Origin of the sequence: Dactylosporangium sp. NPDC000521, from assembly GCF_042898305.1 — a bacterium.
Lineage (GTDB): Bacteria > Actinomycetota > Actinomycetes > Mycobacteriales > Micromonosporaceae > Dactylosporangium.
The window spans coordinates 56,141-113,599 of sequence record NZ_JBIAYW010000023.1 but is presented as its reverse complement, the minus strand read 5'-3'; the positions used below and the strand labels follow the sequence as shown (position 1 = coordinate 113,599).

General features: G+C 71.1%; 51 protein-coding genes (2 of these 51 only partly in view). 24 read left to right on the top strand and 27 right to left on the bottom strand.

Annotation, left to right across the window (positions count from 1 at the left end; translation table 11 throughout):
* Positions 1-1,230, bottom strand: the 5' portion of a protein-coding gene (locus ACFY3L_RS44990; RefSeq protein WP_389339341.1) for an Hsp70 family protein. It extends 1,218 nt beyond the left edge of the window; the window shows 1,230 of its 2,448 coding nt (coding positions 1-1,230); its start codon is at positions 1,228-1,230; the stop codon falls past the left edge of the window.
* A 126-nt stretch (positions 1,231-1,356) separates the two neighbouring features.
* On the opposite strand from ACFY3L_RS44990, the gene ACFY3L_RS44985 reads away from it, so the two are divergent.
* Both ACFY3L_RS44985 and ACFY3L_RS44980 read left to right on the top strand, forming a co-directional pair.
* The gene (locus ACFY3L_RS44985; protein ID WP_389339339.1) at positions 1,357-2,538 is read left to right on the top strand and encodes an EI24 domain-containing protein; all 1,182 of its coding nucleotides are present in this window, start codon (positions 1,357-1,359) and stop codon (positions 2,536-2,538) included.
* Positions 2,489-2,932: a hypothetical protein gene (locus ACFY3L_RS44980; RefSeq protein WP_389339337.1), complete on the top strand. Its 444-nt coding sequence runs from the start codon at positions 2,489-2,491 to the stop codon at positions 2,930-2,932. Before ACFY3L_RS44985 ends, ACFY3L_RS44980 begins: the two co-directional genes overlap by 50 nt.
* A gap of 204 nt (positions 2,933-3,136) precedes the next feature.
* Here the strand turns inward: ACFY3L_RS44980 and ACFY3L_RS44975 are convergent, their stop codons facing one another.
* Together ACFY3L_RS44975 and ACFY3L_RS44970 are read right to left on the bottom strand one after the other, a co-directional pair.
* A complete protein-coding gene (locus ACFY3L_RS44975) occupies positions 3,137-5,155 on the bottom strand; it encodes a phosphocholine-specific phospholipase C (RefSeq protein WP_389339335.1) in 2,019 nt (672 codons plus the stop codon).
* Between the two features lie 131 nt (positions 5,156-5,286).
* Positions 5,287-6,198, bottom strand: coding sequence for a LysR family transcriptional regulator (locus ACFY3L_RS44970; protein ID WP_389339333.1), 912 nt, complete (start codon positions 6,196-6,198; stop codon positions 5,287-5,289).
* Positions 6,199-6,342: 144 nt separating this feature from the next.
* On the opposite strand from ACFY3L_RS44970, the gene ACFY3L_RS44965 reads away from it, so the two are divergent.
* Genes ACFY3L_RS44965 through ACFY3L_RS44955 form a run of 3 tightly spaced genes read left to right on the top strand, consistent with a single transcriptional unit; the run spans position 6,343 to position 10,857 of the window.
* Positions 6,343-7,485 (top strand): Glu/Leu/Phe/Val dehydrogenase, encoded by a 1,143-nt coding sequence (locus ACFY3L_RS44965; RefSeq protein WP_389339331.1) that lies wholly within the window; start codon positions 6,343-6,345, stop codon positions 7,483-7,485.
* Positions 7,469-9,685 (top strand): thiamine pyrophosphate-dependent enzyme, encoded by a 2,217-nt coding sequence (locus ACFY3L_RS44960; RefSeq protein ID WP_389339329.1) that lies wholly within the window; start codon positions 7,469-7,471, stop codon positions 9,683-9,685. Before ACFY3L_RS44965 ends, ACFY3L_RS44960 begins: the two co-directional genes overlap by 17 nt.
* The gene (locus ACFY3L_RS44955) at positions 9,682-10,857 is read left to right on the top strand and encodes an acyl-CoA dehydrogenase family protein (protein ID WP_389339327.1); all 1,176 of its coding nucleotides are present in this window, start codon (positions 9,682-9,684) and stop codon (positions 10,855-10,857) included. Before ACFY3L_RS44960 ends, ACFY3L_RS44955 begins: the two co-directional genes overlap by 4 nt.
* A 93-nt stretch (positions 10,858-10,950) precedes the next feature.
* Here ACFY3L_RS44955 and ACFY3L_RS44950 read toward each other — a convergent pair whose 3' ends face one another.
* The 7 genes from ACFY3L_RS44950 to ACFY3L_RS44920 are packed head-to-tail and all read right to left on the bottom strand — an operon-like array spanning position 10,951 to position 19,458.
* Positions 10,951-11,703, bottom strand: a complete 753-nt coding sequence (locus tag ACFY3L_RS44950) for an MBL fold metallo-hydrolase (protein ID WP_389339325.1) — start codon at positions 11,701-11,703, stop codon at positions 10,951-10,953.
* Positions 11,704-11,723: 20 nt separating this feature from the next.
* On the bottom strand, positions 11,724-13,589 hold the full coding sequence (locus ACFY3L_RS44945) for a dipeptide ABC transporter ATP-binding protein (RefSeq protein ID WP_389339323.1): 1,866 nt from the start codon (positions 13,587-13,589) through the stop codon (positions 11,724-11,726).
* Positions 13,590-13,612: 23 nt separating this feature from the next.
* Positions 13,613-14,476, bottom strand: a complete 864-nt coding sequence (locus ACFY3L_RS44940) for an ABC transporter permease (RefSeq protein WP_389339321.1) — start codon at positions 14,474-14,476, stop codon at positions 13,613-13,615.
* A 2-nt stretch (positions 14,477-14,478) separates the two neighbouring features.
* Positions 14,479-15,501, bottom strand: a complete 1,023-nt coding sequence (locus ACFY3L_RS44935) for an ABC transporter permease (RefSeq protein ID WP_389339319.1) — start codon at positions 15,499-15,501, stop codon at positions 14,479-14,481.
* Complete coding sequence (locus tag ACFY3L_RS44930) at positions 15,498-17,099, bottom strand: ABC transporter substrate-binding protein (RefSeq protein ID WP_389339317.1); 1,602 nt, start codon at positions 17,097-17,099, stop codon at positions 15,498-15,500. Before ACFY3L_RS44930 ends, ACFY3L_RS44935 begins: the two co-directional genes overlap by 4 nt.
* Before the next feature lie 53 nt (positions 17,100-17,152).
* Positions 17,153-18,520, bottom strand: coding sequence for a serine hydrolase domain-containing protein (locus ACFY3L_RS44925; RefSeq protein ID WP_389339315.1), 1,368 nt, complete (start codon positions 18,518-18,520; stop codon positions 17,153-17,155).
* The gene (locus tag ACFY3L_RS44920; RefSeq protein WP_389339313.1) at positions 18,517-19,458 is read right to left on the bottom strand and encodes a dipeptidase; all 942 of its coding nucleotides are present in this window, start codon (positions 19,456-19,458) and stop codon (positions 18,517-18,519) included. The genes ACFY3L_RS44925 and ACFY3L_RS44920 overlap by 4 nt, the downstream gene beginning before the upstream one ends.
* A 156-nt stretch (positions 19,459-19,614) precedes the next feature.
* Here ACFY3L_RS44920 and ACFY3L_RS44915 point away from each other — a divergent pair, with 156 nt between their 5' ends.
* The 7 genes from ACFY3L_RS44915 to ACFY3L_RS44885 all read left to right on the top strand — a co-directional run bounded on the left by ACFY3L_RS44915 (position 19,615) and on the right by ACFY3L_RS44885 (position 26,315).
* A complete protein-coding gene (locus ACFY3L_RS44915) occupies positions 19,615-20,559 on the top strand; it encodes a N(4)-(beta-N-acetylglucosaminyl)-L-asparaginase (protein ID WP_389339311.1) in 945 nt (314 codons plus the stop codon).
* Positions 20,560-20,561: 2 nt separating this feature from the next.
* A complete protein-coding gene (locus ACFY3L_RS44910) occupies positions 20,562-21,380 on the top strand; it encodes a M55 family metallopeptidase (protein WP_389339309.1) in 819 nt (272 codons plus the stop codon).
* A gap of 26 nt (positions 21,381-21,406) precedes the next feature.
* The gene (locus tag ACFY3L_RS44905) at positions 21,407-22,213 is read left to right on the top strand and encodes an SDR family NAD(P)-dependent oxidoreductase (protein WP_389339307.1); all 807 of its coding nucleotides are present in this window, start codon (positions 21,407-21,409) and stop codon (positions 22,211-22,213) included.
* Between the two features lie 83 nt (positions 22,214-22,296).
* Positions 22,297-22,977: a GntR family transcriptional regulator gene (locus ACFY3L_RS44900; protein ID WP_389339305.1), complete on the top strand. Its 681-nt coding sequence runs from the start codon at positions 22,297-22,299 to the stop codon at positions 22,975-22,977.
* Positions 22,974-23,966, top strand: a complete 993-nt coding sequence (locus ACFY3L_RS44895) for an ornithine cyclodeaminase family protein (RefSeq protein ID WP_389339303.1) — start codon at positions 22,974-22,976, stop codon at positions 23,964-23,966. Before ACFY3L_RS44900 ends, ACFY3L_RS44895 begins: the two co-directional genes overlap by 4 nt.
* Entirely contained in the window at positions 23,956-25,149 is a 1,194-nt protein-coding gene (locus ACFY3L_RS44890) for an NAD(P)/FAD-dependent oxidoreductase (protein WP_389339301.1), read from the top strand. The genes ACFY3L_RS44895 and ACFY3L_RS44890 overlap by 11 nt, the downstream gene beginning before the upstream one ends.
* 170 nt (positions 25,150-25,319) lie before the next feature.
* On the top strand, positions 25,320-26,315 hold the full coding sequence (locus ACFY3L_RS44885; RefSeq protein ID WP_389339299.1) for a hypothetical protein: 996 nt from the start codon (positions 25,320-25,322) through the stop codon (positions 26,313-26,315).
* Between the two features lie 89 nt (positions 26,316-26,404).
* On the opposite strand, the gene pruA is transcribed toward ACFY3L_RS44885, so the two are convergent.
* Entirely contained in the window at positions 26,405-28,072 is a 1,668-nt protein-coding gene (pruA, locus tag ACFY3L_RS44880; protein ID WP_389339425.1) for an L-glutamate gamma-semialdehyde dehydrogenase, read from the bottom strand.
* Between the two features lie 32 nt (positions 28,073-28,104).
* Positions 28,105-29,031, bottom strand: coding sequence for a proline dehydrogenase family protein (locus tag ACFY3L_RS44875; RefSeq protein WP_389339297.1), 927 nt, complete (start codon positions 29,029-29,031; stop codon positions 28,105-28,107).
* A gap of 124 nt (positions 29,032-29,155) precedes the next feature.
* Here ACFY3L_RS44875 and ACFY3L_RS44870 point away from each other — a divergent pair, with 124 nt between their 5' ends.
* Together ACFY3L_RS44870 and ACFY3L_RS44865 are read left to right on the top strand one after the other, a co-directional pair.
* The gene (locus tag ACFY3L_RS44870; RefSeq protein WP_389339295.1) at positions 29,156-30,337 is read left to right on the top strand and encodes a PucR family transcriptional regulator; all 1,182 of its coding nucleotides are present in this window, start codon (positions 29,156-29,158) and stop codon (positions 30,335-30,337) included.
* A 113-nt stretch (positions 30,338-30,450) separates the two neighbouring features.
* Positions 30,451-30,969, top strand: a complete 519-nt coding sequence (locus ACFY3L_RS44865; RefSeq protein ID WP_389339293.1) for a pyridoxamine 5'-phosphate oxidase family protein — start codon at positions 30,451-30,453, stop codon at positions 30,967-30,969.
* Here the strand turns inward: ACFY3L_RS44865 and ACFY3L_RS44860 are convergent.
* Positions 30,932-31,303: an alpha/beta fold hydrolase gene (locus ACFY3L_RS44860; protein ID WP_389339291.1), complete on the bottom strand. Its 372-nt coding sequence runs from the start codon at positions 31,301-31,303 to the stop codon at positions 30,932-30,934. The two genes, ACFY3L_RS44865 and ACFY3L_RS44860, sit on opposite strands and share 38 nt — an antisense overlap.
* A 20-nt stretch (positions 31,304-31,323) precedes the next feature.
* Here ACFY3L_RS44860 and ACFY3L_RS44855 point away from each other — a divergent pair, with 20 nt between their 5' ends.
* Positions 31,324-32,739, top strand: a complete 1,416-nt coding sequence (locus ACFY3L_RS44855; RefSeq protein ID WP_389339289.1) for a serine hydrolase domain-containing protein — start codon at positions 31,324-31,326, stop codon at positions 32,737-32,739.
* Positions 32,740-32,841: 102 nt separating this feature from the next.
* The gene (locus ACFY3L_RS44850) at positions 32,842-33,375 is read left to right on the top strand and encodes a DUF3558 family protein (RefSeq protein WP_389339287.1); all 534 of its coding nucleotides are present in this window, start codon (positions 32,842-32,844) and stop codon (positions 33,373-33,375) included.
* 29 nt (positions 33,376-33,404) lie between these two features.
* On the opposite strand, the gene ACFY3L_RS44845 is transcribed toward ACFY3L_RS44850, so the two are convergent.
* Positions 33,405-33,833 (bottom strand): YybH family protein, encoded by a 429-nt coding sequence (locus tag ACFY3L_RS44845; RefSeq protein WP_389339285.1) that lies wholly within the window; start codon positions 33,831-33,833, stop codon positions 33,405-33,407.
* An 87-nt stretch (positions 33,834-33,920) separates the two neighbouring features.
* Between ACFY3L_RS44845 and ACFY3L_RS44840 the strand changes: the two genes are divergently transcribed.
* Entirely contained in the window at positions 33,921-34,292 is a 372-nt protein-coding gene (locus ACFY3L_RS44840; protein ID WP_389339283.1) for a YciI family protein, read from the top strand.
* A complete protein-coding gene (locus tag ACFY3L_RS44835; RefSeq protein ID WP_389339281.1) occupies positions 34,280-35,485 on the top strand; it encodes an RNA polymerase sigma factor in 1,206 nt (401 codons plus the stop codon). Before ACFY3L_RS44840 ends, ACFY3L_RS44835 begins: the two co-directional genes overlap by 13 nt.
* 8 nt (positions 35,486-35,493) lie before the next feature.
* Here ACFY3L_RS44835 and ACFY3L_RS44830 read toward each other — a convergent pair whose 3' ends face one another.
* The 8 genes from ACFY3L_RS44830 to ACFY3L_RS44795 all read right to left on the bottom strand — a co-directional run bounded on the left by ACFY3L_RS44830 (position 35,494) and on the right by ACFY3L_RS44795 (position 45,043).
* Positions 35,494-36,273 (bottom strand): phosphotransferase, encoded by a 780-nt coding sequence (locus ACFY3L_RS44830; RefSeq protein ID WP_389339279.1) that lies wholly within the window; start codon positions 36,271-36,273, stop codon positions 35,494-35,496.
* A gap of 44 nt (positions 36,274-36,317) precedes the next feature.
* Positions 36,318-37,028, bottom strand: a complete 711-nt coding sequence (locus ACFY3L_RS44825; RefSeq protein ID WP_389339277.1) for an FHA domain-containing protein — start codon at positions 37,026-37,028, stop codon at positions 36,318-36,320.
* 11 nt (positions 37,029-37,039) lie between these two features.
* On the bottom strand, positions 37,040-38,344 hold the full coding sequence (locus tag ACFY3L_RS44820) for a VWA domain-containing protein (RefSeq protein WP_389339275.1): 1,305 nt from the start codon (positions 38,342-38,344) through the stop codon (positions 37,040-37,042).
* Positions 38,341-39,345, bottom strand: coding sequence for a PP2C family serine/threonine-protein phosphatase (locus ACFY3L_RS44815; RefSeq protein WP_389339273.1), 1,005 nt, complete (start codon positions 39,343-39,345; stop codon positions 38,341-38,343). The genes ACFY3L_RS44820 and ACFY3L_RS44815 overlap by 4 nt, the downstream gene beginning before the upstream one ends.
* On the bottom strand, positions 39,342-41,582 hold the full coding sequence (locus ACFY3L_RS44810) for a tetratricopeptide repeat protein (RefSeq protein WP_389339271.1): 2,241 nt from the start codon (positions 41,580-41,582) through the stop codon (positions 39,342-39,344). The genes ACFY3L_RS44815 and ACFY3L_RS44810 overlap by 4 nt, the downstream gene beginning before the upstream one ends.
* A gap of 85 nt (positions 41,583-41,667) precedes the next feature.
* Positions 41,668-42,792: a hypothetical protein gene (locus ACFY3L_RS44805; RefSeq protein WP_389339269.1), complete on the bottom strand. Its 1,125-nt coding sequence runs from the start codon at positions 42,790-42,792 to the stop codon at positions 41,668-41,670.
* A 2-nt stretch (positions 42,793-42,794) separates the two neighbouring features.
* Positions 42,795-43,769, bottom strand: coding sequence for a glutamate ABC transporter substrate-binding protein (locus ACFY3L_RS44800; RefSeq protein ID WP_389339267.1), 975 nt, complete (start codon positions 43,767-43,769; stop codon positions 42,795-42,797).
* The gene (locus ACFY3L_RS44795) at positions 43,766-45,043 is read right to left on the bottom strand and encodes a hypothetical protein (protein WP_389339265.1); all 1,278 of its coding nucleotides are present in this window, start codon (positions 45,041-45,043) and stop codon (positions 43,766-43,768) included. The genes ACFY3L_RS44800 and ACFY3L_RS44795 overlap by 4 nt, the downstream gene beginning before the upstream one ends.
* Before the next feature lie 143 nt (positions 45,044-45,186).
* Between ACFY3L_RS44795 and ACFY3L_RS44790 the strand changes: the two genes are divergently transcribed.
* Genes ACFY3L_RS44790 through ACFY3L_RS44775 form a run of 4 tightly spaced genes read left to right on the top strand, consistent with a single transcriptional unit; the run spans position 45,187 to position 49,067 of the window.
* Entirely contained in the window at positions 45,187-46,863 is a 1,677-nt protein-coding gene (locus ACFY3L_RS44790; protein WP_389339263.1) for a M4 family metallopeptidase, read from the top strand.
* Between the two features lie 38 nt (positions 46,864-46,901).
* Complete coding sequence (locus ACFY3L_RS44785; RefSeq protein ID WP_389339261.1) at positions 46,902-47,714, top strand: sulfurtransferase; 813 nt, start codon at positions 46,902-46,904, stop codon at positions 47,712-47,714.
* Positions 47,715-47,757: 43 nt separating this feature from the next.
* Positions 47,758-47,946, top strand: a complete 189-nt coding sequence (locus ACFY3L_RS44780; protein ID WP_389339259.1) for a hypothetical protein — start codon at positions 47,758-47,760, stop codon at positions 47,944-47,946.
* The gene (locus tag ACFY3L_RS44775) at positions 47,943-49,067 is read left to right on the top strand and encodes a M20 family metallopeptidase (protein WP_389339258.1); all 1,125 of its coding nucleotides are present in this window, start codon (positions 47,943-47,945) and stop codon (positions 49,065-49,067) included. The genes ACFY3L_RS44780 and ACFY3L_RS44775 overlap by 4 nt, the downstream gene beginning before the upstream one ends.
* 14 nt (positions 49,068-49,081) lie before the next feature.
* Here the strand turns inward: ACFY3L_RS44775 and ACFY3L_RS44770 are convergent, their stop codons facing one another.
* From ACFY3L_RS44770 to ACFY3L_RS44755, 4 genes are all read right to left on the bottom strand, one after another.
* Positions 49,082-50,344, bottom strand: a complete 1,263-nt coding sequence (locus ACFY3L_RS44770) for a HupE/UreJ family protein (RefSeq protein WP_389339256.1) — start codon at positions 50,342-50,344, stop codon at positions 49,082-49,084.
* Positions 50,344-51,495 carry a DUF3500 domain-containing protein gene (locus ACFY3L_RS44765; RefSeq protein WP_389339254.1) on the bottom strand — a complete coding sequence of 384 codons (1,152 nt, stop codon included), beginning with the start codon at positions 51,493-51,495 and terminating at the stop codon, positions 50,344-50,346. Before ACFY3L_RS44765 ends, ACFY3L_RS44770 begins: the two co-directional genes overlap by 1 nt.
* A 66-nt stretch (positions 51,496-51,561) precedes the next feature.
* Positions 51,562-52,452: a hypothetical protein gene (locus ACFY3L_RS44760; protein ID WP_389339423.1), complete on the bottom strand. Its 891-nt coding sequence runs from the start codon at positions 52,450-52,452 to the stop codon at positions 51,562-51,564.
* Positions 52,434-53,873, bottom strand: coding sequence for an RNA-guided endonuclease InsQ/TnpB family protein (locus ACFY3L_RS44755; RefSeq protein WP_389339252.1), 1,440 nt, complete (start codon positions 53,871-53,873; stop codon positions 52,434-52,436). Before ACFY3L_RS44755 ends, ACFY3L_RS44760 begins: the two co-directional genes overlap by 19 nt.
* Between ACFY3L_RS44755 and tnpA the strand changes: the two genes are divergently transcribed.
* A complete protein-coding gene (gene tnpA / locus ACFY3L_RS44750) occupies positions 53,766-54,182 on the top strand; it encodes an IS200/IS605 family transposase (protein WP_389339250.1) in 417 nt (138 codons plus the stop codon). The genes ACFY3L_RS44755 and tnpA overlap by 108 nt on opposite strands.
* Positions 54,183-54,718: 536 nt before the next feature.
* A complete protein-coding gene (locus ACFY3L_RS44745; protein WP_389339248.1) occupies positions 54,719-57,343 on the top strand; it encodes a putative bifunctional diguanylate cyclase/phosphodiesterase in 2,625 nt (874 codons plus the stop codon).
* A gap of 37 nt (positions 57,344-57,380) precedes the next feature.
* Here ACFY3L_RS44745 and ACFY3L_RS44740 read toward each other — a convergent pair whose 3' ends face one another.
* Positions 57,381-57,459, bottom strand: partial view of a TetR/AcrR family transcriptional regulator gene (locus ACFY3L_RS44740; protein ID WP_389339246.1) — the 3' end only. 566 nt of this gene lie beyond the right edge of the window; 79 of the gene's 645 nt are visible here — the last part of the coding sequence; its start codon lies beyond the right edge, outside the window; it ends in the stop codon at positions 57,381-57,383.

The window sequence follows — 57,459 nt, the reverse complement described above, 5'->3', positions numbered from 1 at the left end:
CGGCAGGCGCGGCTCCGGCAGCACGACGGTCGCCGGCTCGGGCAGCACGAGCCCCGGCGGCAGCGCGTCGAACGGCACCATCGGCACCACGTCGAAGGGCACGCTCGGCCGCCGCTGGCCGGGGATGTGCGGGTCCAGGCGCAGGTCCAGGCGCGGGTCCAGGGGCGGGCGCGTGCGCAGGCTGCCGGCGGCGACCACGAGCTCCGGATGGTCCAGGACGCTCGGCGCGATGCGGGTCGCCCGGTGCAGCAGCGTCGCCGCGAGCGGCACCCGCGAGCCGCCGCCGACGAGGAACAGCCCGGCGATCTCGTCGGTGTCGATGCCGGCGGTACGGAGGGTCCGCAGCGTCACCTCGACGGTCCGCCGCAGGTACGGCAGCGCGAGCGCCTCGAACTCCTCCCTGGTCACGTGGATCGTCGCGGCCGCGACCGGGATCCGCAGGTCGCCGGTCGCGTGCCGGGACAGCTGCTCCTTGACCGCCCGCGCGCCGTGCCACAGCTGGTGGCGGGCCTCCTGGTCCGGCTGGGTCTGCGGCCGGTCCAGCCGCTGCCACACGGTGGGCCCCGCGGTCTCCCGGGCCAGGCCGACGACGGCCGCGTCGAGGTCGAGCCCGCCGACGTCCGCGATCCCGGCCGACGTGACGACCTCGAAACCGCCGCCGGTCGACCGGACCGCGCTGATGTCGAACGTGCCGGCGCCCAGGTCGTAGACCACGAGACACTGCCCGGGCGGGAGCTCCTGCCGCAGGGTGCCGGTGAGGTACGCGGCGGCCGCCACCGGCTCGGGCACGAACCGGACGGCGCCGAGCCCGGCCCGCTCCGCGCTCTCGGCGAGGACGGCGAGGCGGGTCGGTCCCCACGTCGCCGGGTGGGTCAGCACCACGGTCGGCGGTGGCACGCCGGTGGACCGTTCGGCCTCCACGGCCACCCGGCGCAGGACGGCGGCGACCAGGTCGACGACGGTCACCTCCCGCTCGCCGAGCAGCACGGTCCGCTCGTCGACGCGGCGCTTCGGGTTGGGCTCGTACGCGGCGGGGAACGCGACCGCCGCCCGCTCCGCGTCCGCGCCCGTCAGCAGGTCACCATCGGGTGCGGCGAACACCGCCGAGGACAGCAGCGGGCTCGCGTCGAACAGCAGCGGCCGGGCGACCCCGTCGGCGCCGGCGAGCATGGCGACGGTGGTGGAGGTGCCGAAGTCGATGCCGAGCCCTGCCGCGCCATCCGTCACCACCCGATGACCTTACGAAGTCATGGCTGTTCAGCGGTACACACGAACGAGGTACCCGTGGATGCTTGTCCGGCGAGCCGTTACGCTCTGCGTCTTGTCGCTCCCCCGCCGACAGCGAAGAGGCAGGTCTTGGACGAACAGTTGCGCCCGCCGGCCGCGCCGTACGCGGCGCCCTTCGTGCCTGGCCCTCCGTCGGGCCTTTCGCCGGGCGCTTCGTCGGACCTGGCATCGCTGAGTGGGGTCCGGGGTGACCGTCTCGCCCAGGCCGCGGCGCAGGCCGGGCAGGCCGCTCAGGTCGCCGCACAGGCGGCGCAGGTCGCGCAGGCCGCGGCGCAGGCGGCTGCGGTCCGGGTCGCCGGCGCGGCCGGGACCGCGACCCGGCACACCGTCGCCGGCGCCAAACGGGCCGCGAGCAGCGTCGGCCGGTTCTTCATCGGGATCGGGTACTTCTGGCGCGGGCTCGCGCTCTTCGTCCGCAGCCCCCGGCTGTGGCTGTGGGCACTGCTGCCGGTCGCGCTGACCGCGGTCTGCCTCCTCGGCGTCGAGAAGGGCGTCTCGATGGTGATCGACGCCGCCGTCGACTGGCTGCTCGGGTTCGTCGCCAGCTGGCCGTCGGCGCTGCGCTGGGCGCTCGGCTGGCTCATGCGGTGGGCCGCCGAGACCGCGTTCCACCTGCTCATCACGGCTCTGACGGTGCCGGTGACGATGTTCTTCGGCGCGTTCTTCCTGCCGTTCATGACCCGCCGGGTGGTCACCCTGACCGGCGGCGGTGTCACCCCGCCGTCCTGGTGGCGGGCGTCGCTGGTGTGCCTGCGCCAGACCGCCGTCGTGACGCTGGTCCTGCACGCCGGCTGGCTGATCTGCCTGCCGTTGCTGCTGCTGCCCGGCTTCAACGTCGCCGTCGCGTTCGGGGTCGGGCTCTTGTTCAACGGCTTCCTCGTCGGGGTCCTGGTGCTCGCCGTGTCGCTGCACCACCACGGCGTCCACGGCGCGGGGCAGCACCTGCGGTTCGCGTGGCGGCACCGCTCGTACGTCACCGGCTTCGGCATGATGAGCATGATCGCGCTGATCCTGCCCGTGCTGTCGCTGCGGTTCCTCGTGATGGTGCCGATCCCCGAGATCTTCGCCGCGCCCGGCGCCGTCCTGTACCTGGTCACGGCGCCCGCTGTACTGGTCGGCGCGGTCCTGCTGCACCGCCGGATCCTGGCCTCCATGGCGCCCCCGCAGCCGGTCGATCCGGCGCTGCGGTACGGTCAGCGCCATGTCGGCAGTGGCCACCTTCACCTCCCTCAAGGCAGCTTCGGTCCCTGAGTTCACCCGCGACCCCGCGGCCGTGCTGGAGAAGCTCGGCACGCCGCTGCGCGTGTCCTTCGACTGGTCGGCCTACGTGATCCTGCCGGTGCTGGAGCTGCTCGGCGACCGCGGCATCACCCTGCACACGTCCGAGCACGACCAGCTGCTCCACGACGTGCCCGAGGACGACGAGTGGTTCACCGTGCTGCTCACCCCGCAGCACCGCGCCTTCCTGCCGCGCCTCGACCCCGACACCTTCGGCGACGCCGAGTTCCGCGACCGGTTCGCCGAGGACCGCATCGAATTCGGCCTCGCCGAGGCGGGCGCCGCCGGCCGCGACGTCATCATCCTGCTCCACGACTGCGTCGCCGACGTCGCCGACGACGAGGTCATCGTCATCCGCATCGGCTGAGGTCCGTTCACCGGTACCGCAGCGCGTAGCTGACCGTCAGCACGAGCCCGCAGGCGATCACCGCCACCCGCACCGCGCCGGGCGGCATGACACCGGCGACGCGCCCGCCGAGCCATCCGCCCACCAGCGCCGGTCAGCATCACCGGGTGGTTCGGCCCGCGACGGCCCTTGTGCAGCGGTCGCGGGCCGTGGGGAACGCCCGGGTCAGCCGAGGGAGGGGTCGCTGATGCTGGCGGAGCCGTTCTCCAGGTGTCCGGCGAAGACGCGGACGAAGCTGCCGGCGGTGACGGTGATGTCGTACCAACCACCGGCGTCGCGGGTGTCCACGTCGGCGTACTTGCCGTTGCCGTGAAGTCGAACCGGCCCGGCGTAGACGTCGGTGACGGTGACTTCGGCGGCACCGTGTAGGGCGTTGATCTCCACTCGGAGCTTGCCCGAGGCGCCCAGCGGTCGCAGGGTGACGGCGACTCTGTCGCTGTGGGTGTCGCCGGCCAGTTTGCGGAAGAAGCCGTTGGGGCCGTGCAGGTGCACCTCGTACGCGCCGGAGACCGGCAGCTGGGCGGCGAGCTGGTGGCCCGCGCCCACGGTGTAGCTGTGCGGTTGTCCGGCCGGGGTAATCAGCCGGGCCTGGAGATGCGCACCCAGGGATCCGCTGTTCACGATCGTGAGATCCAGCGGGTTGCCGGGCTTCTCGACGACGTTCAGGTTGTATCCGAGCGGCCGGGCCGGGCGCGTACCGGGCTCCTGGGTCGGCATCTTCGAGCCGGCCGGACGGGGCGGGTAGTAGGTCTTGTGCCGCAACCGGTCTTGCGGCTTCATCGCCGAGGTGTCTGGCAGGGCCGCCAGTCCGGTGACGCCGCGGGAGAAGTCGAAGGCCGAGGTCAGATCGCCGGCGACGGTGCGCCGCCAGGGGGTGATCTGCGGTTCGGCGATACCGAACCGCTGTTCCAGGAAGCGGATCACCGAGGTGTGGTCGAAGGTCTCGGAGCAGACGTAGCCGCCGGTGGACCAGGGTGAGATCACGAACATCGGTACCCGGGGGCCCATGCCGTAGGGGCCGGGCTTGGCGCGGCTGCTGCCGGGGTAGAACTCGTGCTCGGTGGAGACTGTGGAGGCGCCGGGGACGATCGGGGTGTTCGGGTGCGGTGGCACCAGGTGGTCGAAGAAGCCGTCGTTCTCGTCATAGGTGATGAACAGCGCGGTCTTGGCCCACACGTCGGGGTTGCTGGTCAGGGTGTCCAGGACCTTGGAGATGTACCAGGCGCCGTAGTTGGTGGGCCAGTTGGAGTGCTCGCTGAACGCCTCGGGGGCGGAGATCCAGGAGACCTGGGGCAGCCGGTCGGCTTTCACATCGGCGGCGAGGATCTCGAAGTAGTCCTGGCCCTTCTTGTTCTCGGTGCCGGTGCGGGCCTTCTCGTACAGCGGGTCGCCGGGCTGGGCGTTGCGGTAGGCGTTGAAGTACAACAGCGAGGTGTCGCCGTAGTTGCCGATGTAGGCGTCGTTGTCCCAGCCCCAGGAGCCGGCGGCGTTCAGGCCACTGCCGATGTCCTGATAGATCTTCCACGAGATCCCGGCCGCTTCCAGGCGTTCGGGGTAGGTGGGCCAGTCGTAGCCGAGTTCGTCGTTGTACAGTACCGGTCCGCCGCCCTTGCCGTCGTTGCCGGTCCAGCCGGTCCAGAGGTAGTAGCGGTTGGGGTCGGTGTTGCCGACGAACGAGCAGTAGTACGCGTCGCAGATGGTGAACGCGTCGGCGAGCGCGTAGTGGAACGCGGCGTCCTGGCGCAACAGGTAGGCCATGGTGGTGGGTGTCTTGGCGGGGATCCACCGGTCGTAGTGGCCGTTGTTGACCGCGTTCTGGCCGCCCGGCCACGCGTGGTCGAGGCCTTGCAGGAATGCGGCGCCCAGGTCGTCGACCTGTGGGTGGAAGGGGAGCACCTCGCCCTTGCTGTCCGCCTGGTGCCAGACGGACTTGCCGGAGGGAAGCTGCACCGGGTGCGGGTCGCCGAAGCCGCGGACCCCGCGCAGCGAGGCGAGATAGTGGTCGAACGAACGGTTCTCCTGCATCAGAATCACGACGTGCTCGACGTCCATGATTGTTCCGGTGCTGCCCTGCGGGGCGATGGCCGCGGCCCGCTGGACGCTACCGAGCAGGCTGTAGGCCAGACCCGCGGCGGAGGCCGCGCCGGTCAACTTCAGGAATCGTCTACGATCGATGTCTGCCACGGTAATGCCCTCTCGATGACGACTGTGCGGCACGACGTTCCTCGCCGAAGATCAACCCCGGGTTGCCGGTTCGTGGCGGGTCACAGAACAGGGGGCAGCCGTGCGCGACCGGGCCACGCCGAACCGCGACATCAGCGGCGCCGGGACCGCGCGGACTGCCTGAGCGCCGTGACGGCCGGCTCCACCAGCGGGTCGCGGCGGTCGGACCGGTACAGGGCCAATACCTGGCGCGAGGCCGGCTCGGCGTCCGGCCCGAGGACTTGGCGCAGCTCAAGGCCGTCGTTGACACCGCGGGCGAGCACTGGCACGATGGCGACCCCGAGGCCGGCCCGGACGAGTTCGCGAACCACGTTGTAGTCGTTGCTGCGGAAGGCGATGCGCGGATCGAACCCGGCATCGGCGCAAAGGCGCACCAGGTTGCGTGAGCCGGCGGAGCCTTCCTTGCTCGCGATCCACTGCTCGTCGCCGAGATCAGCGAGGCCCCAGTCGACGCGGGCCGCGACGGGGTGCACCCGGCTGATCATGATCATGAGCGGGTCGTCCTGCAGCGGCACCGCCGTGAGCCCGGCCGGCCACGACCGCGGGACGAGCGGGTATTGGTACACGACGGCGATGTCGATCGCCCCGCTGAGCAGCGCGGGCAGCAGCTCGTCCGGCTCTCCCTCGTCCAGCAGGACCGCGACCTCGGGGTGGCGGCGCAAGAGCCGGGCCAGCGCCGCTGGGACGATGCTGGCACCGGCGGTGGGGAAGCTCCCGAGGTGGATGACGCCCGATGCCCCCGCGGCGAGCGCGCGGGCATCGCCTTCCACGGACTCCAGCTGACTCAGCAGGCCGACGCTGCGCCCGGCCAGCCGATGGGCGGCCGCCGTGGGACGGACGCTGTGGGGTCCCCGCTCGAACAGCACCACGCCCGCCGCCCGTTCCAGGGCGCTCATCTGCTGCGAAACGGCCGAGGCCGTGTATCCCAGCGACTCCGCGGCGGCAGCGAACGAACCACTCCGCACCACCTCCGCGAGGGTGCGTAGGTGATGCACGTTCAGCATAAGCAAACCTTACGCTGACGACGCCGAGCTCGTCGGCTCCGAGTCTTCCCCGAACCCGCCGGAGACTGAGAGCGTGGCCGGACGAGCAATACCGTTGGAGGCTGGACGATGCGCGACGGGAGCACCGGCGACCTGCTCGCCGAGATGGACGAATGGGGCCCGGAGAAGGTGGTCTGCGTTCAGGATCAGCGACTGGGCATGCGCGGGGTGCTCGTCATCGACAACACCGCGCGCGGGATGGGCAAGGGGGGCACCCGGATGAGCCCGACGCTCACGGTCACCGAGGTGGCCCGCCTGGCCCGCACGATGACGTGGAAGTGGGCGGCCGTGGACCTGCTGTTCGGCGGGGCCAAGGCGGGCATCCGGGCCGATCCGGCGTCGGCGGACAAGGAGCAGATCCTCCGCTCGTTCGTGCGGCGCCTGCACAACGAGGTTCCGCGGGAGTACGTGTTCGGACTCGACATGGGCCTGACCGAGAACGACGCCGCGATCGTGGCCGACGAGCTGGGCCGGGCGGCGGCCGTCGGAACCCCGGCCGAGCTCGGCGGCCTGCCCTACGACGAGCTGGGCATCACCGGCTATGGCGTGGCCGAGGCCGCTGACGCCGCGTGCACGCGGCTGGGCCGCCCGCTCGCCGGTGCACGGGTCGCCATCCAGGGCTTCGGCGCGGTCGGCCGGGCCGCCGCGCGCCGTCTGGTCGAACTGGGCGCTGTCGTGGTGGCCGTCTCCACCGTCCGGGGCGGCGTGTATCGCGCCGACGGACTGGACGTGGCCGCACTGCTGGCCGACGCCGCCAAGCTGGGCGACGCCTGCGTGGACGGCCGGGCCGATGCTACGCCACTGCCCGCCCAGGACGTGCTCCACGTCGCCGCCGACGTACTCATCCCAGCTGCGGTACAGGATGTCCTGCACGGCCGGGACGCCGAACGGGTACAGGCCGCGCTGCTGGTTGAGGGGGCCAACCTCCCCACCACCGTAGAGGCGCAGGCCGAACTGGCCCGGTGCGGCGTCACTGTGGTTCCGGACATGATTGCCAACGCCGGTGGCGCTATCGCCGCCGCGTATGCCATGGACGCACGGACCTCTTCCTTCCCGCCCGACCCGCGGGTCGCATACACCATGGCGGCGGAGAAGATCCGGGCGAACACCGAACTGGTGCTCGACCTGGCGGCACAGCAGGCGGTCACGCCGCACCGGGCCGCGCGCAACCTCGCGCAGAGCCGGGTCCGCCGGGCGATGGTCCTCAAGGGACGGATCCGGGCGGGCGCTGATGATCGAGTCTGTTGACGAGCACTTCGTCCGGCAGGTCACGTCGTGGACGAGCGAGCCGGACGGTGCTGACGACCCCGACGGCGACCGTGCGGCCGAGTCGCTTGAGGTGCTGTGGGCCTACTTCGATGCGCAGGTGCAGAGCCGCCATCTCGACTTCGCGGCGCGCTGGTTGCAGGAGCAGGGCGAGGGCTTCTACACCATCGGCTCGGCCGGGCACGAGAGCAACGCCGCGGTCGCCATGGCGTTGCGCCCCACCGACCCGGCTCTGCTGCATTACCGGTCCGGCGGGTTCTTCGCGGCCAGGGCCCGTCAGGTTCCGGCATCGACGCCGATCGCCGACGTGCTGCGCGGCCTGATGGCGGTGGCCGACGATCCGATCTCCGGTGGGCGGCACAAGGTCTTCGGCCATCCCGCCTACGGCATCATCCCCCAGACCTCGACGATCGGCTCGCACCTGCCGCGCGCCGTCGGGCTGGCGTTCTCGATCTGCCGGGCCGCGGCGCTCGGTGTCACGCCCCGGTGGCCGGCCGACTCGGTCGTCGTCACCAGCTTCGGTGACGCCTCGGCCAACCATTCGACCACGGTCGGTGCTCTGAACGCGGCGGCCTGGTGCACGCACCAGGGACTGCCCGTGCCCCTGCTGATCGTCTGCGAGGACAACGGCATCGGCATCAGCACCAAGTCGCCGCCCGGCTGGATGGAGCACGCGCTGGCCCGCTACCCGGGTATCCGGTACGCCCGCGTCGACGGAGCCGAGCCGGAGACGACGCTGGCCACGGCCCGCGACGTCGCCGCGGCGGTTCGGGCCGAGCGGCGGCCGGCGATCCTCCACCTGAAGACGGTGCGGTACATGGGACACGCCGGCTCCGACGCGGAGCTCGCCTACCGGTCGCGAACCGAGATCGTCCGCGACTACGCCCGTGACCCGCTGCTGGCCACGGCCCGCTGCCTCGTCCGGCGCCAGCTCGCTACGCCGACCGGCATCCTGGAGCGGTACGAGGCCACTCGTGCCGAGGTGATGTCCCAGGCCAGGGCGCTGCTCGGTGGGAAACGGCTGGGCGACGCGGCGCAGGTCATGGCCCCGATCGCGTTCCCGCCCGCCGCCACCATCCCGCCGCCCCGCCGGCCGCTCGACGCGCCGGCGCCGGACGGAGAACCGGCCGCGACGCTGGCCCAGGCCATCAACGCGGCCCTCGCCGACGTGCTCGCCGAGCGGGCCGAGGCGGTGGTCTTCGGTGAGGACGTCGCCGCGAAGGGCGGCGTCTACGGAATCACCCGGGGCCTGTCGAAACGCTTCGGCAGCGGCCGGGTCTTCGACACCATCCTGGACGAGCAGAGCATTCTCGGCGCCGCGCTCGGCGCCGCGCTGTCGGGGCTGCTGCCGATACCGGAGATCCAGTACCTGGCGTACCTGCACAACGCAGAGGACCAGCTGCGCGGTGAGGCGGCCGGCCTGGCCTTCTTCTCCAATGGTCAGTTCCGCAACGGTCTGGTCGTGCGGATCGCCGGGCTCGCCTACCAGCGCGGGTTCGGCGGCCACTTCCACAACGACAACTCCGTCGCGGTCCTGCGCGACATCCCGGGCGTCGTCATCGCGGTGGCAAGCCATCCGGCCGAGGCCGGAGACCTGCTGCGCACCTGTGTCGCCCTGGCACGCGACGAGGGCCGGGTGTGCGTCTTTCTCGAACCGATCGCGCTTTATCACACCCGCGACCTGCATCGGCCCGGCGACAGCCAGTGGACGGTGCCGCGCTCGGGGGCGCCGGTCTCGGCGGGCGGTGGCGCGTTCGGCCGGGTCAGTCTCCACGGCTCAGGCCCCGACCTGCTGATCGTCACCTTCGGTAACGGCCTGCCGATGAGCCTGCGGGTCGCGGGGCGCCTCGCGGAGCAGTCGATCCACTGCACCGTCCTCGACCTGCGTTGGCTGGCACCGCTGCCGGCCGCCGACGTCGTGGCGGAAGCACGGCTGTTCGCCAGAGTGCTGGTCGTCGATGAAACGCGCCGCGCCGGTGGCGTGTCCGAGGCCGTGGTCGCCGTGCTCAACGACAACGGGTACCAGGGCCGCGTCGCCCGGGTCAACAGCGACGATTCCTTCATCCCCCTCGGACCGGCGGCCGATGCGGTCCTGCTGTCGGAACCGCAGATCCTCGCGGCGGCCCGCAGCCTGTGCGCCGAGCCCCCGAGCACGCCTCTGGTCGAAAGGAACGCGACATGACGAGCCCGCTCGCGCTGTTCGACGCCGAAACGCTGATCCCGCCCGATGACGCGGCCATCCGGGACGTCGTACGGCAGTTCGTCGCCGACCGCATCCGCCCCGAGATCGCCGACTGGTACGAGGCCGGCGCCCTGCCGGCCCGCGAACTCGCCAAGGAGCTCGGCGCCCTGGGCGTGCTCGGCATGCACCTCGAGGGCTATGGCTGCGCCGGCACCAGCGCCACCGCGTACGGGCTCGCCTGCCTTGAGCTCGAGGCCGGCGACTCCGGCCTGCGCTCGCTCGTGTCGGTGCAGGGCTCGCTCGCGATGTTCGCCATCCACCGGTTCGGCTCGCCGGAGCAGAAGGACGCCTGGCTGCCCCGCATGGCGGCCGGCGAGGCCGTCGGCTGCTTCGGCCTCACGGAACCCGACGTCGGTTCCGACCCCGCCGGAATGCGCACCACGGCCCGCCGGGCCGGACCGCAGGAAGGCGCGGACTGGGTGCTGAACGGAAACAAGATGTGGATCACCAACGGCAGCATCGCGGACGTGGCCGTCGTGTGGGCGAAGACGCCGGACGGCATCCGCGGGTTCGTGGTTCCGACCGGCACGCCCGGGTTCTCGGCGCCGGAGATCAAGCGGAAGATGTCACTGCGGGCGTCGGTGACCAGCGAGCTCGTGCTGGACGAGGTGCGCCTGCCCGCCTCTGCGATGCTGCCCGGCGCCAGGGGCCTGTCCGGGCCTTTGTCATGCCTCAACGAGGCCAGGTACGGCATCGTCTTCGGCGCGCTCGGCGCCGCACGGGACTGCCTTGAGACAGCCCTCGCCTACGCCGGCGACCGGACGGTCTTCGGTCGTCCCCTGGCCGCCTTCCAGGCGACGCAGCTCAAGCTCGCCGACATGACCCTCGAGCTGGGCAAGGGCATGCTGCTCGCGCTGCACCTAGGCCGTCTCAAGGACTCCGGAGGCCTCCGGGCCGAGCAGGTCAGCCTCGGCAAGCTCAACAACGTCCGCGAGGCCATCGCCGTAGCCCGCGAGTGCCGCACGATCCTCGGTGCTGCGGGAATCACGCACGAGTTCCCGATCATGCGGCACGCGAACAACCTCGAGTCCGTACTGACCTACGAGGGCACCACGGAAATCCACCAGCTGATGATCGGACAGGCTCTGACCGGGCACAAAGCGTTCCGGTGACCACACCGGCATCCGGCCTGCCGGTGGCCTGCTTGACGGTCGTCGCCGCCACCACCGGCGCCCAGGTCGCCATCGACGGCGACCGCGACCGCGTCATCTGAGCGCTCTGCTGCTGACATAGCGGTCGGCGAGCGCCACCATACGTTCGGCGTCGAACGCCGGGCCGTGCCCTGGCAGTACCAGGGACGGTTCCAGCTTGGCCAATCGGTTCATCGACTCCAGATACTGCGGAATGTCCGACCCGTGGAGCCGGTCCAGCAAGGTTCCCTCGTAGAGCACGTCACCGGTCAGCAGCATCCGGGTCTCCCGCACCATCAGCGCGATGCTGCCCGGCGTGTGTCCAGGCAGGTGGAGCACCTCGAGGGTGAGATTGCCGAGATCGATCTGCTCGCCGTCGCTCAGCGACCTGGTCGGCGTGACGGGACGCAGCTCGTAGTCCTTGACGAGCCAGTCGGCGGCGGGGGCCGCGGTCACCAAAATCTCGGGCATCGATGCGATCGCCGCGCCGTCCATGCCCAGAATTCTCATGAGCTCGGCGCCCACGAGAGAGCCCTGGCCACGACGCCAGGGCTCCTCGGCCGGATGAGCCCAGACCTGACTGAACTCGTGAGCGGACCCCATGTGGTCGAGGTGGCCGTGGCTGAGCACCGCGACAGGTTCGGCCAGCCCGAGATGCTCCACGACGAACGCGCGCATCGACGCGACACCCAGACCGCAGTCGAAGAGCAGGTTGCGACGGGCACCCCGGACCAGCCACGAGTTGGCACACAGGAACGGATGCACGTGGGGCTCTTCGATCAGCGTCACGACCTCATTGATCTCGGTGGCGCGGAACCAGTCCTCCACCACCGGGAGCCGCCCCGTTGTCATGCCGGCCCACTGCCGGCGGTGTGCTCGGTGAGCCATCCGGAGTCGCCCCGCGGGGCCGACGCCAGCAGCTTCACGGTGTACGGGTCCTCGGGTGCGTCGATGACCCGATCGGTGGGTCCCGACTCGACCACGCGGCCACGGTGCATCACGTACACCCGCTCGGTCACCTGCCGAACCACGGCGAGGTCGTGGGTGATGAAGACGTAGCCGATGCCCCGCTCGTCGCGGAGTCGACCGAGCAGGTTGAGGACCTGCGCCTGGACGGAGACGTCGAGCGCGGACACCGACTCGTCGCAGATGAGCAGCCGTGGTCGGGTGGCCAGTGCCCTGGCAATGGCGACCCGCTGCCTCATACCGCCGGAAAGTCCACCGGGGCGGCGCTGTGCGACGCTCGGATCCAGGCCGACCTCATCGAGCAGGCGGGCCACTTCGTTGTCGACGTCAACGGTTTCGGGACGGTGTGTGAGCACGGCTTCCCGCAGGGTCCAGCCGACGGTTCGCATCGGATTGAGGCTCGAGTACGGGTCCTGGAACACGATCTGGACGATGCTCCGGATGTGTTGACGGTCTGCCCGCTTGACCCGCCGCCAATTGGTGACCTCGATCCCGTCGATCACGATGGAGCCCCCGGTCGGCTCTTCGAGCCCGACGAGCATCCGCGCGAGGCTCGTCTTGCCCGACCCGGACTCGCCAACGATACCGATGCTCTCGTTGGCCCTGACTTCGATGGAGACGTCGGCACAGGCGCTGACACCGGTGCCGTACACCTTCGAGAGAGCGTGGGTCGTGACGATGGGCTTTCCGCCGGCTGGTTCGACAGGTGGGTGAGGTTGCTCGATCTCGCGGCGCTGGTCCTCCATCTCGGGCCGGATGGCAAGGATTCGCAGGCATGCGGACTTGCGGCCCGGCTCCACCTCGATCAATGCCGGTGCTGCCTGCCCGCACGCCGGTTCGACCCAGGTACAGCGGGGTCCGAACACACAGCCACGTGGGGTCGTGTCCGGGCTCGGAACCGATCCGGCGATCGACACGAGCTTGTGGAGGCGCCGATCGATGGGCGGCTCCGAGAGCAGCAGCGCCTGACTGTAGGGGTGAAGTGGTGCCGTGTCGAGCTGGTCCGCCGGCCCCTGCTCGAGCACGGTTCCCGCGTACAACACGTACGCGCGGTCACACATCGAGAACGCCACCCGCAGGTCATGGGTGATCAGGATGAGTCCCATCCCGCGGGCTGCCTGGATCCGCTTGATGAGCGCGAGGATGTCCCGCTGCGTCGTGACGTCAAGGGCGGTGGAGGGCTCGTCCGCGATGAGTATCCGAGGATCCCGCGCCAACGCTGCCGCGATGCCCACGCGCTGCCTCATGCCACCGGAGAGCTGGAACGGATAGCGGTCGGCGACGGTCGGATCGGTGATGCCCACCTCTGCCAACCGGCGCACGGCCTCCTCGCGGTCCTGACGCCGATTCCGGTGCCGCCCCGGTTGCAGCGACTCCGCGACGATGTCGCCACAACGCATGATCGGGTTCAGCATCGTGAACGGGTCCTGCATGATCAGGCCGATCTCGCTGCCTCGAACCGATCGACGCCATTCGCGCTCCGAAAGCCCGAGAAGTTCGCTGCCACCGAGTTCAACGCTGCCGGACGCGCGCAGCCCTCGGGGAAGCAGGCCCGCGATGGCGCGAGCGGTGACCGACTTTCCGCTGCCGGATTCACCCACGATGCCGACGGCCTCACCGGACTCGACGGCGAGGTTGACCGACGAAACGATCGCTTGGACGCTCTCGCCGGAACGCCTTTCCACCGTCAGGTCCTTCACCGTCAGCAACGGTGCATGCGACGACGTCGCCTTGATCGAAGTGTTCACGCCACTCACGCCCTTCGCCGCAGTCAACGCGACATGCCTCGGTTCGACATGCGCTCATGGATCCAGTCGCCGGCCAGGTTCATCGACGTCGCGGTCAGTGCCAGCATGAGACCCGGTGCGAGCGCGGCCAGCGGTTGGCTGAAGAGCAGGCTCTCGTTCTCTGCGAGCATCAAGCCCCAGTCGGGCGTGCCGGGCGCAACCCCCAGGCCCAGGAACGAGAGCGCGGCAAGGACGCCGACAGAACTCGCGAAGACGAGAAAGGCATTGGCGAGAGCGGTGGCGGACACGTTCGGCCAGATGTGGTGCACCATGATGCGCCGGTCCGAGACGCCCATGACCTTGGCGGCCTCCACATATGGCCGTGGCACCTGCTCCAGTGTCGCTCCGCGAACCACGCGCGTGTCGAAGGGCGCCGTGAGCGCGATCATCAGGCCCACTGCCAGCCAGTAGCTCGCTCCGACCGCGGACGCCACGACGATGAGGACCAACAACGTCGGGATGGACCACATGAAGTCGGCCCAGCGCATGATCACCGCATCCACGCGGCCGCCGCGATAGCCGGAGACCAGGCCGAGGATGTTACCGATGATCATGGAGCCGAGGGCGATGAGCAGGGGGCCGATGAACGCCGAGCGCGCGCCGACGATCAACCGCGAGAACGTGTCGCGTCCGAGCAGGTCCGTGCCCAACAGATGCGCGCTCGACGGCGCGGCATTGATGTCGGCGAGGTCCTGCGCAGCTGGGTCCTGGGGCGCAAGAAGGGGTCCGAACAGCACCAGCAGGACGACGATGCCGATGACCACGAACGAGACCGTGACAATGGTGAGCCTCGGTCGGCGACGCTTACGCGTAGGCCCGACGCCGAGTTCCGTGCGCTGCAGGTTCATGCTCAGGCTCCCACCCGAATTCTCGGATCCACCAGCATGTAGACCAGGTCAGTCACCAAGGCCGTCAACATGATGAGTGTCGCGGTCAGCAAGGTGACTCCTTGGATGACAGGCAGGTCCTTGGCCCTCGCCGACTGCACCAATAGCTGTCCGAGTCCTTGGACGGAGAAGATCACCTCGATGAGGACGGCGCCGATGATCAGGCCTGAGAAGATCAGCCCGCTGATGGTGATGACCGGGATCAGGGCGTTCTTCAACGCGTAGGAGAACAGCACGCGGCGATACGCCAGGCCACGGGCCTTCGCGAACATGATGTAGTCCTGGTCGAGGACTCCGATCAGCGCCGACCTCGTGTGCTTGACGACGAAGGCGCATCCGCCGAGGGCAAGCGCCAGGGCCGGGAGGGTCAGGTGCCACAGACCGTCGAGGAAGCCTTCGCCCTTGCCGAACGCGGGGAACCAGCCCAGGCGGACGGAGAAGAGATACAGGAGGAATACGGCCAGCACGAAGGTGGGCGTCGACAGCGCGACCACGGTTCCTGCGACCGTACTGCGGTCAGCCGCCGATCCTTGCTTCAGCGCGGCGAGGATCCCGAGACCGACGCCGAGGACCAGGGTGAGCACGAATGCGTACAGACCCAGCAGGAGCGTGGTCGGAGCACGAGAACCGATCTCGTCGGTCACGGGCAGGGAGGTCTGGATGGAACTGCCAAAGTCCAGCCGCACGGCGTCGCCGAGCCAGTGCCAGTACTGCTGGAGAAACGGCTCGTCCAAGTGGTAGCGCTCAGTGAGGGCGGCGACGGCCTCGGGCGTGCGCGGATGAGGACCCAGCAGAGCGTCGATCGGGCTGCCGGGCGCCAGGTAGATGAGCGAGAAGACGGCGAACGAGACCAGCAGGAGCAACAGCACCAGAATGGCCAATCGGCGGGCGACGAACACCACCAGTCCCCATTGGTCGTTCCGCCGGCGCCGGCGCCCCGGCGGAACGACCTCGGCTTGGTTGGTGCCGAGAACGGCTTGAGTCACGCGGCCTTCCCGATCTCCAGTGCCCAGGGACCACGGAAGCGCCAGAACCCGTCGAAGTGGGACCAGGCGAACTCCGGGGACAGAGCGGCAGTTGCATCGATCAGGAACAACGGAACGAACGGCACGTCCACGGCGAAGTCCTGCAGCAGGTCGCCGTAGATCGCGAGCCGCTTCGAAGGGTCGCTTTCACGCTTTCCATCGGCGATGAGCGCGTCGGACTGCGGCGTGCCCCAGTTGGTGGCGTTCCAGTTGCCCTGGGTGGCATTGGCACTGCCGATGCTGTAGTCGAACGCTTCACCCGGATCGGCGGACACGGCACCCCACACGCTGAAGCCGGCTCGAATCGCCTTGCGATCCGCGCCGGTGACCTCGGCGGAGTTGGCTTGCGACGTCTGCACGTCGAGTTTCACGCGGATACCGATCTCCTTGAGCTGGGCGGCGATCGCCTGGCTCGTCGTCGCGAAGGTCTGACCCGAGTCCGAGACCGACAGCGTCGCATCTGCTCCGTTCGGATACTTCGACTGCGCCATCTCCGCCTTCGCCTTGCCGAGATCGAACGGGTAGTCCGTCACCTTCGCGAGCGTGGCGTCGACGTCGTTCTTGCTCCCGAGCTGTGCGAGCAGCCCTGCCGAGATCAGTGTGTCCAGCGGCTTGGCGTACCCGCCGTACGCCTTGATCAAGGACTCCTTGTCCAGGGCGTAGGCCACCGCACGCCGCACGTGGACATCGTCCCAGGGCGCCTGAAGGACGTTCATGCTGAAGTTGCCCTGGTCGCCGGGTCCGGGAGCGGTGAGGATCTTGGTCCCGGCGGTAGATGCGAATGAGCGGTTGTCGAACGGAAAGGCCATGTCGATCTCGTGTGCGCGGAACGCGATCGCCTGGCTCGTCTCATTCGAGAAGAACTTGACAGCGATCCGTTCGATGTTGACCGGCCCTCCCCAGTAGGTCGTGTTCTTCGAGAGCTCGGCGCCCGCCGTCGGACTGAACGAGTCGACCTTCCACGGTCCGGTCCCGACGACCGCCGTTCCGGGATTCCCGAACGTTGCCTTGTGCGCCTCGAAGTGGCTCTGCCCGAAGATGCCCATGGACGCTCGAGTGGGCGCCGACGCCCATGCGGCGTTCGGCTCGCTGAACTTGATCGTCAGCGTGTAGGGCTCTGTTGCCGTGATGCTCGTCAGAGTCGGGGGAAAGTTGTAGGCATTGGTCGAACCCGGCTGGCGGTAGTAGTTCAGCGAGAACGCCGCGTCGCTCGCCTTCAGCTCGTTGCCGTCGGTGAACTTCACGCCCTTGCGGAGCTGGTAGACGTACGTGGTGGCATCGGGCTGGCTCCACGACTCCGCGAGCCAGGGCTTGATCTTGCCGTCGGTGCCCAGCACCAGCAGTGGTTCAAGCGCCAGACTGCCCACGCCCGATCCGTATCCCGCATTGTTCTTGGTGTAGTCGAGGGTCGATACCGGGGTCGATCCAAGGGTCAGCTTGGCGATGGGTCGAGACTTCGACGTTCCATCACCCGGCGCGCCGTCGTTGTTCGAACAGCCTGCTGCCAGGACGGCGAGGGCCGCGGCGACGACGGCGGTGATGCCAGATCGCTTTACCATGCGCTTCTGCCTTCTTCTTGGGAGTGGGTACCGCACTGCGTGATGGACATCGGTCAGCCCGCCCGGTGCACGCGGGGCACCGCGCGGCGATGGAGACGCAACCAGCCGACGGTGCCGTCGCTGCGTCGCAGCAACCTCGCCTCCTGCTCGGAAGGGGTCCCGGGCGACATGAGCAGCGTGTCGCCGGCGGCTCGCTCGATCGGGACGGTCCAGGGCTCCGCGGAAGTCGGTGGGTCCATGTCCTCGAGCCAGTCCCCCAGCACGCTTCCGGCCAGGGACCTGCCACTGTCGTCCTCGCGGATCTCATACCGGTCAAGCATGGTCTCGTATGCGCCGACACAATCCTCGAGCGAACTCTCCGGCAACCGTGTGGCGTGAACATCCTCGATGCCGAAGTACGCCTGCTTGACCCACGCGAGCAGTTCGTGCGCCGCTAGCCAGCCGCCGCTGCCATTGGTGAGTACGGCGATCGCGAAAGAGCGCTCCGGCAGCATCGCGAGCAGGGCCGGCTGGCCGTTCGCGCCCCCGCCGTGCTCGACCATCCGGTCCTCACCGTCTCCGGCGAGCCACCACCCCAGCCCGATGCTCGGCGTGTCCGCCGCTGGGCCGCTGGGCCGCTGGGCCGCGAGGCGAAGGCTGTCGCCGAGGATGGCGCCACCTTCGAGCTGAAAACGCGCGTAGGACAACACGTGCTCGACGCTGGCGACGATTCCGCCGACCGGATTCGAGCTGCGCGGCATCGCCCACGGACGCGCGATCATCGTGCGCCCGTCACGCCGGGTATGACCTACGGCGAAGTTGCGGTGCAGGAGCTCATGGGCGAAGAAGCATGCGCCCTCCAGCTCAAGAGGTTCCAGGATCGAGCGACGGATCACCTGCTCGAAAGGCGCTCCTTCCACGACCTCGAGCACGCGACCCAGCGGATAGAACGCGGCATTGTTGTAGGACCACATCTGCCCGATCGGCGTCGTCTGAGGCAGTTCGGACATGCGGCCGACCATCGCGGCCAGCGCATCGTCGCCCCAGCCCGTGTTGGCGAAGAACTCCCCTTCCCACCCGCACGAGTGGGTCATGCAGTCACGAAGAGTGACCTCCGCTGACACGGCCGCATCTCGGACGGCGAAGTCGGGAATGAACCGGCGGATGGGATCGTCCAGATCGATGTGGCCCTGTTCAAGCTGCTGAAGCAGGGCCATGACGGTGAAGGTCTTGGTGATCGAGCCGATCTGGAACAGTGTGTCGCCGGTGACGGGAAGGGGATGCTCGATGTTGGTGACCCCGAGTCCAGCACTCGCGGCAGCACCGTCGTGAAGGACACCGATCGCCATGCCCGGGACGTGGCCGCGCGACATGGCACGCCGTGCCTGCTCGAGCAGGTCGGGATCCAGCTCTCCGCCGGCGTGTACGGGACGGCCGCTCACGGGAACGCCAACTCGAACACGCGCATCCAGTTCGCTCCGAGGATGCCGTTGATCTCCTGGTCGGCGTATCCCCGCACACTCATGCGCCGGGCCAGCGCATCGATCGACCGCGGATTCTCGATGCCTTGCGGATAGTTCCACGGCGGCGGTGGATAGTCGTCGGCGGTCCAGTCCCCGCTGTCGATCATCTCCTCGTACTCGGCTGAGGTGATCGTGCAGTAGTCCAACCCCAAGCCGACATGACCGGGGCCGACGAGGCTGTCGATGTGGACCATGTGATCGATGAACTGATCGAGCGTGGGTGCGGAGTCGCTCGAGACGAAAGCGGGGAACCCGTTCATTCCCACGATTCCGCCTGATGCCGCGATGCCCTTGATGACCGAGTCAGGCAGGTTGCGCGGGTGGGCGTGCACGGCATGCGCGTTCGAGTGCGAAGCGACACAAGGCCCCGATGACAGCTCCAGCGCCTGGGCGCAGGAACGCCAGCCGGTGTGGGCGAAATCGACCAGGATGCCCAATCGGTTCATCTCGGCGATCATGCGCCGTCCAACTGCGCTCAAGCCTTCGTCGACCGGGTCGAGCGCCCCACCGGCGACCGGGCTGGTCCGGTTGTACGCCAGACCGAACATCCGCACCCCGAGTCGCCAGTACACCTCCACCAGATCGGGGTTGTCGCCCAGCAGGTGCGTGGTCTGGAAGTGCAGGAGAACCGCAAGCCGTCGTTGCGCGGCTGCGTGACGCATCTCCGCCGCGGTCAGCACCAGCTGAAGACGGTCAGTCTCGCGGAGACGTCGGTGGACCGCGCCCAGCGCCGCGACCGCGGAGGCAGGCGCGCTTCCGCCGCCGACGCTCAGCACGCAGGCAGTGAAGCCGCCCTCGATCCAGTCCTGGTAGCCGGACCACCACTGGTCCGGCGTACAGGTTCCGTCGACGATCACAGCGGCTCCCTCTTCCTGTGTTCTCTGCCACGCTGTTGCTACGAGGCCTAAGGTGTAATACCTTACTGGCACGGCGTCAAGGGTTCTCCGAATACCGGCCACAGAGGCATCGCCAGAATCCGCCAGCGCAACCAACCCAGGACGACAAGGAATCCCGTGCAATCGGTAGTGATCGGCAGCGAGCGCAGTGAGGTCGGACTCCCACGCGCGATGGAGATCCTCGCCGCGGGCGGATCGGCGCTCGATGCCGTCGAGGCGGGCCTGATTCTGTGCGAGGACAATCTCGCGGACCACTACGTCGGCACCGGCGGCCTGCCCAATGCCATGGGCGTCGTAGAGCTGGATGCCTCGATCATGGTCGGTTCCACGCGTCAGTTCGGTGCCGTCGGTGCCGTGCGTTCCTATCCCAACCCCATCTCGATCGCCCGGCGCGTCCTGGAGCGACTACCGCAGCACTGCCTCTTGGTGGGCGAAGGCGCCGAGCGGTTCGCTGACGAGAACGGCTTCCAGAAGGCCGAGTTGCTCACCGAGGAAGCCAAAGCCATCTTCGTCTCCGGATTGAAGCCCTCGACCGACTCGGTCGAGGGCGAGGCCACCCCGGCGCAGCAGGGCGACGCTCAGTATCGAGAGACGGCTCTGCGCCTCGTGCACAGGCTCAACCCGCCCGACGGCCCCTGGGGGACCATCGACATCCTGGCGTTGGACCGTGCCGGTGAACTGGTTGTCGGCGTCTCGACCAGCGGATACCCGTGGAAGTACCCGGGGCGCGTCGGGGATTCGGCGCTCCCCGGCGCCGGCAACTACGCCGACATCCGCTACGGCGGAGCGGCCTGCACCGGTCGTGGCGAGCTGAGCATGCGCGCCGTGGGCGCGCACACCGTGGTGAGCGGCCTGGCGCGTGGCCTGGACCCCGACGAAGCCTGTCGCCGCATGCTCCAGGATGCCGCAACGCTGCCCGATGACTTCCGAGCGGAGCTGCGCTGCCTGGCCCTTACGCCCGACGGCCGCCACGGGGCCGCGGCGGGCAAGGCCGGCGGGTACTACGCCGTCATGACCGAGTCCTCCACCGGACCCGAGCTCCATCCCAGAGCGATGCTGTGAAGGTGTTCGTTTCCTCCGACATGGAGGGCGTGGCCGGGGTGGTCGACTGGGAACAGGTCAGCGCCGGCGGCCCGCGTTACGAGTACTTCACGCAGCTGCTGACCGGCGAGATCAACGCCGCGATCGAAGGCGCGATGGCGGCTGGTGCCACAGAGTTCGTCGTCAACGACGCCCACTCCAAGATGAGCAACATCAAACCGGACTCGCTCGCCGGCAACGCTCGGTACCTCTCCGGTCGCTACAAGCCCATGTACATGATGGAAGGGCTCGACGACTCGTTCGACGCGGTGTTCCTGGTCGCCTACCACGGCTCCATGAGCGCGACCGGGTCAGCCCTGTCACACACCTACTTCCGGCCGGCCATCGCGGAGGTCCGCATCAACGGAGTCATCGCGGGCGAGTCGGGAGTCAACGCGCTGGTCGCTGCGGCGCACGGCGTACCGATTGTTCTCGTGACAGGGGACGAGGCCACCGCCGTGGAGACCACTTCGTTCGCGCCGGGGGTGCGGGCGGCGGTCGTGAAACGGTCGGTGAGTCGCTTCGCGGCCGAGTCCCTGCACCCCCAGTCGGCTCGAAACCTCATCCGCGAGACCGCATATCGCGCCGTGTCCGACGCCGAGGCGGCAGCACCACCGCAGTTCGCGGCTCCTTTGACAATGGACATCGCCTTCCACACCTCCGACTACTGCGAGCTCGCGGCCCGTGTGGCGGGGGTCGAACGCACGGGCTCGCACACAGCCGTCCTCCGAGCCGAGGATCCCCTCACGCTCTACCGCTGCTTCGTCACGGTAGTGCTGCTCTGTCGGGGGCTGGTCGAATGACGCCGGCCCGCTCCGAAAGGATCGTGATGACGCAACTCGCCGGACGCACTGCGATGGTCACCGGGGCCGGCAACGGGATCGGCAGGGCGATCGCAACCACGCTGGGCCGAGCTGGAGCGAATGTGGTCGTGGTCGACGTCCTCGGTGACGACGCGGAGCGCACCGCACGTGAGATTACGGCCGACGGCGGCTCCGCCATGTTCGATCAGGTGAACATCGCGGAACCCAGGCAGGTGGAGGGAGTCGTCGCACGCGTGGTGGGCAGCTTCGGCGGGATGGATATCATCGTCAACAATGCGGGCATCGGCGGCACCAAGGCGCGATTGCACGAGGTCGAGCCTGAAGACTTCGCGCGCGTGCTCACGGTCAACATCGGTGGCACCTTCAACTGCACGAAGTACGCCTTGCCTCATCTGATGTCCTCGAAGCACGGCGGCACCGTTGTCAACATCGCATCGACGTACGGCCTGGTGGGGGCTCCGCTGGCTGCGGCCTACTGCTCCTCGAAGGCCGCGATCATCAACCTGACCCGTCAACTGGCTGTCGATTACGGCCCTGAGGGCGTGCGCGTGAACGCGATCTGTCCCGGATACATCGACACCGGGCTGGGCCGGCGTGGACCCACCTTGACCCCGGAGCAGTTCACGGTCGCCACTGAGATCCGGGAGCGGGCGGCCGCGCGACAGCCGCTCGGGCGGCAGGGCACCGTGCAGGAGGTAGCCGACGTCGCATTGTTCCTCGCGTCGGACTCGTCCACGTTCATGACCGGATCGATCCTCGCCGTAGATGGCGGCTGCCTGACAACATTCAACTACGGCGATGCGAGCAACTGAACGGCGGGAGCCATGACATCGCATAGGTTGAGCCGGCGGCAACGTGCACTCGGCCACAGACCATCGCATCAGAGAGGCTCAGCATGACCACACGTCCGATCCCGGGGCTGTCCGAGGTCGCGCGCATTCCACTTCGGGACCAGTGCGGCCAGGTGCTGCGAGCCTTGATCATCTCGGGCGAGCTGCGCGCGGGCGACCTTCACTCGATCGGATCCATCGCAAGCCAGCTCGCAGTCTCGATTACGCCGGTTCGCGAAGCGCTGCTGGACCTCGCACGGGACGAGCTCGTCGAGATGGTGCGCAACCGGGGATTCCGTGTCGTGACGCTCACCGACGCCGACCTCGACGAGCTGATGGATCTGCGCATCATGCTCGAGCTGCCCGGAGTCGCGCGGGTCGCGGCGATGAACCCGAAACCGGACCTGACGGCACTACGGAAGATAGCCGCGGAGACCACCGAGTTCGCGGTCCAGGGACAGATGGTCAACTTCGTCGCGCGGGACCGTGACCTTCATTTGGGGATCCTGGAGCTCACCGGCAACGCACGACTCGTCAAGACCGTGGGCCTGCTGCGCGACCAGGTGCGCCTCTACGGTCTTCAACAGGTCGCCGGTTCACCCGCGTTCCTGCACTCCGCTCATGAGCACGCAGAGCTCCTGGATCTCATCGAGGCGGGCGAACCCGACGCAGCCTCGGATCTGATGAGAAGGCACTTGATGCACACGCGTGGCCTCTGGGCGGGCCGTGACGAGATCCCGCAGTGAAAGAAGGTAGGGCCATCAGCAACGTTCAGACGATCGATCAGCCGGCCGGCCTTCCGTTCCTCACGTCGCCCTCCGTACGAGCACAGGTCTCGCTCAGTGCGGCCTGCGTGGCCGTACGCGAGGCGGTGATGGCCAGCGCGGACGGCGTCATCGAACAGCCCCTTCGCCTGTCCCTGGGAGACGGACGACTCCTCGTGATGGCCGCCCGGAGCTCCGTCAACGGACACGCGGTAGTGAAGGTGCTGCGGGTCAGGGCGCACGCCGACACCGAATCGGCCCGGCTGGCGACTGTAGACGGCCTCATCCTCTGGCTCGACGGCTCGGGCACAGCGATCTGGAGTGCTGACGCTGCCGGGCTCACCCTCCTGCGCACCGCTGCCATGGTCAGTCTCGCGACGGACGTGCTCGCGCCCCCCGGCGCGAGCAGACTCGCGATCCTGGGCGCCGGCCACCAAGCCGGCGAGCAGGTGGCGGCGGTCCGCCTGGTGCGCCCGATCAGCGAGGTGCGTATCTGGAATCGCACGATCGAGCGCGCGGAGCGCTTGGCCGCCGATCTCAGCGCGAACACTCCTGGCGTCACCTTCGAGGTGCTCCACGACGCCGACGAGGCCGTGTCGACGGCGCAGGTCGTCTGCTGTGCGACGGCGTCCAAGAGGCCGCTGTTCGACGCCGCGTCCTTGGCGAGCGAGGTCCACGTCAACGCTGTCGGGTCCTACCGTGCCGACATGGCCGAGTTCCCCACTGAGCTGCTCGCACGAGCGACCGACATCGTCGTCGACGACGTACAAGGTTGCCTTGCCGAGGCCGGCGAGATAGTCGCCGCGATCCGCGTCGGCGCCCTCCACCCCGGTCAGCTGCGCTCGCTGGCGGCCGCGCTCGCCCAGCCGCGGCAGCGTTCCGGACAAACGGTGTTCAAGTCGGTAGGCATGGCGGTGTCCGATCTCGCCGTCGCGCAGTTGCTCGACCCGGGCCCCTGCGATGACCACTAGACGGGCCGTCGTCGTAGGAGGCGGGATCATCGGCCTCTGCACGGCCTGGTTCCTCCAGCAGGACGGCTTCGAGGTGACCGTGCTGGAGAAGGAGTCAGTAGGCGCTGGGAGCTCCTGGGCGAATGCCGGCTGGGTCATGCCGGCGCGCGCCGTCCCCCTGACGGAGCCGGGCACGGTTCGCGAAGGGCTGCACGGGCTGTTCCGAAGCAACCATCCTTTCTCGGTCAGTTCCTGGTCGGATCCCGGCATGTGGTGGTTCCTGTCACGCTTCGCAGCCAACTGCACCCGTCACCGCTGGGAGGCTGCGCGGCACGCCATGAGCGGGTTGAACGGCCGATGCCTCGAGGCGTTCGACCAGCTGGCGGCGCACGGTGTCACGGCCTCTGTCGTTCACAGCCCCATCCTGGTCGGGTACTGCGACCGAGGCGCTGCCAGACACTTTCCCCCGGGTCCTGACCTGATCGAGCTCTCCGTCGAGGCGGCTCAGCACAAGGCGCCGCAGCTCGGCTCGGCGATCCAGTCAGTCGTGGAGCTCATCGACACGCGGTACGTGGATCCGGCGGCCTTCCTCGCCGACCTGTCGCATGCCGTGAGGGATCGCGGCGGCGACATCAAGGCACGCAATGTGGTCGAGATCCGATCCGGTGTCCGTGTCGTGACGGACGTCGACACCATCAAGACCGATGTCGCGGTGATCGCCACGGGTTCCCGGCTCAGCACCCTCACCAGACCTCTGGGAGTGCGGACACCCGTGCGGGCGGGGCGCGGCTACTCGTTCACGGTCGCGACCCAAGTACCCGCTCCGCATCCCATCTACCTCCCCGAGCAACGACTCGCCTGCACCCCAGTGGCGGGGGGTCTGCGGATCGCGGGGATCATGGAGTTCGCGCCCGAGTCCGCACCCGCACGGGAAGGCCGCCTCGATGCGATGGCACGCGCGGCGGCGGGCGTTCTTCGCGGAGTGGACTGGAGCACGCGAGCGCACGAATGGGTCGGGTCGCGGCCCATCACCTCCGACGGGATCCCCCTGGTCGGCCGCACCAGAATCGACGGTGTCCACACCGCCGGTGGTCATGGCATGTGGGGAGTGACCCAGGGACCCGCAACGGGCATGCTCCTCGCTCGCCAGATCGCCACCGGTGAGCCGGCATCCGAACTGCTCGCGCTCGACCCGCTGCGCTGACCGAGCGGAGCGAGCCGGCCCGTAGTGGGATCCGAACCTGGCTCGTCCGTCCAGAATGGACTTTTCAACACGGCCTGCCCAGCCCTTGATAATTCGTATTAGCGTCTTGACGCCGTCCAATGTGAGCCGCGAGACTCATCGACCAATCGACAGATTTGACGGAGGTGACCATGAGCGTCCCCTTGGATCGCCGGCAGGTGCTTCGCGGCGCGGTACTGCTCGGCGGAGCGGCCGCCGCCGGTGGTCTCGGCGCCGCGACGGGTGCCGCCCCGGCCTTCGCGGCACCGGCCGGGTTCCCGAGCTACCGGTACATCGGCACGCCGTTCACCAAGGCGAACCTGCGCTACAACCCGACCAACGAGCTGATCTTCCCCTGCATCCGCGGGGTCTCCGACAAGGTCAGCACCGCGCTCGCCCGCTACTACCTGTACTACGCGCCGCACGACGCACCGGGCGGCATCTGCCTTGCCTACGGCAACTCACTCGGGGGCCAGTTCACGGAGTACCCCAACAACCCGATCATCGCCAACGTCTGGTCGCCGCACTACAGCGTGAGCCACGTGTCCTCGCCCCACGTGATCTGGGACGCCACCGCACGCCAGTTCTACCTGTACTTCCATGGCGAGAACACGACGACCCGGATGGCCTGGTCCAACGACGGCATCCACTTCAACTATTACGGCCGGGTTCTGCACACCGGCGTCATCCCCGGCTCGACGGAGACGTCATACGCCCGCGTCTTCGAGCACAGCGTCGCAGGGCTGGGCAACAAGTACATCATGCTGTTCATGGGCGTCACGAACGGTACGCGGAAGATCTTCTGGGGCTGGTCGTCGACGGGCAAGACGTTCCAGTTCGACCCGACGCCGCTGGTCACCCCGGGGCCGGACGGGCAGGTGGACATCGCGGCGCCGACATTCGTGACCCGCAACGGCACCGCCTACGTCATCTACCACGGCAACGGCGGCAACATGTTCATCACCGAGGTCGGCCCGAACCTCGACCGCGAGATCCATCTCGGCGTCTTCCACTACGCGATGACCGGCGCCCCCGACAACGGGCGCAGCGCCGCCGCCTCGTTCGGCAGCCAGGACGGCGTGCAGTACATGTTCTACGAGGCCGGTCAGCGGCTGCACTCGACGATCGCCGTCGCCCGCGCAGTCTGAGTCCGAATCCATCGGTGATGTGACCGGTCTGGCGTGTCGAAGTGCTCCTCGAGCCAGGCGGACCAGAATCCGCCTGGCTCAACGGGAGCTCATGCACCTGGCTGACCGTGCACGGGTGTCCGAGGTGGCTGTGTCAGGTAGGGGTAGCGGTAGTCGGTCGGAGGGACGAACGTCTCTTTGATCGACCGGGGGCTGGTCCACCTGAGCAGGTTGGCCGCGGCACCGGCCTTGTCGTTGGTGCCCGAGGCCCGGCCGCCGCCGAACGGCTGCTGACCGACGACCGCGCCGGTTGGCTTGTCGTTGATGTAGAAGTTTCCGGCCGCGAACCGGAGCTCGTTCTGTGCCCACGCGATCGCACGGCGGTCCTGAGCGATGATCGACCCGGTCAGGGCGTACGGCGTGATCGACTCCATGCCCCGGACGACCTTCTCGAAGTCACCGTCCTCGTAGATGTGCAGGGCGAGGATCGGGCCGAAGTATTCGGTGGTGAACATCTCGTCAGTCGGGTCGCCGCCCTCGACGGCGGTCGGGTGGACGAAGTACCCCACCGAGTCGTCGAGCTCGCCGCCGACGAGGATTTCGAGCGTTGGGGAGCGCTTCGCGCGCTCGATAGCCGTTGTGTGCTTGGCGAACGCCCGGTCGTCGATGACCGCGCCCATGAAGTTCGAGAAGTCGGTCGGGTCGCCGACCGTGATCGACTCGACCTCGGAGAGGAATTGGTCTTCCATCTTCTTCCAGACCGACCGAGCAACGTACGCCCGCGAGGCAGCCGAGCACTTCTGGCCCTGGAACTCGAACGCACCCCGGATCATCGCGGTGCGCAGCACCCCGGGGTCGGCCGAGGGGTGGGCGACGATGAAGTCCTTGCCACCGGTCTCCCCGACCAGACGCGGATACGACCGGTAGTTCTGGATGTTGTTGCCGACTTCGCGCCACAGATGCCGGAAGAGCGGCGTCGAACCGGTGAAATGAATCCCCGCGAGATCCGGATGCGCGACCAACGCCTCGGTCACCTGCCGCCCGTCGCCGGGGAGCATGTTGATGACGCCCGGCGGCAGGCCGGCCTCCTCGAGCAGCTCCATCGTCAGCGACGCAGCGAGCTGCTGGGTCGATGAGGGCTTCCAGATGACCGTGTTGCCCATCAGCGCCGGGGCGGTGGGCAGGTTGCCGGCGATCGCGGTGAAGTTGAACGGCGTGATGGCATAGACGAAGCCCTCCAGGGGGCGATGGTCGGTGCGGTTCCACACGCCGGGGCTGTTGGCGATCGGCTGACTGGCGAGGATCTCGCGCGCGTAGTGGACGTTGTAGCGCCAGAAGTCGATGAGTTCGCAGGCCGAATCGATCTCGGCCTGGAACGGCGTCTTTGACTGGCCGAGCATGGTGGCAGCGTTGAGGCGCTGGCGCCACGGGCCGGCCAACAGGTCGGCGGCCTTGAGCAGGATCGCGGCCCGGTCGTCGAAGCCCATGTCGCGCCAACCCGCCGCGGCGTCGGCCGCGGCATCGATCGCGGCGCTGGCGTCTGCCTTGGTCGAGTTCTTCAGCGTGCCGAGCACGTGCTGGTGGTCGTGCGGCTGGACGACCTTGATCTCGGCGCCGCCGCCGGACTTCCAACAACCGCCGACGTAGCCAAGCAGATCCTTCTGCTGCTGCTCGAGCTTCTCGATCTCCGCGAGGACGGCCTCCCGTTCGGAGGTGCCCGGCGCGTAGGTCAGGTTCGGCTCGTTGATGGGAGCGGGCGGAGTGGTAAAGGCTTGCACAGGTGCTCCAGATGTCGAATGGAGAAGGACGGTCAGCCGCGGGCAAGGGCGCGCAGGAAGAAGGCGACGTTGGCAGGCCGTTCGGCGAGCCGCCGCATGAAGTAGCCGTACCAATCCGTGCCGTACGGGACGTAGATCCGCAGCGCATGACCCGAACCGGCGAGTTCGGCCTGGAGGCCGGCGGAGATGCCGTACAGCATCTGGATCTCCCAGTCGTCCAGTCCTTTGCCGCGTCGCTGAGCGGCGTCGCTCGCCGCGCGGATCATGGCCGGGTCGTGGGTGGCGACCATCGGGTAACAGTTGGACGCCATCAGCTGGTGCAGACCCTGCCTGTACGCGCGGTCGACCTCATTCTTCCGCTGGTAGGCGATCGACTCGGGCTCCCGGTAGGCACCCTTGACGAGTCGGATCCGGGCCCCGGACCCGGCGAGCTGAGCGAGGTCGCCGGCCGTTCGCCTCAAGTTGGCCTGCAGCACGTTCCCCGTCAGTGGGAACTGCTGCCGGAGCTCGTCGCCGATCGCGAGTGTGGAGTCGACCGTCGTGTGGTCCTCCATGTCCAAGGTCATCCGGCAACCGACGGCGGCTGCCGCGACGGCGATCTGATACGCGTGCCCCAGGGCGATCTCATGGCCGTCCTTCGGGATGGACTGCCCGACTGCGGAGAGCTTGACGGAGACCTCGGACAGTTCGGCCGCGCCGGCCTCGTACAGCCGGTAGAGCAGGGACACATACTGGTCCCGGACGCGACGAGCGCCTGCCAGGTCACTGACGTCCTCCCCGAGGAAGTCCAGGGTCGTCGCCATGTCGCGCGAGTGCAGACGGTGCACGACAGCCAGCACCGCGTCCTGGCCCTCCCCTGCCACGAAGCGCGTGACGACCTTACGGGTCAACGGGTTCCGCTCGATCACGTCGCGCAGCCGTTCGTTGCGCGACGCCCGCAGCAGCATGGGTCCCAGCACTTGCCCTCCTCCGGGTGGGAAGTGCCCCCAGCGGCAGCACCAAGCAGAAGCTAGAAGGGCATGCACGCTCACAACCACAGACGAATGCCACGAACACGGCTCCGAAAGCCGTTACATTTGTCTAGTGACAGAGCTGGACGACCTGGTCGACGAGATGGCCGTCCTGCTGGGCGCGCCGTGCACCCTCGAGGACGCCGACTTCAATCTGCTCGGTTATTCGGGGCAGAACGATGTGGACGCGGTTCGGCAGCGCTCGATCCTGGAGCGGCGGGCGACCAGCCAGGTGCGCGACTGGTTCCACGGTCAAGGCATCCGGACATCGACCACACCGATCCGGACACCCGCCGACCCGGACCTCGGCATCTCGGCTCGCCTGTGCATCCCCGCCCGGCACCTCAACCGTGTCCAGGGATATTTCTGGCTCTTGGACCCCGACGAGGCGATCTCCGAGCGCGATTGGCCTGCCGCGACCCGCATCGCCGAGGTCGCCGCGCTGCTCCTGAGCCAGTCGACCCGGCGCCAAACCCGGTTGAACCTCTTCTACCGTGACCTCGTCGAGGGTGACCGGATGACGGCACGCGCGGCCGCCAAGGAGATCGCCTTCGCATCCGACCTGCGGATCGGCGACCCGGTCACCTGCCTCCTCGTCGAGCACCCGACACCCATCGAGAACCTTTCGGCGCAAGCACGCCGCGACGGCGTCGTCTGGGTCCAGGAGTCACCCACGATCGCCAGCGCCATCGTGCGTGGCCGCATCAAGACGCAGGCCCCGTCAGCGTCGCCGCACCAGTCCCTACCCGAGCCCCAGCCCTCGATCGAGCTCCTCACGCGCCTCGGGTACCTCCGTCGGTCCCGGCCACTGGCCACTGCGCCGTTCGTGGGAATCGGACCTCAGGTCAGCGTGCTGGAAGACTTGCGACGATCCCGCTGGGGTGCTCTGACCGCTCTTCGGGTCGCACGGGCCAGCAACCACCCGGGTGAACCGACCGAGTGGGCATCGCTCGGCGTCCTCAAACTGCTCTCAGCGGCCGCCGATCACGACCTGGCCGAGGCGATCGTCTCCGAACAGCTGATGGCGTTCCTGAGCGACCATCGCAACGCGGAGCTTGTGCACACCGCACGCGTCTACCTCGACTCCGCCGGCAGCGCCGCTCGCGCGGCATCCGTGCTCAACGTGCACCGCCAAAGCCTCTATCACCGCCTCGCGCAGGTCGAACACAGAACCGGACTCGACCTCAAACGCGGAGCGGATCGGACCTACCTCCACCTCGCCTTGATGCTGAGTGACTTCCTGTTGCCGTCCTAGTGGAATCTTGCCGGTGCCCAGAAACAGCGGAGATTCGTGCGGTTCGGATGTCGAGAACGCCCGGGCGGCTCCGTCCCAGAGGGACCGGCGACACCGACCAAGGAGCGATCACCATGCGACCCACCGAGATCACCGAGATCCTGAACCGGCCGCTCAGCCAGGAGCTGCTGGCCCGTGACCTGTGCCGCCTCGCGTACGTCGCCAAGGACGGCACGCCGCGCAGCATCCCGATCGCCTTCACCTGGAACGGCTCGGAGATCGTCATGTGCACCACGAAGAACGCTCCGAAGCTGCCCGCGCTGCGCGCCAACCCGATGGTCGCGCTGACCGTCGACACCGAGGTCCACCCGCCGAAGATCCTGCTCGTCCGCGGCCGGGCCGAGCTGGACGTCGTCGACGGCATCCCGGAGGAGTACCTGCGGATGAACGGCAGCTACGAGATGACGCCCGAGCAGCGCGTCGAGTGGGAGGCCGAGGTCCGCTCGCTCTACGACGGCATGGTCCGCATCGTCGTCACCCCGACCTGGGCGAAGCTCATCGACTTCGAAACCACCCTGCCCTCCGCCGTCGAGGAGCTGGTCCACCAGCGCGCGGTCAGGCGAGCTTCCGCAAAAACGAGCGCAGCACGGTGAGCCACGCGTCCGGCTGGTCGAGGTGGACGTCGTGGCCGGCGTCCGGGACGACGATGTGCTCGGCGCCGGGGCGCAGGGCCAGCATGCGCTCCACCTCGCCCTCCGGGCCGGTGCCGCTCGCGCCGCGGACCAGGAGGGTCGGGGCGGTGACGGCGGCCCACTCGTCCCAGCGGGCCTCGGCGGCGACGCCCCGGATGGCGGCGGTCATCACCGCGCCGTCGAAGCGGGGCCAGAAGGCGCCGTCGCGCTCCTCCAGGTCGGCCGCCCAGGCGGCGGCGAGGGAGGACAGAGTCACATCGTCTCGGCGCAGGGTCACGCGTCTGAGAGCCGGCATCGTGATCATCGTAGGCTCTCATGGTGACTGCATCCATCGAAGGGTTCCTCGGCGACGCGGAGCGGCTGGGCGTGCACAGCTTCGTGCTGCTGCGCGGTGGCCGGACCGTCGCGGAGGGCGCCTGGCACCCGTACGAGCTCGACCAGCCGCAGACCCTCTACTCGCTGAGCAAGAGCTTCACGTCGACGGCCGTCGGGCTGGCCGTCGCCGACGGGCTGCTGGCCGTCGACGACCTGGTCGAGGACCACCTCCCGGGCGCGGACCTGCGCGGCATGCGGGTGCGGCACCTGCTCACGATGACCACCGGGCACGACAGCGAGTCGGGTGACTCGATGGCCGCGGACCCCGACGACGACTGGGTCCGCGGGTTCCTGCGCCACCCGGTCGTGCACGAGCCCGGCACCCGGTTCGTCTACAACAGCGGCGCCACGTACGCGCTGTCGGCCATCGTGCAGCGGCTGACCGGCGAGACGCTGCTGGACTACCTGCGCCCGCGGCTGTTCGAGCCGCTCGGCTTCGGGCCCGCCACCTGGGATACCTGCCCGCGCGGGATCAGCACCGGCGGCTGGGGGCTGACGCTGCGCCCCCGCGACCTGGCGGCGTTCGGGCAGCTGTACCTGCAGCGCGGCCGCTGGCAGGACCGCCAGCTCGTGCCGGCCGAGTGGGTCGACGCGGCCACCGCGGCGCAGGTGCCTAACGCCGACCCGACCGGCTCGCAGGAATCCCTCGATTGGCAGCAGGGCTACGGCTTCCAGTTCTGGCGGTGCCGGCACGACGCGTACCGTGGCGACGGCGCGTTCGGGCAGTTCATCGTGGTCGCTCCGAAGGTGGACACGGTCGTCGCGGTCACCTCCGGAACCACCGACATGCAGGCCGTGCTCGACGCCATCTTCACGCACCTGGTGAACGCGCCGACCCAGGACGCGCCGACCCAGGACGCACCGACCCAGGACGCACCAGCGCAGGTCGTGGCGGATCTTTCGCTGCCCGCGCTCACCGACGCGGCCGAGCCTCGCGCGGACCTGCCCGGCCGCTTCCACACCGCCGACCCGCCCCGGCCGCCGCGCCGGCACCACCGTCCCGAGATCGACCAGCCTTCCCGGATCGTCGGTTTCGCCGTTGTACGAGCGGCGCACGGCTGGCTCGCGGAGCTGCACGACGAGCACGGCGTCCACCGGTTCACGTGCGAGCCCGGCCGCTGGCACCCGTCGGCCATGACCACCTCCGACGGCGTCGCCAACCCGGTCGCGACCACCGGCGCCTGGCTCGGGCCCACCACGTTCGAGCTGCGGGTGTGCCACACCGGAGATCCCGCCACCCGCTCGTACACCGTGGAATTCGACGACACGGGAGCCACCATCACCCCGTCGGACTCGGTCGGCTTCGAATTCACCGAGCACCCGGTGGTGCGCGCCCTGGTCGCCGCACGCACCTGAAGGTCCCGGAAATGTGCCAGGTGGCTCCGTTTCGGGGGCGGCACGGTCGTCGATCCGTCAGGGTCAGGTGCAACCGACCGCATCGCCCCCTTAGGAGCCGTCATGCGCCGCCTCACCGTCACCGCCGCCACCGCTGTCCTGCTGACCGCCGCCGTGACCCTGACGGGGTGCGGCGTCCTCGACAAGGCCACCGACACCCCGACCCCCACCGGCGGCGCGGCCGCTGCCGCGTCGAGCGCCTCCGCCCCCACCAGGTCCGCCGCCGGCACCACCCTGCCCGACATCTGCACCCTGCTGACGAAGGCCGACGTCAACCGGCTCACCGGCCAGAGGGTCACCCTCATGACCAACGAGGGCGGCGCCACCTCCGGCGCCCGCTTCTGCCAGTGGCAGCTCAGCGCCGGCCAGCTGGACGTGACCGTCAACATCGAGACCCGCGACCAGTTCGACGTGCAGAACAAGGACGCCAAGCAGGTCGACGGCATCGGCGAGGCCGCCTACTCCCTCGCCGGCCACCTGTACGTCTACGCCGCCGGCAAGGTCGTCGACGTCTACGCCACCTCCGCCTCCACCGACGCCGCCAACCTCAAGGTCGAGCAGCGCACCGCCGAGGCCGTCCTGCCGAAGCTGGCCTGAACCCCAGGTTCCTCAGGGACCCGGTCGGCTCAGCCGGTGGGGGTCAGCCCGGTCGAGGCGCGGAACGAGCCGTCCATCTCGAACGGCACCGACTCGTGCTCGTGCGTCACCAGCCAGCGCCCGTCGATGCGGCGCAGCCCCAGCGTCACCCGGAACCACATGCTGAAGCTCCCGGTCGAGCCGCGAGGCACGGCGGTCAGGCGGTCGAGGCTCGTCGCGAACGCCACGTCACCGTCCGTGGTGATCTCCAACCGGGTGACCTCGCGGCGCGGCGGCGCCTCGAAGGTGGCGATCCAGGCCTCCAGCGCGGCCGGGTCCTGGCTGTCGCCGGGCTGGCGCAGCGGCGGGGCGAGGTTGAACTCGACGTAGCCGGGCGCGTAGTACGACAGAATGGCCTTGGCGTCACCCGTCTGCAGCAGCGCGGCCTTGCCCTCGATGACTTCCCGGATCTCGTCCATGACAGATCCTTCCTTTCGCTCTTTCCCTGGATGTCGAAGCCGGGCCGCCCGGTTTCGACATCCAGGCAAGAGCGAAGGAGAGAACTCATGAAGTACATGATCCTGATCCAGTCGAACCCGCAGTCCCTCGCCGTCTGGGAGACGCTGACCGACCAGCAGCGGACCGACCTCGGCCTCGGTCACCTGCGGCTGACCGAGGAGATGCGCGAGGCCGGCGTGCTGGTGGTCAGCGAAGGGCTGGGCGACCCGGCGCTGGCCACCCAGGTCTCGGTGCGCGATGGCAGGACGATCACCTCCGACGGACCGTACGCCGAGGTCAAGGAGCACCTGGCCGGCTTCTACCTGATCGACGTCGCGGATCTCGACGAGGCGGTCGCCTGGGCCGCGAAGGCGCCGGACGCCGCGTACACCCGGGTCGAGGTGCGCCCGGTCCTCGACATGAGCGCATGGGAGCTGTGACCGGGCTGCCGGACCTGCTGCGCGAATGCGCGCCGCAGGTCCTGGCCGCCGTGGTGCGCCGCTACGGCGACTTCGAGGCCTGCGAGGACGCGGTGCAGGAGGCGCTGATCGCGGCCGCCGGGCGGTGGCCGGAGACCGGCGTCCCGGAGCATCCGCGAAACTGGCTGATCACCGTGGCGAGCCGCCGGCGGGTGGAGCTGCTGCGCAACGAGACGGCCCGCCGTTGCCGCGAGGAAGCGGTCCGGCACGAGCCCGAGCCGGAGGTCCGCGGCGACGACGAGCTGGCGCTCCTGCTGCTCTGCTGCCATCCCGCGCTGAGCGTGCCGGCGCAGGTCACGCTCACCCTGCGGGCCGTCGGCGGGCTCACCACCGCGGAGATCGCCCGGGCGCTGCTGCTGCCGGAGGCGACCGTTGGCCAGCGGATCAGCCGGGCCAAGCAGCGGATCCGCGACACCGGCACCCGCTTCGAGCTGCCCGCGCCGGGCGAGCTGGGCGAGCGTCTCACCGCCGTCCGCCACGTGCTCTACCTGATCTTCAACGAGGGCTACACGGCCAGCTCCGGCGACGCGTTGAACCGGGTGGAGCTGACCCGGGAGGCGATCCGGCTGACCCGGCAGCTGCACCGGCGCCTGCCGGACGACGGCGAGGTGGCCGGGCTGCTCGCGTTGATGCTGCTCACCGATGCGCGCCGGCCCTCGCGCACCGGGCCGGACGGCACCCTGGTCCCGCTCGCCGAGCAGGACCGGCGCCGTTGGGACGCGGCCGCGATCGCCGAGGGCGTCGCGATCATCACCCACGCGCTGGCGCGGGCCCCGATCGGCCCGTTGCAGCTGCAGGCCGCGATCGCGGCGGTGCACGACGAGGCGGCGCGCGCCGAGGACACCGACTGGCCGCAGATCCTCGCCCTGTACGGGATGCTGCACGCACTCGCCCCGAGCCCGATGGTCACGCTGAACCGGATCGTGGCCCGGGCCATGGTCGACGGCCCGGGCGCCGGGCTCGCTGAGCTGGACCAGGTCGCCGAGGATCCGGTGCTGGCCCGGCACCACCGGACCGCGGCGGTGCGGGCCCACCTGCTGGAGCTCACCGGCGACCGGGCCGGGGCGCGGGAGCACTACCGGCTGGCGGCGCGGCTCACGCTCAGCCGGCCCGAGCAGCGCTATCTGGAGTCGCGGGCCGCGCGGCTCCAATGAGCACCGTGTCAGCGGGCGGGGCGCTGCCAGAAGTCGTCGGGCAGGGCGGCGGCCTCGGCGCCGGAGCGCTCCAGGTCGGCGGCCCACGGGAGCATGGCCTGGAAGGGTGGGGCGCCGGTGGCGGCGAGCTCGCGGATCATGGCGACGTTGCGGGTGACGCGGTTGAGGATCGCGGCGCGGATCGGGGTGCGGTCGGCGGGGTACCCGTAGGCGTCCAGGAGCAGGTGGAAGCGGCGGTGGCGGTCGGGTGGCGGGCTGAAGCCGACGTGCTCGGCCAGGTCCGCCGGGAAGAGCGGGACCCAGGTCAGGGCGGAGAACGCCAGGTCGTCCTCGGGCCGGGACGGGCTCGCGGTGTCCCAGTCGACGAACCCCGCCAGGGTGTCGCCGGACCAGACGGCGTTCCACGGGGACGCGTCCAGGTGACCGATCAGGAGGTCCGGCTGCCAGGGGCGGCCGGTGAACCAGACCGCGTCGGTGGGTGGGCGGAAGGTCGCCGTCGCGGCGTGCAGGCGGTGGAGCCACGCGCCCACCTGGCGGAGGGCGTCGTCGGAGCGCAGCCAGGCCGGCCATTGACGCTCGCCCAGGGTGTCGCCGGGGAGGAAGGTCAGGCGTTCGCGGCCCTGGTCGTCGAGGCCGCGGGGGCGTGGGGCGCCGGCGAAGCCGGTGTCCTCCAGATGCCGCAGCACCGAATGTACGGTCGCCGTCCATGGCTGGGCGGGGCGGCGGACCTCGTCCCCGACGCGGACGGCGCCGAAGGAGCGGCCGCCGGGCAGCCGGTGTTCGGTCATCGTCCGGTTCTACCGCGCTCCGGGCGGCCGCGGCGACCGAATATTCACGGCAGCGGGGTCGCGTGCAGGGTGATCCTGGTGAAGGAACCGACATGGATGTGGTCGCCGTCGGCGAGCGGGACCGGCTGCTCCGGTTGGATCGGCTCGTCGGAGCCGTTGACGAACGTGCAGTTGGCCGAGCGCAGGTCGACCACCGCCCAGGTGCCGCCGGGTTGGGAGACGAGCAGGGCGTGCAGGTGGGAGACCGCGACGTCCTCGGGCGGGCCGGCGAGGTCGATGTCCGGGTAGCTGCCGCGGGAGCGGCTGCGGCGGCCGATGAGGACCTGGTCGCCGGTGAGGGCGAAGCGGCGGTCGGGGCAGAAGCGCGGGTAGGCGATGGTGGGGTCGGCGCCGTTCCACGCCTCGACGCGGTCGAAGTGGGCGCGGTCAGCGGAGACCACCACGTGCCAGCCGGCCGGGGCCGGCGCCTCAGGCAGCGACGCGTCAGAGACCGGCGGCCCGGACGCAAGCGCCCCAGGGGCCGGCGCCTCGGCGGCAAGCGCGTCTGAACCGGCCGGCGGTGAGGACGGGACCGCCAGGGTGTCGTAGCCGTCGACCTCGCAGAAGCGGCCGGTCAGCGGCGTGCCGCACTCAGGGCACACCGCCGGCCGCTGCGGCGGAGCCACCGCGGCCGGCGGGGGCGGATCCATGGCGGCGCCGCACTCGTCGCAGTAGTCGGTCGTCTCCGACTCGTGTCCCTTCGGGCAGACGGCCACGGTGGTCTCCTTCAGTTCGGGCGGACGCGCGTCGTCTTGCGGGACCCGAGCGACGCGATCTCCGCGTCGATGTCGACGTCCTTGTTGTCCGACCGGCGCTTCAGCTGCACGGTGCCGGTCGTGGCGTCCTGGACCTCGACGACCCGGGCGAGCAGCCGCACGGTGTCGGAGCGGCCGGACTCGGTGGCCAGCTGGACGGCGCGGCCGAGGCGGGCGGTCGCGGTGACGGTGTCGCCGGCCTCGCGCGCGGCCAGGCCCTCCTGGATCGCGGCGGCGAGCTCGGCGGCGCCGGTGTAGTGCGCGACGCGGCGGTTGAGGCGGGTCGACTTCTCGTCCTCGTCGGTCCAGACGGCGCGGACCAGGCCCTTGGCCAGGACCTCCTCGCCGCGCACGACGCTGACCCGGGCGGCGAGCTTCTCCTCGCCGACCACACCGATCGTGCCGGGGTCCAGCGCGACAGAGAGGTGGTAGTCGCGGCTCTCCGCGCCCCACGCGCCAAGCGGGTAGTCACCGACGCGGGCGCTGACGTCGGTGCGCCGGTCGGTGAGGTCGAGGATCTCGGGGTGGACCTGCTTGACGAAGCGGATCGCGGCGCCGGCGGGGGTCCACAGGCGCAGCGTGACGCCGGCGACGGTCTTGCCCATCGCGGCCTCGATCATCGAGCGGAAGTCGGCCTCGAGGCCCGCCGGGTCCTTCATGCCGTCGGCGGCGCCGAGCAGCGCGTCGGCGATCTTGATCAGCTCGGCGGCGCTCCAGCCCTGCCCGACGCCGCGGCTGTCGCACACGAACAGGCCCTTGCACTGCTCCAGGGCCGCGTCGAACGTGCGCGCCGACTCGCCGTTGCGGCCGTCGGTGAGCAGGATCGCGTGGCGGATCTCGGCGCGGTCGGCGAGGAACAGGTCGCGGGCCAGGGTGAGCCAGGTGCCGATCTGGGTGCCCCCGCCGGCCTTCAGGTGCCGGATGGCGTCCTTCGCCTCGGCGCGGGTCGTGGGGCCGGCGACGGCGAGGGTCTGCCGCTCCGGGAACACCATCTGTGCCCAGTCGGTGCCGGCGACGACCGCGAACGCCACCCCGTCGCGCAGCGTGTCGACGGCGACCGCGGCGGCCTTGCGCGCCTGTACAAGCCGCTCCCCGCTCATCGACCCGGAGCAGTCGATCATGATCACCTCGGCGGCGGTGGTGCCGCCGGCCGGACGGGCGGCGGACGCCCCGCCGCCGACCGTGACGGTGACGACCGCGTCGGCGACGGTGGCGCCGACCGGCAGGTACTCGTTCTGGAAGACTTCCGCTACGACACCGCTGGACTCGTCGGTCATGGCCGTGCCTCTCCTCTGTCTGGTGCTGTCGCGTCGATCGGGACGGCGGCGACGGTGATGTTGTCCGCCCCGCCGGCGTCGCGGGCGAACGTGGTCAGGGTGCGCGCCAGCTCCGGTGCGCCGGCCGTGCTGTCGATCGCGTCGGTCCAGGTGGTGTACCGGGTGAGCCCGTCACTGGCGAGCACCAGCACCCCTCCCGCCTCCGGCCGCAGGGTGACCAGGTGCGGGTCCCCGGCTGGCGCGTCGGCGCCCAGCCAGCGGGTGAGCGCCGCGGCCTGTGCCGACAGCCGGAGCGAGGCGGCGTCCACGCCCGCGGCGGCGAGCTGCCCGGCGAGGGAGTCGTCGACCGTGAGGCAGCGGGCGCCGCCCGCGTCGACCCAGTACGCGCGGCTGTCCCCGACCCACCCGACGGTCGCCTGCCCGTCCTCGACGACGGCCGCGAGGAACGTGCAGGCGGGCGCGTCGACAGGCACCGTCGCGAGCCTGGCGACGGCGTCGGACGCCGCCCGGTACGCCCCGGCGATGTCCCCACCGCCGACGAGGACCCCGATCGCCTCGACGACGGCGGTGGTCGCCGCGGTGTCGGAGTCGGGCGAGCTGGAGACCCCGTCGCAGACGACGACGGCCCGCCGCCCGCCGGCGGCGCCGATCGCGTACGCGTCCTCGTTGCGCCCCTTGCGCAGCCCCCGGTCCGTGACGGCGGCGACCCCGGGCAGCTCGTCCTCGGCGTGGTCCAGGCCGACCGTGCGCCGCGCCCCGCAGGCGTCGCAGTAGCCGTCGTCACCCACCGCTCCCCCGCACCCGCCGCACGGCCCGTCGCCGGCCTTCGACGACCGCCACACACCCCCGCCGGCTTCGGCTCCGGAAGCGCCGGCAGGAACGGTCGGCGCCTCCGGGTGGGTGGCGGGAGCGGGCGGCGCGGCCAGCGGGGTGCCGCAGGACTCGCAGAAGCGGTCGCCTTCAGCGGCGGGCGCGCCGCACGACGGGCAGCGGGCGGTCACAGCCACGTCCTCGGGCGGATGCGGTTGGCCTGGTCGACGAGCTCGATGCGGGTGTCGCGGTCGGGGGCGACCTTGGCCAGGACGCGGAAGGCGCGCTCCAGGCCGAGGCGCAGGTCCCGCTCCGACAGCCGGTGGGTCAGCACGGCGGCGGTGCCGGCGTTGCCCGCCTGGACCCAGGTGAGCGCGGTGCGCAGCGCCTCGACGGTGAGGCGGGCGCGGCGCTCGACGTCGAGGCCGAGGCGTTCGACCCGGCCCGAGACGTCGAGCAGGTCGGCCTCCGCGAGCCGGTCGGCCGGGACGGCGAGGCGCGCCCTGACCGCGGCGACCCGCGCCGGCACGCTGTGGCTGGAGCTGTCGGGGACCGCGTCGAGGATCGCGACCGCACCCGCCAGGTCGTCCCGGTCGGCGAGGATCCGCGCGACCCCGAACGCGGCGCTGACGAACGAGTGGTCGGTGCGCCAGACCGCGGCGTACAGGCGCAGTGCGGTGTCGGTGTCGCCGCCGGCCTCCGCGGCGGCGGCGAGCGCGAGCTGCGGGGCGAGCTCGCCGGGCAGCGCGCCGTAGACGGCGTCGAACGCGGCCCTCGCGTCGGCGGGGCGGCCGTCGGCGAGGGCGGCCATGCCGCGGTACCAGTCCACCCGCCAGTCGATGTCAGCCGTCGAGCCGGTGATCGCGTCGAGGCCGGCGTCGGCACCGGCGAGGTCACCGGCGGCGATGCGGGCACGGACCACGGCGAGGGCGACCTCGACCCCGCCGGCGCCGACGGAGCCCAGGGCCGCCTGCAGCACCTCGGGGTCGGCGGTCTGCATCGTGGCGAGCAGCGCCGCCCCCGGGTCGGCGGGGTCGACGGTCGGCACGGGCAGGGCGGCGACGACCGCCGGCCCGTCGAGCCCGTCGCCGGACGCCGACGAGGCCGTAGCGGCTGTAGAGGCCGTGACGACGCCCGCCGCGGTGCCGAAGGCCGTGCGCTCGCCGGTGAACTGGCTCGACACGGCCGGGCGGGGCAGGCCGTCGGCGGCGCTGAGGACCTGGCGCAGCACGCCGGTGAGCTGCTCGGCCATCTCCGCGGCCGAGCCGAACCGGCGGCCCGGCTGCGGGTCGGTGGCGCGCAGCAGCAGCCGGTGGAACGACTCCTGCGACGACAGCAGCGGCACCGTCGCCGGATCGGGGAGGCGGTCGACGAACGTGGTGGTGAAGCCGCGGAAGTCGAAGCTGAGCACCGCCATCGCCCGGGCCACGGTGTAGAGGTCGGAGGCGACGGACGGGCCCGTTGTGGCGACCTCCGGCGCCTGGTAGCCGACCGTGCCCCACACGGCGCTGACGTCGTCGTCCATGCGGCGCACGGCGCCGAGGTCGACGAGCTTGACCCGCTGGTCGGTGTGCAGCGCGTTGTCGGGCTTGAAGTCGCAGTACAGCAGCTCCCGCTCGTGCAGGTAGCCCAGCGCCGGCAGGATCTCCAGCGCGTAGGCGATGACCTGCGGCAGCGGCAGCGGCCGGCGGACCCCGTCGCTGACCGGGCGGGCGAGGTAGATGTCGCGCAGCGAGAGGCCGCCGACAAACTCCATGACGATGTAGCCGACACGGTCGCCGCTGCGCGGATCCGGGTGCGACACGAAGTCGTAGATCTTCACGATCGACGGGTGGTCGACCTCGACCAGGAAGCGGCGTTCGGTGATCGCGGCCGCGGTGGCGTCGGGGTCGCCGGAGTCGATGAGGCCCTTGAGCACGACCCAGCGGTCGCTGACCTCGTCGCCGACGTTGCGGTCGCGGGCGAGGTAGATCCAGCCGAGGCCGCCGTACGCGATGGCGCCCAGCACTTCGTAGCGGCCCGCGACGACCGCGCCGGGCGGGAGCGAGGGCCGGAAGCTGTACTGGGTGCGGCAGTTCGTGCAGAAGCCTTCGACCAGGCCGGGCCGGTCGCCGCGGGCCCGGCCGACGGGCTGCTCGCAGTTGCCGCAGAACCGGCGGTGCTCGGGCACCTGCGGGTCGGGCAGCACGGCCGTGGCGGGGTCGCGGCGCGGCACGACGGGCAGCGCGGCCAGCACGGGCGCGCCCCGCCCGCGGCCGGTCGTGCGGCCCGACGACGCGCTCGGCGCGGAAGGCGTCGAGGACTCGGTGACGAGCGGCGTCGAGGACCCGGTGACGGGAGCGGCGGCACCGGGCTGCTTGTGGCCGCAGTCGTCGCAGTACCCGTCCTCGTCGTACGAGCCCGGGCAGCCGGCGCGCGTGCAGTTCATGCCGCCACCTCCGCTGCGCTCCGGCGTCGACCTGAACCACCGCTGAGCCCATGATTCGGGGCTCCTCCGCTGCGCTCCGGGCCCCTCATGTGCTCTTCCCTTCGGTGGACAGCGCTTGCTGATACGCGAAGACCGCCCTGGTCGCCGCCCGCAGGTCGCAGGGCGCGGTCCACAGCAGGTCGCGGGCGATCTGGTAGTGCGACATCAGCACGGGGTCCTCGACGCGGTCGACGCGGACCGCCTTCGCCCGGTATGCCTCGAGGCGGCCACGGAGCTCGAGACGCCGGTCCAGCAGGCCGGTCGCCGCGGCGACCCGGTCCTCGGCGGCGGTGACGGCGGCGGTCAGGTCACGGTCGAGGGCGGTGAGCCGCCGGTCGAGGGCCGGCCAGCCGTCGAGGTCGAGCGCGTCGGTGGCGCGGACGGCGGCGGCGACCTCGCCGGCGAACCGGTCGTGGACGTCGGGCGGGTCCGGCAGGCCGGGGTCGGCGATCTTCTCCGCCGCGGCGGCGTAGGCGCGGTGCGCCCGCTGCTCGGCGGCGGCGAGCGCGTCCAGGAGCGTGTCGAGGCGGGTCAGCCGGGCGGGCAGCGCGGTCCGCAGCGCGGCGAGGTCGGCGAGCCGCCGGACCACCGCGGTGAGGTCGTCGCGCAGGGCCGTCCAGGCCGCCTCGTCGATCGTGAGCGGGTCGCCGAGCGCCGCGCCGTACACCTGCCGCAGACGCTGCTGGAGCGGTCCGGTGGTCGGGGTGTGGTCGGCACCGACCCGGTGGTGCGCGGCGACGGCGGCTTCGAGGGCCGTGTCGAGCTCGATGATGCGGTCGGTGAGCGCGGTGCGGGCCGCTTCGATGCGGTCGAGGACCGCGACCGCGGCGGCGCACCGCTGCTCGAGGTCGGCGAGGAGCGCGGCCGGCGGCAGGGAGGGCAGGCCGTCGAGCGGGTCGGTGGCGACCGGGGTGGTGAGGATGCGGGCGGTCGTGACGTCGCGGGAGCGGCCCCGGAGCGCCCGCAGCTGCTCGAGGACGTCGCGGACGGCGACGAACCCGGACCACAGCCGGGCCACGTCGGCGCCGGGCCACGCCGCGGCGGTGGCGCCGTGCAGCTGGACGTCGCGCAGCACCTGGGCCGGGTGGGTGTCCACTGTGTACAGCGCGGCCGCGAGCCGGTCGTGCGCGGCCGCCAGGTCGGCGACGGCGCGATCGGTGCCAGCACCCATGGTCAGTCCACGTACTTCGCGGGCGGCGGCGACGGCACCGGGCCGTACTCGGCGAACCAGGTGCTGTAGATGGTGGTCCAGGTGCCGTTGGCACGGATGCGGTCCAGGACGCCGTTGACGAAGCGGACCAGGTCGGGCGTTTCGAGGGGCATCGCGACGCCGGACGGCTCGTCGCTGATCCGGGCGCCGACCACCTCGGTGCCGGGGTCCTGCGCGGCGAGGCCGAGCAGCAGGACGTCCACGGTGGACACCGCGTCGACCTGCCCCTGCTGCAGCATGACCAGGCAGTCGAGGGTGCTGTCGGTGGCGACCGCGACCGGCTTCGACGGCTGCTTCATGATCGTGACGATGCTGGTGCTGCCCCGCGTCGCGCACACCTTGCGGCCGCCGAGGTCGGCGAAGTCCTTGATGCCGGAGCCGCGGTTGACCAGCAGCCGCTGCCCGGACGTCAGGTACTCGGTGGAGAACGCGACCTGCTGCATCCGCTCGCAGGTGGCGGTCATCGTGCGGATGACCATGTCGACCTCGCGCCGCTGCAGGACGGGGATGCGGTCGGCGGTGGTGATCGCGCGCCACTGGATCGCGTCGGGGTTGCCGAGCAGCGCCCGGGCGATCTCCCGGGCGATGTCGACCTCGAAGCCGACGACCTGGCCGGTGACCGGGTCGCGGTAGCTGGTGAGGTACGCGTTCTGGTCGATGCCGACGATCAGCCGCCCCCGCTCGGCGATCTTCGCCATGGCGGAGCCGGCCGGCATCCTGCCGGGCGCGGGCAGCGTCGCCGGCGGGCGGAGGCTGGCCCGCGGGTCGCAGGCCGCCGGTGGCGTGGCCGCCGGCGAGGGCGGCACGGCCGGGTCCTGCACGTTCAGGGGCAGGGGCACCGCCGCGGCGGCCGTGCCGTCGGCCTGCGGGCTCGCCGGGTCCTGCCCGCAGCCGGTGAGGACGAGCACGGCAGCGGCTGCCACGAGGAGCTTCTTCATCGGTACTCCGCGATCCGCTGGTTCAGGCCGAACGCGGCGGCCGCCGCGACGGCGAGGGCGAGCAGTGCGACGGCCACGTCGGCGCCGCCGAGCGCGTCGCCGGCGCTGGCCGCCTCCCGGTCGAAGCGCCGCCCGCTGCCGGCGATCCCCTCGGCGAGGGCCGCGTCGAGCCGTCCGGCCGCGGCGGCCGCGCTGGCGTCGCCGGACGTGGCCAGGGTGACCGCCTCGGCGTGCCGGCTGCCGTCGTCGAGCGAGCGGACCTGCCGGTGGATGGCCAGCCAGTCGGCGGCGTGCCGCTGCGCGGCCTCCACCGCGGACCGGGCCGCCGCGTCCGGCGCCTGGTCACGCGCCCGCTGCAGGAGGCCGCCCGGCCCGGCGAGCCGCTCCATCATGGCGGTGAAGTCCTGCTCGAACGCCTTGCCGTCGCCGCGGGCGATCAGCGTCAGCCCCTCGTCGGCGCGCGCCTGCAGCGCCGTGATCCTCGCCTCGGCGAGCAGCCCGACCTGCTCGGACCCGGCGTCGCGGCCCTCGCTGATGTGGCCGGCCGCACCCGCGGAGGCGACCGCGAGCCAGCCGCACGCGGCGAGCGCGGCGACCGTGGCGAGGACGAGGCCGCGGTTGAGCCGCCGGTTGGTCAGGCGCGTCAGGTACCGCTGGGTCAGCAGCAGCACGCCCAGCAGCGCCAGCCCGAGCAGGGTCACCGTCCACGGCCACCGGGCGACGGCCCGCTGCGCGTCGGCGAGGCGTGCGGCCTCGGCCCGGAACAGGTCCTGGGCGGCCGGCAGGATCGTCTGCCGCATCAGTGCCGACGCCTCCCGCAGGTAGGCGCCGCCGAGCGGGACGCCCTGCCGGTTGTACGTGCGGGCCGACTCGACCAGGCCGGTGTAGACGGGGATCTGCCGGACGAGGACGCCGAGCGCCACCGCGCTGCGGCCCTCGGCGCTGTGCAGCGCGGCCGTCAGCGCGGACGACGCCCGGGCGATGTCGTCGAGGTACCGTTTGCGCAGTTCTGCCGGCTCGACGCCGTTGGCGAGGAACGCGCTGGCGGCGGTCGCGTCGGCGTCGGACAGCGACCGGTAGATGTCCTGCGCCTGCAGGCTGAGCGGGCCGCTGCGGTCGGTCACGTCGCGGACCAGGCCCACTCCGGACCGCAAGGTGAGCACCCCGGCCAGCCCGAAGGCGAGGCCGAGCACGACCACGACGACCATCAGCGTGGTGAGCCGGCCCGGGCTCGTCGCGGCCCGGCGGATGAGGCGACGCCACGCGGTTGCCAAGACACATCTCCCCGTCTCGATGATGCCCACGAACATATCCGGCGGCGTCAACCTTCCGACAGCAGCCCGACGCAACTCCCGGGTTCGTGCCAAAGACCTGCGCCGGGCCGAACCGGCGGCGTGAAACCTGCGTTCTGTATCCCATGTCTGTTCGCCATTTCCTCACGGTCGTCGCGGCGGTCTCCGCCGTCGCGGTGGCCGGATGCACACCTTCGCCCTCGAAAACCGACGCGTCGCCGGCCGCCGCGTCCTCCGAAGATGCCGAGGCCTCCCCGGAGCCTTCGGTCGACCCGTCCCAGGCGGAGGCCGCCGACCCCGCCGCCGCGCCGGCCCGCAAGGCCCTCGACACGCACGGCGGTGACGTCCACGCCACGCCGGAGGACCGGTTCGCGTTCTACGGCAGCCGGATCGACGGCGCCGGCGGCGGCGCCCACGTCCGGTACACCCGCACCTACCGCGGGCTGCGCGTCTACGGCGGCGACATCGTCGTGCACACCGGCCCCGGCGGCACGTACAAGGGTGCCTCCAACAGCCTCGCCAAGCCGCTGCAGGTCGACGTCACGCCGAAGATCTCCGCGGCCGACGCCCTGGCCGCGGCGAAGGCGCACTTCACCGGCAAGGTCGCCGGCGCCGGCGCGCCCCGGCTGCTGATCGACGCGTCCACCGGCGCCGGCCGGCTCACCTGGGAGAGCCTTGTCGAGGGCGTCGCCAAGGACGGGCAGACCCCGTCCCGGCTGCACGTGCTCACCGACGCCCACACCGGCGGGGTCGTCCGCTCCTGGGACGAGGTCGAGACGGTCGCCGGCACCGGCAACAGCCTGTACAGCGGGCAGGTCAGCGTCGAGACCCAGCGCTTCGGCACGACGTTCCGGCTGACCGACACCACCCGCGGCCGCGGCACCGTCTGCGACATGGCGCACCAGGAGAACGAGAACGGCAGCTGCAAGCTCTTCACCGACGCCGACAACACCTGGGGCACCGGCAAGAACGACGACCCGGCCTCGGCCGCCGTCGACGCCGCCTACGGCGCCTCGACCACGTACGACTACTTCAAGACCGTCCACGGCCGCCGCGGCATCAACAACAACGGCCGCGGGGTGCCGTCGCGGGTGCACTTCGGCAACGAGTACGTCAACGCGTTCTGGGACAAGGGCCGGATGACCTACGGCGACGGCGTCGGCAACGCCCGACCGCTGGTCCAGCTGGACATCGCCGGGCACGAGATGAGCCACGGCATCACCGAGAAGAGCGTCTCCGGCGACCTCACCTACACCGGCGAGTCCGGCGGGCTCAACGAGGCGACCAGCGACATCTTCGGCACGATGGTCGAGTTCTACGCCGCCAACCCCGCCGACCCGGGCGACTACCTGATCGGCGAGAAGATCGACATCTTCGGCAACGGCACGCCACTGCGCTACATGTTCGACCCGGCGCTGGACGGCAGGTCGCACAGCTGCTGGTCCGCCGAAACCCCGAACGTCGACCCGCACCTGTCCTCGGGCGTGGGCAACCACTTCTTCTTCAACCTGGCCGAGGGCACCGGCAAGACCGCGTTCGGCACGTCGCCGATCTGCGGCAAGGCGGGCGCCGTCACCGGCATCGGCCGGGCGAAGGCGGAGAAGATCTGGTACCGGGCGCTGGACGTGTACTTCGTCTCCAACACCAGCTACGTCAGCGCCGAGAACCCGGGCAACACCGCCCGCGCCTACACCCTCCAGGCCGCCGCCGACCTGTACGGCAGCTGCGGCGTGGAGTACAAGGCGGTGCAGCAGGCGTGGACGGCGGTCAACGTGGCCGGCGCCGACGCCGCCTGCGCATAGGATCGCCTTCTGGTCGCTACACGTCGGAGGTCGGTCTGATGGGTCCACTCGTTCAGGTTGAGGATGTCGGGGACGGCGTCCTGCTGCTCGACGCGCGGTGGACCCCTCAGCCGCCTCCGGCGCTGGAGCGCTACCGGGCCGCGCACCTGCCCGGCGCCCGGTTCGTCGACCTCGACACCGACCTCGCCGCGCCGCCCGGCGCCGGCGGCCGGCACCCGCTGCCGACCGCCGCGGCGTTCCAGGCGGCGATGCGGCGCCTCGGCGTCGACAACGGCGCCTCCGTGGTCGTCTACGACGACCGGGACGCGTCGGTGGCGGCCCGCCTGTGGTGGATGCTGCGGCACTGGGGCCACGACGACGTGCGGGTCCTCGACGGCGGCATCGCCGCGTGGATCCGGGCGGGCCGGCCCACCGAGCCGGGCGACCCCGTGGCGGTCCCGCCCGGCGACTTCACCGCCGGCGAGGCCCGTGACGACCTGCTGACCGTCGACGAGGTGCCGGACTTCCTCAAGGGCGGCGTCCTGCTCGACGCGCGGCTCGGGCCCCGCTTCCGCGGCGAGGTCGAGCCGCTGGACCGGGTCGCCGGCCACATCCCGGGCGCGGTCTCGGCGCCGACGTTCGACAACAGCGACCCCGACGGGCTGTTCCTGCCGCCCGCGCGGCTGCGCGAGCGGTTCGCGGAGCTGGGCGTCACCGAGGACCGGCCGGTCGCGGCCTACTGCGGCTCCGGGGTGACCGCCGCCCACGAGGTCCTCGCCCTCGAGCTGGCCGGGTTCACGCCGCGCCTGTACGCGGGCTCGTGGAGCGAGTGGATCGCCGACCCCGACCGTCCGGTGGCCACCGGCCCGTGAGCGCGGGGCACCGCCCTTCGTCGAACTGGCGGACAATGCCCGCGTGACAGCTGACATCACGCTCAACGCCGGCGAGCGGATCCTGTGGACCGGCGCGCCGCAGCACCACCCGCAGTCCGACGAGGCCGGCATCAACGCCAACCGCCGTCGCCGCGCACCGCGCCCGATCGTCCTGTGGCACGTCGCCCAGCCCGAATACGTCCGCGGCGTGATCGCGCAGGCGCAGCGATGACGGGCGCTCAGATCGAGGCGGTGGCGGCGCCGCTGGACGAGGCGCTGATCGGGCTGCGGCGGGAGATCCACCGGTGGCCGGAGCTAGCGGGTGAGGAGCGGCGGACGGCGGGGCTGGTGGCCGAGCGGCTGCGGGCCGCCGGCCTGGACGTGCGGACCGGCGTCGGCGGGCACGGCGTCGTCGCCGTCGTGGAGGGCGCCCGTCAGGGGCGGACGCTGCTGTATCGGGCGGACATGGACGCCGTGGCGGTCGAGCAGGGCACTGCCGGGGCCGCGCACATCTGCGGGCACGACGTGCACACCGTGGTCGGGGTCGGTGTGGCCGAGGTCCTCGCGGGCCTGCGGGACCAGGTCGCGGGGCGGGTCGTGGTGGTGTTCCAGCCGGCGGAGGAGACCCTGGAGGGCGCCAGGGCGATGCTCGACGACGGGGCCCTCGACCCCTACTCGCCGGAGGAGGCGTACGCGCTGCACTGCGGGCCGCTGCCGGTCGGCGTGTTCGCCGCGATGCCCGGCGCCGGGCATCCCGGGTTCGACGCCGCCCGCCTGGAGCTGCCCGGCGCCGACGCCGGGCGCGCGCTGCTGGACCGGATCGACGCGATGTCGACGGTACGGCGCCCCGAGTCGGACGCTGAGTTCGCCGACATGGTGACCGCGCTGCAGACCCCCGACGGGCCGCTCGCCCGGTTCGTCCTGACCGGGTCGCAGCTGGACGCGGACGCGGACCCGGTCACCGCCGACGTGTGGGTGCGGGCCTGGCCCGAGGAGCGCCACCCCGAGCTGCGCGACGGCCTGCGGCGGCTGGCCGCGGAGGCGGGCGCGCGGATCACGTTCCCCGGGCCGCCGTTCCCCGCCATGGTCTGCTCACCGGAGCTGACCGAGGCGGCAGCGGCGCACCTACGGGAGCAGCCGGGCGTCGACGCGGTGCTGACGCTGCACGCCGCGTGGCCGTTCAGCATGGAGGACTTCGCACTGTTCCTGCACCGCATGCCCGGCACCATGTTCGTCCTCGGCGTCGGCGAGCAGGGCCGGCCTCACAAGCCCGGCTTCACCGTGGACGAGCGCGCCATCGGCGTCGGCGTCCGGGCGATGACGGCGCTCCTGCTGCACCGCCTCGACGCCTGACGCCGGCCCGCCGCTCAGCCGTCCCGGCGGGCCGGCTGAGCGGCGGCGGGGGCGTCCTCGGGACGGGTCGCCCTGGCGATCAGGAGGACCGCGGTGGCGGCGAAGAGGGCGCCGGCGAGGCGTTCCGGGGTGCCGAGCAGCAGGCCGGTGAGCGGCTGGACCGGGTTCGTCAGCTCGAACGCCCGCTCGACGACCCAGCCGGTGGCCACCGCCGCGGCCGAGGCGGCCAGGGTCACCGACACCGCCGGGGAGCGGGCCAGGACGGCGACGGGCACCGCGATCAGCGCGAGCGCGAGCAGCTGCGCCGCCTCCAGGCCGAGGTTGAAGCTGAGCAGCGGCAGGATGAGGTCCGTGCCGGTCAGGGTGAGGCGCTGCAACGTACCGGCGAAACCCAGACCATGGACGAGCCCGAAGACGGCGGTCAGGGCCAGCTCGGTGCGCGCCGACAGCGCCGGGCGCACCGCGTGGGCGGCGGCCACGACGATGGTCAGCGCGATGCCCGCGTCCACCACCCGGGTGGGCAGCGACACCCAGCCGAGCGAGGCGAGCGCGAGGCTCACGGAGTGCCCGGCGGTGAACATGGCGGTGATCCCGGCCATGAGCGTGACCCTGGCCCGCAGCCGGGCGCGGCGGAGCGAGCGGCGGGCGGCGGCGAGGGCGATCACGCACAGGAACAGCAGATGGTCGGCGCCCTGCCGGAAGTGTTCGAAGCCGGCGTGCAGCATCGGCGCCGCCGGCACGGACGCCGGTGGCGGGGCGGCGATCTCGAGCCGCATCACCGGGTTCTGGTGGTTGAGCAGCACCGCCGGCCCCGTGACGGTGGTGACGAGCACCTTGTGCGAGTGGACGACGTCGGTCACGACGTCCCACCGCAGCTGCGCGGAGCGGGCGCGGGTGGCGGCGGCCGGCAGCGTGGCGGTGAGCCGCACGCGGGCGGTGTCGTCGCCCCGCACCCGGTCCGCCGCGACCTCGTCGACGGTGACGGGCCAGGTCGCGCCGTCCGCGGCGGTGATCCGGACCCGGTCGCGGACGAGGGCCGTCAGCCAGTTCGCGGACGCCCGCACGGCCGGTCCGGGGTCGGAGTCGAGCCGGGTGTGGTACGCCAGGTCGATCCGCGACAGCGGGATCTGCGCCGTGATCTCCAGGTCGGTGGCGCCGGCGGACCCGACGGTGACCAGCGTCGCGCCGGGGTCGTGCGCCTGTGCGGGCGCCGGCGCGAACGCCTGCAGGGCGACGATGACGGCCGCGAGCGCCGCGGCCTGTAGCAGCCGGCGCATCAGCCGGCGCCCGTGCCGTAGTCGAGCCGCTTGTCGCGGTACACCGTGTGGTAGTGCAGCCCGCCGGTGCCGGCGTTGAGCCATTCGATCCACACCTGCGGGCCGTCGACGCGGAAGTAGGCGTTCTCGCTCTTCGGGTCGACGGTGCCGGCGTAGCCGATGGTGGTCTGGTCCAGCTGCGCCGCGTACAGGTCGAGCAGCGGCTGCGACAGCTCCGGGGCACCGTCGGCGACCCAGCCTCTGATGACGGACCGCACCAGGGCCTGCTGTCTGGCGTCGAGTCTGCGGTACGGCAGGCCCGCCTGCGCCGGGTAGCCCGTGTCGACGCCGGGGCCCATGACGACGTCGTCGTACGTGCCGGTCAGCCTCGCGCCAGCCTGCTGCTCGTAGGTGAGCGACTTGAACAGGGCGAAGACGTCCTTGGCCTCCTGCCCCATCGGCTCGACCGTCTTGCCGCCGGCGGTGAAGCTGACCGGCTGCACGCCGCTGAAGTGCGGCGAGACGCTGACCGTGCCGCCGCCCATCGACACGTGCACGGCGAGGTGGTGTCCGCCGAACTGCAGCGTCCACGGCTGCGTCGCGGACGGCTGGCCGAACAGCGTGATGTGGTAGTTGCCCTGCCCCAGCTCGCCCGCCTCGAGCAGCGGCCCGTCCTCGGCGAGGACGTCGTCGGCGGCCATCTGGTGCAGCACCTGCGCGTAGCCGTCGGCGGACAGGACGCTCTGCACGACGGCGAGCGCGGCCGCCCGCTGCGCGACGCCGAGGTCGCCGAGCCTCAGCCCGCCGCGCCCGTCGAACTCGCCGTCGGCGAGCCCGGACCAGCTGCACCGCTTCGCGTCCAGGGCGGCGTAGTCACCCACGACGGCCTTCCTCTGCGTCTCCGTGAGCGTGCCGAGGAACGCCTGCGCCCTGGCGACGGCCTCGGCGACGGTCTGCGTGGCCGCCGCGGTGAGTGGCGCGGTGGGTGCCGCGCCGGCCGCGGAGGCGGTCGGCCCCGCGGCCGATGGGGCGCACACGCTCCCGGCGCCGGCCGGCCCGGCGGCGGCAGCGACCGGCGATCGGCTCCCGGTGTCCTTGTCCTCGGCCCCGCCGCACGCCGCCGCGGACAGCAGCACCAGCGCGCAGGCAAGCAGGGTCCAGCGTCTCTGCACGCAGCCGAGTATGCCCGTTTTGTCCGACCATTCCGCCGATGTGGCGGCCGTGTCCACCCGTCCGGGTCAGGCGGGGTACAGGGTGAGCCGCGGGTCGCGGGCGATCTCGACGGCCTGCTCGCCGGTCAGGGGCGGATTGCCGGTCAGCGACGGCTCGTTGCTGATGGACACCTCGACGGTGCTGCCGTCGCCGCGCTCGTGCCGCGCCACGTTCCGGATCATGCCGGGCCGCTCGTCGCGGTAGGTCTCCGTCGTGTACTGCTGCGGGCCACCGGTGTCCAGGCCGCACACGTATCGCGTGTGCGTCGGCAGCACCTCCGGGTCGACGGTGAGGGTGGGGCGGCAGGTCGCGGCCGCGTACCGCCGCACGATGCTGATCCGCAGCACGCCCGTCGCACCGCCGGCGGTCACGTCGGCGGTCACCACGTACGCGAAGGTCTCCACGCCCGAGTCGGCGGCGGCCGGGACCACCTGCCGCTCCACGGCCGGGCGGCTGACGACCTGCGCCCCCGGCACCTGCTGCTCCACCACCACCGCGACCGTCCCGGCGAGCCGCTCGACGGCCGACTCGAAGGGCTCGACCGGTTTCACCCCCAGCAGGCCGCTCGGCGTCTGCTCCGGCGCGGTCGGGAACGTGCCCGGCGGGGCGCCGGTCAGGGCCGGCGGCGCCGCACCCGGCAGGAGCAGCGCGGCGGCGACCGCGGCGAGGGCCACGCCGCCGCCGGCGGTCGCGAGGCGGCGGTGCCAGACGCGGCGCCGGGACCCGCGCACGAGCGCGTCGAGGGTGTCGCGGGCCGGGGCTCGCCGGTGAGGACGGTGTCGAACAGCTGCTGGTGGCTCACCGGAGACCTCCGTGGGAACCCCCGGCCTCCGCCGGGGTCGGGGTCGGGGCGCGGCGAGGGCGCGCAGAGTCTCCAGGCCGCGGGCGGTCAGGCTCTTCACGGTGCCGACGGAGATGCCGAGGATCTCGGCGGTCTCCTCGACGGAGAGGTCGCATTGACATCCTCTCCGGCCTGGAGGACGGAGACTCCCTCCACGCTGCGCGTGGACCGCGCGGCGTCCGGGTGGGTTACCGCTTCGCCGCGCGGTGCCGGGACGAGTCCCGGTCTTACCTGCGCTCCACGGTCGTTTCCGTTGTCCGCCTGTCCAGCGGCCAACACGTTCAGCGCCGCATTCACGTCCCGGTCGTGGGCCGCTCCGCAGGGGCAGTCCCACGCTCGGACGTTGAGCGCCATCTTCTCGGTGATGCGTCCGCAGCCGGAGCACCTGCGGGTGGACGGGAAGAAGCGGTCCACCCGGGCGAAGGTGCGCCCGCGCCGGGCGGCCTTGTACTCCAGCATGGCCGTGAAGCCGGCCCACCCTGCGTCGTGCACCGACTTGGCAAGCCGGGTCCGGCCGAGACCGGCGACGCACAGGTCCTCGACGTACACCGCTTGGTTCTCGCGGATCAACGTCGTGGACAGCTTGTGCTGCCAGTCCCGCCGGGTGTCGGCAACCCGGGCGTGCGCCCGGGCGACCTTGATGACTGCCTTCTTGCGGTTGTTGCTGCCCCGCTGCTTGCGCGCGAGCGCCTGTTGCAACCGTTTGAGCTTGCAGGCCGCGCGCCGCAGGAACTTCGGCGCGGTGACCTTCGTGCCGTCCGACAGCACCGCGAAGTGCGTCAGCCCGAGGTCGATGCCCACCTCTGAGTCCAGCTCGGGCAGCGGCTCGTCGGTGGTCTGCACGACGAACGAGGCGAAGTACCGCCCGGCCGCGTCCTTGATGATCGCCACGCTGGACGGGTCCGATGGCAGCGTCCGTGACCAGCGGACCACGAGGTCGCCGATCTTCGGCAGCCGCAGGCGTCCGTTGTCCAGAACCTTGAACCGGGAGTTCTTCGTGAACCGGATGGCCTGCCGGTTGTCCTTGCGGGACCGCCACCGTGGCGGTGCGACCTTGCGGCCGTTGCGCTTGCCGGTGACCGAGGCGAAGAAGTTGCGGTAGGCGGTGTTCAGATCCGCGAGGGCCTGCTGCAACACCACGGCCGAAACCTCGCCCAGCCACGCCCGTTCCGGCGTCGTCTTGGCCTGCGTGATGACCTGCTTGGACAGCTCGGCGTCCGAGACGTACGGCAAGCCCTGCTCGCGGGCTTGCCGGCGCAGCCTGAGCGCGTCGTTGAACACCACCCGCGCGCACCCGAACGCCCGCGCCAGCTCGATCTGCTGGCCAGGCGTCGGATACACGCGGAAGTTGTAACGGAGCTGCACGACAAGCACGATACATCTTGCCTTATGGCTGAACGTCCAGGCATCCGCACACGCAGACACTGTGCTTTCCCGATGCACGCCCACCTGGTTTTCGTCACGAAGTTGCGACACAAGGTGTTCGCCGACCGGCACCTGACCCGCATGGAAGCGATCATGCGAGACGTGTGCGCCGACTTCGAGGCCGAGTTGGTCGAGTTCAACGGCGAGGACAACCACGTCCACCTGCTCGTCAACTTCCCGCCCAAGGTCGCGGTGGCCCGGCTGGTCAACAGCCTCAAGGGCGTGTCCTCCCGCCGCCTGCGGCAGGAGTTTCCCGATCTCGCGCAGCACTACTACCAGGCCAACAAGCTGTGGTCGGGCTCGTACTTCGCCGGCTCCGTCGGCGGCACACCGCTGAGCGTCGTGCAGCAGTACATCGAGCAGCAGAACCGTCCCGGTTAGGCACTGCTCGGGCCTGGCGGCCCTCCCAGCGCGGGCCTTCACCCCCGGCCTGAAGGCCGCAGCAGTGGCCCGCATTCCGGTAGCGCAGCACCAGTACGGCCCGCCGCCGCGGGCCGAGCTGCGCCAGGTAGGTGTCGAGGGTCAGCCGCTCGACGGTCGTGTCGACGTGCCGCGGCGGATCGGGCGCGGCGAGGTCGTCGTCGGGCACCTCGCGCCGCCACGGGCGGCGGTGCTCGTCGACGACGGCGCGGGCGAGCATGCCGCCGACGTACGCGTCGAGACTGTGGATGGAGTCCCGGCGGTGCCACTGCCGGTACAACTTGTCCAGCACCGTGGCGACGAGGTCGTCCGCGAGGTGCCAGTCGCGGCACAGCAGGAACGCGGTCCGGCGCCAGGTGGCCATCCGTGGCCCCGCATAGTCGCGGAACTCTGTTTCGTCCGACGTCTTCACCCCTGTGGGACGGGCGGCGCGGCGTTGCGGGTTGCCGCGTTGGTGCGACTTCGTAAACCCGGCCCCGCGGCGGCCGATCAGATGGGTGAAAGAGGGGGTGTCCGTGCTGGTCCGGGCGTACGCGTGCGTGGTTGTGACGCTCAGTGCGGCGTACTACCTCACGCCCGACTCGCCGCCGCGGGCGGTGCTGTGGACGGTGATCGCGGCGTCGGCGGCGGTCGCGGTGGCGGCCGGTGTGGCCCGGCACCGCCCGGCGCGGCCGCTGCCGTGGATGCTCACGGCCGCCGGGCTGGCGGTGTACACCGTCGGGGAGGCGCTGTTCTACTGGCCGCAGCTGGTCGAGCACCGGCAACCGGCCGGGCCGTCGCTCGCCGACGTGTGCTACCTCGCGCTGTACCCGATGCTCGCCGCGGCCCTGGTGATCCTGGTCCGGCGGCGCAGCCCGGGCGGTGACCGCGCCGCGCTGCTCGACGCCGCGATCATCACCGTCGGCATGTCGCTGCTGACCTGGGTGTTCCTGATCGGCCCGTACCTCGACGACGCCACCGGCAGCACGATGCTGGAGCGGGCCACGCAGGTGGCGTACCCGCTCGGCGACGTGCTGGTGCTGGCGGTCCTGGCCCGGCTCGGCAGCGGCCGGACCGCTCGCGGGGCGCCCTTCTGGCTGCTGCTCGGCAGCATCCTCGCGCTGCTGAGCTCCGACGCGATCTTCGCCTGGCAGTCGCTGCGGGAGCAGTTCCACGCCGGCAGCTGGGTCGACACCGGCTGGATCGTGTTCTACCTCGGCATCGGCTGTGCCGCCCTGCACCCGGACATGCGCCGGCTCGACGAGCCGGTGGCGCCGGGCCCGGCCCGGCTGACCAGCGGCCGCTTCGCGGTGCTGCTCGCGGTCGCCGCCCTGCTCATCCCGGCCGTAATCACGGTCGAGTCGGCGGCGGTGGCGGAGCTGGCGGTGTTCCTCGCCGCATCGTGCGTGCTCTTCGTGCTGATCCTGATCCGCATGGCGGACCTGATGGCGGCGCTGCGCGACGTCCAGCGGCAGCGTGCCGAGGACCGGTTCCAGCGGCTCACCGAGCAGGTCACCGACGTGCTGTCGATCTGTGGCAGGGACGCGAGCATCCAGTACGTGACGCCGTCGGTGCGCTCGCTGCTGGACCACCACCCGGACGTGCTGCTCGGCACGCCGCTGACCGACCTCGTCCACCCCGACGACCGGCAGCGGGTCCTGGTCCTGCTCGCCAGCGCCGGCGACGAGAGCGGCCGGGTCGGGCCCGTCGAGTGCCGGCTCCGGCGCGCCAACGGGCAGTACATCGTGACCGAGACCGTGGGCCGGGTCGTCGACGACGCCGACGTCAGCGGCTACCTGCTGACCACCCGCGACATCACCGAGCGCAAGGCCCTGGAGGACCAGCTCACCCACCGGGCGTTCCACGACGAGCTGACCGGCCTGGCCAACCGCGCCCTGCTCGCCGACCGGGTGCACCACGCGCTGGAGCGGCGCGGGAGCCCGTATCAGCACGTCGCCGTCCTCGTCGTGGACCTCGACGACTTCAAGACCGTCAACGACTCCCTGGGCCGCTCGGCCGGTGACGCGCTGCTGCGGACCGTCGGCGACCGGCTGCGCATCTGCCTGCGCTCCGCCGACACCGCCGCCCGCCTCGGCGGCGACGAGTTCGCGATGCTGCTGGAGCACCTCGACGACGCCGCCGAGGCCGCCCGGGTCGCCGAACGCATCCTCGCCACGCTGCGCCAGCCGCTGTCGATCGGCGGGCGCGAGATCCAGCCCCAGGCGAGCGTCGGCATCGCGCTGCCCGACCCCGACCGGCTCCCCGACGCCGACGAACTGCTGCGCAACGCCGACGTGGCGATGCACATGGCGAAACGGCAGGGGCGCAACCGGTTCGCCTACTTCGCCCCGAGCATGCACGCTGGCCTGCTGGAGAAGCTCGACCTCGCCGACGATCTGCGCGGTGCCGTCGAGCGGCATGAGCTGCAGGTGTACTACCAGCCGTTCGTCGACCTGTCCGACGGCGCGATCGTGGGGGCCGAAGCGCTCGTGCGCTGGCCGCATCCGCGGCACGGGTTCATCCCGCCGGACCGGTTCATCCCCCTCGCCGAGGAGAGCGGGCTGATCCTGCCGCTCGGCTACGCGGTCCTGGACGCGGCGTGCCGTCAGGCGGCCGCGTGGCCCGGGCTGAAGATCAGCGTCAACCTGTCGCCGAGGCAGGTCCAGGATCCCGCGGTCGTCCTGTACGTGCAGCAGACGCTCGCCCGGTCGGGGCTGGCGCCGCACCTGCTCACACTGGAGATCACCGAGTCGCTGCTGCAGGAGGACGGGGAGGTGGCCCAGCACCGTCTCGGCGAGCTGAAGGCGCTCGGCGTGCAACTGGCCGTCGACGACTTCGGCACCGGCTACTCGTCGCTGTCCCGCCTGCACGACTTCCCGATCGACGTCCTGAAGATCCCGAAGCCGTTCGTGGACGGGGTCGCGGCGGGCGCCGAGCAGTCCGCGCTGGCGCGGGCGATCCTCGATCTGGCCGCCGCGCTCGGGCTCGGCGTGGTCGCCGAGGGCATCGAGCACGCCGAGCAGGCCGCGGAGCTGCACCGCCTGGGCTGCGCCGTCGGCCAGGGCTTCCACTTCGCCAAGCCCGTGCCAGCCGCGGAGTTCGACGCGCTGCTGCCGATGCGGCTGGGAGCGGCAGGCAGGTGATGAGCTCCGCGGTCGGGAGCGGCCGGCAGGTGATGGGCTACGCGGTTGGAAGCAGCAGGCAGGTGATGAGCTCCGCCATCCAGTCGGCCACCTGCTTGTCGTCCCAGCGGAGATGG

Coding starts and splice junctions, on each gene's coding strand:
- ACFY3L_RS44960 (WP_389339329.1), top strand. CDS start 7,469: ATGATCGAGTCTGTTGACGAGCACTTCGTCCGGCAGGTCACGTCGTGG.
- ACFY3L_RS44865 (WP_389339293.1), top strand. CDS start 30,451: ATGCGACCCACCGAGATCACCGAGATCCTGAACCGGCCGCTCAGCCAG.
- ACFY3L_RS44905 (WP_389339307.1), top strand. CDS start 21,407: ATGACGCAACTCGCCGGACGCACTGCGATGGTCACCGGGGCCGGCAAC.
- ACFY3L_RS44900 (WP_389339305.1), top strand. CDS start 22,297: ATGACCACACGTCCGATCCCGGGGCTGTCCGAGGTCGCGCGCATTCCA.
- ACFY3L_RS44775 (WP_389339258.1), top strand. CDS start 47,943: ATGACGGGCGCTCAGATCGAGGCGGTGGCGGCGCCGCTGGACGAGGCG.
- ACFY3L_RS44790 (WP_389339263.1), top strand. CDS start 45,187: ATGTCTGTTCGCCATTTCCTCACGGTCGTCGCGGCGGTCTCCGCCGTC.
- ACFY3L_RS44830 (WP_389339279.1), bottom strand. CDS start 36,273: ATGACCGAACACCGGCTGCCCGGCGGCCGCTCCTTCGGCGCCGTCCGC.
- ACFY3L_RS44850 (WP_389339287.1), top strand. CDS start 32,842: ATGCGCCGCCTCACCGTCACCGCCGCCACCGCTGTCCTGCTGACCGCC.
- ACFY3L_RS44855 (WP_389339289.1), top strand. CDS start 31,324: ATGGTGACTGCATCCATCGAAGGGTTCCTCGGCGACGCGGAGCGGCTG.
- ACFY3L_RS44805 (WP_389339269.1), bottom strand. CDS start 42,792: ATGGGTGCTGGCACCGATCGCGCCGTCGCCGACCTGGCGGCCGCGCAC.
- ACFY3L_RS44835 (WP_389339281.1), top strand. CDS start 34,280: ATGGGAGCTGTGACCGGGCTGCCGGACCTGCTGCGCGAATGCGCGCCG.
- ACFY3L_RS44965 (WP_389339331.1), top strand. CDS start 6,343: ATGGACGAATGGGGCCCGGAGAAGGTGGTCTGCGTTCAGGATCAGCGA.
- ACFY3L_RS44890 (WP_389339301.1), top strand. CDS start 23,956: ATGACCACTAGACGGGCCGTCGTCGTAGGAGGCGGGATCATCGGCCTC.
- ACFY3L_RS44820 (WP_389339275.1), bottom strand. CDS start 38,344: ATGACCGACGAGTCCAGCGGTGTCGTAGCGGAAGTCTTCCAGAACGAG.
- tnpA (WP_389339250.1), top strand. CDS start 53,766: ATGGCTGAACGTCCAGGCATCCGCACACGCAGACACTGTGCTTTCCCG.
- ACFY3L_RS44930 (WP_389339317.1), bottom strand. CDS start 17,099: ATGGTAAAGCGATCTGGCATCACCGCCGTCGTCGCCGCGGCCCTCGCC.
- ACFY3L_RS44840 (WP_389339283.1), top strand. CDS start 33,921: ATGAAGTACATGATCCTGATCCAGTCGAACCCGCAGTCCCTCGCCGTC.
- ACFY3L_RS44785 (WP_389339261.1), top strand. CDS start 46,902: ATGGGTCCACTCGTTCAGGTTGAGGATGTCGGGGACGGCGTCCTGCTG.
- ACFY3L_RS44955 (WP_389339327.1), top strand. CDS start 9,682: ATGACGAGCCCGCTCGCGCTGTTCGACGCCGAAACGCTGATCCCGCCC.
- ACFY3L_RS44770 (WP_389339256.1), bottom strand. CDS start 50,344: ATGCGCCGGCTGCTACAGGCCGCGGCGCTCGCGGCCGTCATCGTCGCC.
- ACFY3L_RS44885 (WP_389339299.1), top strand. CDS start 25,320: ATGAGCGTCCCCTTGGATCGCCGGCAGGTGCTTCGCGGCGCGGTACTG.
- ACFY3L_RS44980 (WP_389339337.1), top strand. CDS start 2,489: ATGTCGGCAGTGGCCACCTTCACCTCCCTCAAGGCAGCTTCGGTCCCT.
- ACFY3L_RS44940 (WP_389339321.1), bottom strand. CDS start 14,476: ATGAACCTGCAGCGCACGGAACTCGGCGTCGGGCCTACGCGTAAGCGT.
- ACFY3L_RS44800 (WP_389339267.1), bottom strand. CDS start 43,769: ATGAAGAAGCTCCTCGTGGCAGCCGCTGCCGTGCTCGTCCTCACCGGC.
- ACFY3L_RS44860 (WP_389339291.1), bottom strand. CDS start 31,303: ATGCCGGCTCTCAGACGCGTGACCCTGCGCCGAGACGATGTGACTCTG.
- ACFY3L_RS44845 (WP_389339285.1), bottom strand. CDS start 33,833: ATGGACGAGATCCGGGAAGTCATCGAGGGCAAGGCCGCGCTGCTGCAG.
- ACFY3L_RS44810 (WP_389339271.1), bottom strand. CDS start 41,582: ATGAACTGCACGCGCGCCGGCTGCCCGGGCTCGTACGACGAGGACGGG.
- ACFY3L_RS44970 (WP_389339333.1), bottom strand. CDS start 6,198: ATGCTGAACGTGCATCACCTACGCACCCTCGCGGAGGTGGTGCGGAGT.